General features: G+C 71.3%; 45 protein-coding genes (2 of these 45 only partly in view). 16 read left to right on the top strand and 29 right to left on the bottom strand.

The genetic code is table 11. The features are described from left to right. The 14 genes from K8638_RS11210 to K8638_RS11145 form a co-directional block, all read right to left on the bottom strand. Nucleotides 1-498: the 5' portion of a histidine phosphatase family protein gene (locus tag K8638_RS11210; RefSeq protein WP_223754462.1), read on the bottom strand. It extends 132 nt beyond the left edge of the window; the window shows 498 of its 630 coding nt (coding positions 1-498); the start codon lies at nucleotides 496-498; its stop codon lies beyond the left edge, outside the window. Beyond that, nucleotides 495-1130, bottom strand: a complete 636-nt coding sequence (locus tag K8638_RS11205) for a hypothetical protein (protein ID WP_223754461.1) — start codon at nucleotides 1128-1130, stop codon at nucleotides 495-497. The genes K8638_RS11210 and K8638_RS11205 overlap by 4 nt, the downstream gene beginning before the upstream one ends. Further along, nucleotides 1127-2008: a ribonuclease HII gene (locus K8638_RS11200; RefSeq protein WP_223754460.1), complete on the bottom strand. Its 882-nt coding sequence runs from the start codon at nucleotides 2006-2008 to the stop codon at nucleotides 1127-1129. The genes K8638_RS11205 and K8638_RS11200 overlap by 4 nt, the downstream gene beginning before the upstream one ends. Nucleotides 2009-2275: 267 nt before the next feature. Next, nucleotides 2276-2659, bottom strand: a complete 384-nt coding sequence (locus K8638_RS11195; RefSeq protein WP_223754459.1) for a carboxypeptidase-like regulatory domain-containing protein — start codon at nucleotides 2657-2659, stop codon at nucleotides 2276-2278. A 47-nt stretch (nucleotides 2660-2706) separates the two neighbouring features. Continuing rightward, nucleotides 2707-4182, bottom strand: coding sequence for a tetratricopeptide repeat protein (locus tag K8638_RS11190; RefSeq protein ID WP_223754458.1), 1476 nt, complete (start codon nucleotides 4180-4182; stop codon nucleotides 2707-2709). A gap of 11 nt (nucleotides 4183-4193) precedes the next feature. After that, nucleotides 4194-5972, bottom strand: a complete 1779-nt coding sequence (locus K8638_RS11185) for a M61 family metallopeptidase (protein ID WP_223754457.1) — start codon at nucleotides 5970-5972, stop codon at nucleotides 4194-4196. 27 nt (nucleotides 5973-5999) lie between these two features. Then, nucleotides 6000-7502 carry an RsmB/NOP family class I SAM-dependent RNA methyltransferase gene (locus tag K8638_RS11180; protein ID WP_223754456.1) on the bottom strand — a complete coding sequence of 501 codons (1503 nt, stop codon included), beginning with the start codon at nucleotides 7500-7502 and terminating at the stop codon, nucleotides 6000-6002. A 143-nt stretch (nucleotides 7503-7645) separates the two neighbouring features. Further along, on the bottom strand, nucleotides 7646-9256 hold the full coding sequence (locus K8638_RS11175; RefSeq protein ID WP_223754455.1) for a metallophosphoesterase: 1611 nt from the start codon (nucleotides 9254-9256) through the stop codon (nucleotides 7646-7648). 139 nt (nucleotides 9257-9395) lie between these two features. Next, nucleotides 9396-10217 (bottom strand): hypothetical protein, encoded by an 822-nt coding sequence (locus tag K8638_RS11170; protein WP_223754454.1) that lies wholly within the window; start codon nucleotides 10215-10217, stop codon nucleotides 9396-9398. Next, nucleotides 10214-10915 carry a DUF4956 domain-containing protein gene (locus K8638_RS11165; protein WP_223754453.1) on the bottom strand — a complete coding sequence of 234 codons (702 nt, stop codon included), beginning with the start codon at nucleotides 10913-10915 and terminating at the stop codon, nucleotides 10214-10216. The genes K8638_RS11170 and K8638_RS11165 overlap by 4 nt, the downstream gene beginning before the upstream one ends. Nucleotides 10916-10927: 12 nt before the next feature. Beyond that, nucleotides 10928-12625, bottom strand: a complete 1698-nt coding sequence (gene tmk / locus K8638_RS11160) for a dTMP kinase (protein WP_223754452.1) — start codon at nucleotides 12623-12625, stop codon at nucleotides 10928-10930. A gap of 6 nt (nucleotides 12626-12631) precedes the next feature. Further along, nucleotides 12632-13348 carry a VTC domain-containing protein gene (locus tag K8638_RS11155; RefSeq protein ID WP_223754451.1) on the bottom strand — a complete coding sequence of 239 codons (717 nt, stop codon included), beginning with the start codon at nucleotides 13346-13348 and terminating at the stop codon, nucleotides 12632-12634. Nucleotides 13349-13364: 16 nt separating this feature from the next. Further along, entirely contained in the window at nucleotides 13365-14621 is a 1257-nt protein-coding gene (locus K8638_RS11150) for a hypothetical protein (protein WP_370643950.1), read from the bottom strand. A gap of 263 nt (nucleotides 14622-14884) precedes the next feature. Next, nucleotides 14885-15436 (bottom strand): hypothetical protein, encoded by a 552-nt coding sequence (locus K8638_RS11145; RefSeq protein WP_223754449.1) that lies wholly within the window; start codon nucleotides 15434-15436, stop codon nucleotides 14885-14887. Between the two features lie 175 nt (nucleotides 15437-15611). Here K8638_RS11145 and K8638_RS11140 point away from each other — a divergent pair, with 175 nt between their 5' ends. After that, a complete protein-coding gene (locus K8638_RS11140) occupies nucleotides 15612-17909 on the top strand; it encodes a serine/threonine-protein kinase (protein WP_223754448.1) in 2298 nt (765 codons plus the stop codon). 7 nt (nucleotides 17910-17916) lie between these two features. Here the strand turns inward: K8638_RS11140 and K8638_RS11135 are convergent, their stop codons facing one another. Next, a complete protein-coding gene (locus tag K8638_RS11135; protein WP_223754447.1) occupies nucleotides 17917-18249 on the bottom strand; it encodes a rhodanese-like domain-containing protein in 333 nt (110 codons plus the stop codon). 24 nt (nucleotides 18250-18273) lie between these two features. Beyond that, a complete protein-coding gene (gene moeB / locus K8638_RS11130) occupies nucleotides 18274-19437 on the bottom strand; it encodes a molybdopterin-synthase adenylyltransferase MoeB (protein ID WP_223754446.1) in 1164 nt (387 codons plus the stop codon). Nucleotides 19438-19562: 125 nt separating this feature from the next. Here moeB and K8638_RS11125 point away from each other — a divergent pair, with 125 nt between their 5' ends. Beyond that, nucleotides 19563-19952 carry an iron-sulfur cluster assembly accessory protein gene (locus K8638_RS11125; protein ID WP_223754445.1) on the top strand — a complete coding sequence of 130 codons (390 nt, stop codon included), beginning with the start codon at nucleotides 19563-19565 and terminating at the stop codon, nucleotides 19950-19952. An 89-nt stretch (nucleotides 19953-20041) separates the two neighbouring features. Here the strand turns inward: K8638_RS11125 and K8638_RS11120 are convergent, their stop codons facing one another. Beyond that, nucleotides 20042-20560 (bottom strand): acyl-CoA thioesterase, encoded by a 519-nt coding sequence (locus K8638_RS11120; protein WP_223754444.1) that lies wholly within the window; start codon nucleotides 20558-20560, stop codon nucleotides 20042-20044. A 181-nt stretch (nucleotides 20561-20741) separates the two neighbouring features. On the opposite strand from K8638_RS11120, the gene K8638_RS11115 reads away from it, so the two are divergent. Then, nucleotides 20742-21185: a PAS domain-containing protein gene (locus K8638_RS11115; protein WP_223754443.1), complete on the top strand. Its 444-nt coding sequence runs from the start codon at nucleotides 20742-20744 to the stop codon at nucleotides 21183-21185. A gap of 10 nt (nucleotides 21186-21195) precedes the next feature. On the opposite strand, the gene K8638_RS11110 is transcribed toward K8638_RS11115, so the two are convergent. The 3 genes from K8638_RS11110 to K8638_RS11100 form a co-directional block, all read right to left on the bottom strand. Then, nucleotides 21196-21927 (bottom strand): deoxynucleoside kinase, encoded by a 732-nt coding sequence (locus K8638_RS11110; RefSeq protein WP_223754442.1) that lies wholly within the window; start codon nucleotides 21925-21927, stop codon nucleotides 21196-21198. A gap of 11 nt (nucleotides 21928-21938) precedes the next feature. Next, entirely contained in the window at nucleotides 21939-22760 is an 822-nt protein-coding gene (locus tag K8638_RS11105; RefSeq protein WP_223754441.1) for a glycerophosphodiester phosphodiesterase, read from the bottom strand. A 159-nt stretch (nucleotides 22761-22919) separates the two neighbouring features. Beyond that, a complete protein-coding gene (locus tag K8638_RS11100; protein WP_223754440.1) occupies nucleotides 22920-24797 on the bottom strand; it encodes a hypothetical protein in 1878 nt (625 codons plus the stop codon). 401 nt (nucleotides 24798-25198) lie between these two features. On the opposite strand from K8638_RS11100, the gene K8638_RS11095 reads away from it, so the two are divergent. Beyond that, nucleotides 25199-27685, top strand: a complete 2487-nt coding sequence (locus K8638_RS11095) for a serine/threonine-protein kinase (protein ID WP_223754439.1) — start codon at nucleotides 25199-25201, stop codon at nucleotides 27683-27685. A 219-nt stretch (nucleotides 27686-27904) separates the two neighbouring features. Then, complete coding sequence (locus K8638_RS11090) at nucleotides 27905-28648, top strand: hypothetical protein (protein ID WP_223754438.1); 744 nt, start codon at nucleotides 27905-27907, stop codon at nucleotides 28646-28648. Between the two features lie 24 nt (nucleotides 28649-28672). Here K8638_RS11090 and K8638_RS11085 read toward each other — a convergent pair whose 3' ends face one another. Together K8638_RS11085 and K8638_RS11080 are read right to left on the bottom strand one after the other, a co-directional pair. Then, nucleotides 28673-29890, bottom strand: coding sequence for a hypothetical protein (locus K8638_RS11085; protein ID WP_223754437.1), 1218 nt, complete (start codon nucleotides 29888-29890; stop codon nucleotides 28673-28675). A 226-nt stretch (nucleotides 29891-30116) separates the two neighbouring features. Then, nucleotides 30117-31682: a hypothetical protein gene (locus K8638_RS11080; RefSeq protein WP_223754436.1), complete on the bottom strand. Its 1566-nt coding sequence runs from the start codon at nucleotides 31680-31682 to the stop codon at nucleotides 30117-30119. Between the two features lie 174 nt (nucleotides 31683-31856). Here K8638_RS11080 and K8638_RS11075 point away from each other — a divergent pair, with 174 nt between their 5' ends. Further along, nucleotides 31857-32228, top strand: a complete 372-nt coding sequence (locus tag K8638_RS11075; RefSeq protein ID WP_223754435.1) for a metallothionein — start codon at nucleotides 31857-31859, stop codon at nucleotides 32226-32228. Here K8638_RS11075 and K8638_RS11070 read toward each other — a convergent pair. From K8638_RS11070 to nadA, 3 genes are all read right to left on the bottom strand, one after another. Then, nucleotides 32221-33033, bottom strand: coding sequence for a class I SAM-dependent methyltransferase (locus tag K8638_RS11070; RefSeq protein WP_223754434.1), 813 nt, complete (start codon nucleotides 33031-33033; stop codon nucleotides 32221-32223). The genes K8638_RS11075 and K8638_RS11070 overlap by 8 nt on opposite strands. 57 nt (nucleotides 33034-33090) lie before the next feature. After that, complete coding sequence (locus tag K8638_RS11065; protein WP_223754433.1) at nucleotides 33091-33690, bottom strand: hypothetical protein; 600 nt, start codon at nucleotides 33688-33690, stop codon at nucleotides 33091-33093. An 82-nt stretch (nucleotides 33691-33772) separates the two neighbouring features. After that, nucleotides 33773-34705: a quinolinate synthase NadA gene (gene nadA / locus K8638_RS11060; protein WP_223754432.1), complete on the bottom strand. Its 933-nt coding sequence runs from the start codon at nucleotides 34703-34705 to the stop codon at nucleotides 33773-33775. 355 nt (nucleotides 34706-35060) lie between these two features. On the opposite strand from nadA, the gene K8638_RS11055 reads away from it, so the two are divergent. The 4 genes from K8638_RS11055 to K8638_RS11040 all read left to right on the top strand — a co-directional run bounded on the left by K8638_RS11055 (nucleotide 35061) and on the right by K8638_RS11040 (nucleotide 42732). Then, nucleotides 35061-37475, top strand: a complete 2415-nt coding sequence (locus tag K8638_RS11055) for a hypothetical protein (RefSeq protein ID WP_223754431.1) — start codon at nucleotides 35061-35063, stop codon at nucleotides 37473-37475. After that, a complete protein-coding gene (locus K8638_RS11050; RefSeq protein ID WP_223754430.1) occupies nucleotides 37472-38260 on the top strand; it encodes a methyltransferase domain-containing protein in 789 nt (262 codons plus the stop codon). The genes K8638_RS11055 and K8638_RS11050 overlap by 4 nt, the downstream gene beginning before the upstream one ends. Then, entirely contained in the window at nucleotides 38257-41178 is a 2922-nt protein-coding gene (locus tag K8638_RS11045) for an ATP-binding protein (protein WP_223754429.1), read from the top strand. Before K8638_RS11050 ends, K8638_RS11045 begins: the two co-directional genes overlap by 4 nt. Before the next feature lie 162 nt (nucleotides 41179-41340). Next, nucleotides 41341-42732, top strand: a complete 1392-nt coding sequence (locus K8638_RS11040; RefSeq protein WP_223754428.1) for a peptide MFS transporter — start codon at nucleotides 41341-41343, stop codon at nucleotides 42730-42732. Between the two features lie 66 nt (nucleotides 42733-42798). On the opposite strand, the gene K8638_RS11035 is transcribed toward K8638_RS11040, so the two are convergent. After that, nucleotides 42799-44283, bottom strand: coding sequence for a hypothetical protein (locus K8638_RS11035; protein WP_223754427.1), 1485 nt, complete (start codon nucleotides 44281-44283; stop codon nucleotides 42799-42801). A gap of 240 nt (nucleotides 44284-44523) precedes the next feature. On the opposite strand from K8638_RS11035, the gene K8638_RS11030 reads away from it, so the two are divergent. Together K8638_RS11030 and K8638_RS11025 are read left to right on the top strand one after the other, a co-directional pair. Further along, on the top strand, nucleotides 44524-44826 hold the full coding sequence (locus tag K8638_RS11030) for a hypothetical protein (RefSeq protein WP_223754426.1): 303 nt from the start codon (nucleotides 44524-44526) through the stop codon (nucleotides 44824-44826). A 50-nt stretch (nucleotides 44827-44876) separates the two neighbouring features. Further along, nucleotides 44877-45302: a hypothetical protein gene (locus K8638_RS11025; RefSeq protein ID WP_223754425.1), complete on the top strand. Its 426-nt coding sequence runs from the start codon at nucleotides 44877-44879 to the stop codon at nucleotides 45300-45302. Nucleotides 45303-45407: 105 nt separating this feature from the next. Here K8638_RS11025 and K8638_RS11020 read toward each other — a convergent pair whose 3' ends face one another. Together K8638_RS11020 and uvrA are read right to left on the bottom strand one after the other, a co-directional pair. Continuing rightward, nucleotides 45408-46853 carry a POT family MFS transporter gene (locus tag K8638_RS11020; RefSeq protein WP_223754424.1) on the bottom strand — a complete coding sequence of 482 codons (1446 nt, stop codon included), beginning with the start codon at nucleotides 46851-46853 and terminating at the stop codon, nucleotides 45408-45410. A gap of 407 nt (nucleotides 46854-47260) precedes the next feature. Continuing rightward, on the bottom strand, nucleotides 47261-50161 hold the full coding sequence (gene uvrA, locus K8638_RS11015; protein ID WP_223754423.1) for an excinuclease ABC subunit UvrA: 2901 nt from the start codon (nucleotides 50159-50161) through the stop codon (nucleotides 47261-47263). Nucleotides 50162-50339: 178 nt separating this feature from the next. On the opposite strand from uvrA, the gene K8638_RS11010 reads away from it, so the two are divergent. From K8638_RS11010 to K8638_RS11000, 3 genes are all read left to right on the top strand, one after another. Then, nucleotides 50340-51242: a DMT family transporter gene (locus K8638_RS11010; protein WP_223754422.1), complete on the top strand. Its 903-nt coding sequence runs from the start codon at nucleotides 50340-50342 to the stop codon at nucleotides 51240-51242. Nucleotides 51243-51513: 271 nt separating this feature from the next. Next, nucleotides 51514-54462 (top strand): choice-of-anchor D domain-containing protein, encoded by a 2949-nt coding sequence (locus tag K8638_RS11005; protein WP_223754421.1) that lies wholly within the window; start codon nucleotides 51514-51516, stop codon nucleotides 54460-54462. A 492-nt stretch (nucleotides 54463-54954) separates the two neighbouring features. Continuing rightward, nucleotides 54955-55863, top strand: a complete 909-nt coding sequence (locus K8638_RS11000; protein ID WP_223754420.1) for a metallophosphoesterase — start codon at nucleotides 54955-54957, stop codon at nucleotides 55861-55863. A gap of 115 nt (nucleotides 55864-55978) precedes the next feature. Here the strand turns inward: K8638_RS11000 and K8638_RS10995 are convergent, their stop codons facing one another. Beyond that, nucleotides 55979-56878: a phosphatase PAP2 family protein gene (locus tag K8638_RS10995; RefSeq protein WP_223754419.1), complete on the bottom strand. Its 900-nt coding sequence runs from the start codon at nucleotides 56876-56878 to the stop codon at nucleotides 55979-55981. Between the two features lie 129 nt (nucleotides 56879-57007). Here K8638_RS10995 and K8638_RS10990 point away from each other — a divergent pair, with 129 nt between their 5' ends. Next, on the top strand, nucleotides 57008-57277 hold the beginning of the coding sequence (locus K8638_RS10990) for an adenylate/guanylate cyclase domain-containing protein (protein WP_223754418.1). Its footprint extends 1206 nt past the window's final position; only the first 270 of its 1476 coding nucleotides appear in the window; the start codon lies at nucleotides 57008-57010; its stop codon lies off the right edge, out of view.

Below are 57277 nucleotides of genomic sequence, written 5' to 3'. Positions count from 1 at the left end.
CGGAATGCCCAGGCTGTGGCGGAACAGGAGGCTGAGCACGCCGCCGTGGGTCACCACCACGATGCGCTCGCCCCGGTGACGGTTCCCCAGCTCGTGCAGGCACTCCACGGCGTGGCGGAGCCGCTGTGACGTGCTCTCCCCCTGGGCGACGACGTAGTCCGGCGCGCCCGCCGAGTACTCGGCGAACACGTCCGGGTGCCGCTGGCCCGCCTCTTCCCGCGTCAGCCCCTCGAGGATGCCCAGGCCCCGCTCGCGCAGCCTCGCGTCCGGGACGATGGCGTGGCCCGTGCGCGCGGCGATGCGCCTCGCCGTCTCCACGGCCCTGCCCAGGTCGCTGCAGTAGAGCGCGCTGAAGGACACGGACACCAGGCGCGCGGCGAGCGCGTCCGCCTGCCGCAGCCCCTCGGGGTTGAGTGCACTGTCCCGGTGCCCTTGCAAACGGCCCGTGGAGTTCCACTCCGTCTCTCCATGGCGGAGCAGGATGAGCTCGGTCTTCAACGCGACCTCTCCAGATGTGTAATCGCCTCTTCGAGCAGGGCGGCGACACCCCGGCGCACCACGTGCACCACCTTGTGGCTGTAGGCGGGGCCCCCGTGCGTGTAGTGCCCGCTCACCTTGTGGTGCAGCTCCGTGGCGCCCCACACCAGCACCAGGTCCGCCCAGTCCAAATCACTCCGCGCCCGGTCCGACGTGCGCCGCTCCGTGCCGTCCACCATGCGCAGCTCAATCTGGTGCCCGAGCTTCTGCTCCAGCTCCTCGCGCACCGCGGGCGAGCCGCCCACCACCACCACCTTGCTCACGCCGTGGCGGCGGCAGCTCTCCACGAAGGCGGCCTCCGCGCGCCGGTTGGCGGAGCCTCCGCACCGCGCGCAGTGGCTTCGCGGCTCCACGCGCAGCGGCTCGCGGCCGCTCGCCTGCGCCACCTTGAGGCACGCCCCGTCCGCGCAGACGAAGAAGAAGCGGCTGTCCAGGAGCTCGGCCGCCTTGAGCAGCTTGGGCTCGCTCATGCGCAGCTTGCCGGGGCGGGTGAGGCCCGCCTCCTCCAGCACCGCACGGGCGCGGGCACGGGCGTCCGGCAGGGTGATGCCCCGCGCCGCCATCCATCCGTCGATGTCCTGGTCCGAGCTCACGGTTCGGTCGTCGTCGGAGAAGGCATAGCGGGGAACAACTCCGTCTGCACGGCGGGAGGCGTGGAGGCGGTCCCCAGGCCGAGCGCCTCGCGCACCGGCCCGAAGCTGCGCCGGTGGATGGGCAGCACGCCCTTCTCGCGCAGCGCCTGCACGTGCTGCGGTGTCGGGTAGCCCTTGTGCGCCGCGAGCCCATAACCGGGGTAGCGCGCGTCCAGCTCCGTCATCAGCCTGTCGCGGGTCGTCTTCGCGATGACGGACGCCGCGGCGATGCTCATGGAGAGCGAGTCACCCTTGATGATGCCGCGCTGGGGCGCGGGGCACTCCGGAATCTTCCGCGCGTCCACCAGCACGAAGTCCGGCTTCAGCCCCAGCCCCTCCACCGCGCGGCGCATGGCCAGCAGGCCCGCGTGGTAGATGTTGATGCGGTCGATCTCCTCCACCTCCGCCTGGCCCACCGCCCACGCCACCGCGTCGCGCTTGATGGCCACGGCCAGCTCCTCGCGCTTCTCCGGGTCGACAATCTTCTTCGAGTCGTCCAGCCCCTTCAGCCGGTAGCCCTTGGGAAGCACGGCGGCGGCCGCCACCACCGGGCCGGCCAGCGGGGCCATGCCCGCCTCGTCCACGCCCGCCACGTGGGTCATCCCCTGCTCCCACAGCTCCACCTCGAACTTCAGCAGGTGGCGCAGGCGCTGGCCCTCGGCGCGGTTCTTCTCCTGCCGGGCGCGGATGCGGCGCGCGAGCTCCCGGGCGCCCCGCCGCGAGTCCGCGTCCAGCGCCTCCAGCAGGCCCGCGGGGACGGACTGCGCACAGGTGACGAAGCGCTCCGTCAGCTCGGAGAGCGCGCACTGGAGGAGCTGTTCCACGCTGTCTGCGGACATGATGATGACCTGGGGGCCTACCCTGGAGGTAGCGCGCCAGTCTTACCTCGTGGAGTGGGAACGCGGCGGCCGCCGGGACACGTTCCCCCAGCGGCCTGCACGGGGCCGCCCGGCTGGCGGGCCGCCCTGGAGGCAGGGAGGGGAGGACGCGTGGGCCGGCGGGCATGACGCATGGCGACAGCCGTACCTCAGCCCGAGGGTCCAGCACAACCACCCCGCTCGGGAAGGCCCCCGCGGAGGGGGCCTGGGGCCCGGGGCTTCCGGACGCTACGGGTAGAGCTGGAGCTGGAGGGCGCCGGGCTCCGGCAGGCAGTTGCAGGCGTCGCACATCCACTCCACGCGCTCGGCGGAGGACACCCTGGCGCCCGCGCTGGCCACCACGCGCAAGGGGCTGGGCGCGAGCGACTCGTTGATGGCGGTGGTGACGCCGTTCTCGTCGGTGATGCCGGTGATGCTCACGTTCGACGACAGGTTGGTGGCCGTGACGATGGCGCCACGCACGCGGGCTCCCTCCGCCGTCACCACCTCCACCCGCAACGACACCCACTCCGCCTGGCAGTCCTCGCCGCCGCGCTCCATGCGCGGGGCGTCGTCACATGCCGCGAGGAGACCGATGCCGATGAGCCATGAGAACCAACGCGCCCGAGCCATGATGCCGTCGAAGGTGGTGCTCGCATCGACGCGTGGCAACGCCCGTGTCAGTCGGCCGACGGAGGTACGCGCTCGCGTGCGAAGCGCGCCGCGCCGGAGTCCGGGTAGCGGTGAATCACGTAGCGGTAGACCTCTTCCGCGCGCGTGGTGTCCTGCATCTTCTCTCCCAGCACACGCGCCAGAAGTACCAACGCACGGGGCGCGGTGGGGTCATCTGGCGCCACATCTGCCGCGGACTCCAACGCCTGTACCGCCAGTGGGAAGTTTCCTTCCACGGCCGCGGCCTGGCCGATGAACAGGTGGTGCTCCGGAGGGACACGCGCCTTCGGTTGTCCTCTCAACGTCGCATACAGGGCCATGGCCTGGGGGATGTCGCGCGACTCCACCGCCGAGGCCAGCGCGGAGAGCCCCTCGCTCGCGGCGCGCTGCTCGGTGTCCTGGAACTCGACGAGCGTCGCGCCGTCGGGTGCCTCGGGGAACGGCGCGTCCTCGCGCATGGGCGGCGCGGCCAGGCGGGGCCGGGTGTTGCCCAGCACGGGCTCCAGGTAGTCACGGTCCGCGCCGTACCCCAGCGAGTCCCCCCGCACGTACAGCAGCAGCCCCAGCACGTGCGCCGCGGTGAACGGGGCAATCAGCGTGACGGCCTCCGCCAGCACGCGCGAGACGACGAACAGGTCCAGCGCCCGCAGCCCGAACGCCACGGTGTGCGTCGCCAGGTGCACCACGCCCAGCAGCGCGAGCACGCCCGCAATCACCAGGTAGTCGCGGCCCAGCCCCTTCACCATCCGCAGCACCCGAGGCACGTGGATGATGGCCGACGGCGGCATGCCCGCCGCGGTGACGAGGAGCGCCAGCGGCAGCCACACCGCGCCCAGCAGCAGCAGCAGCCAGAGCACGGGGTCGCTCATCAGCCCAGGGGGCATGGCATCCCCCGTCAGGATGAAGCCGAGCGTGCTCCAGCCGGTGTTCCCCGGGCGCAGGAAGCCGACGTAGAGGAGCGCCGGCATCCAGACGAGGGTGGAGGCCGTCAGCCCGCGGAGGCCGGGGACGATGCCGTCGCGGAAGAACTCGATGAACTCCGGCGTGTCCAGCTCCATCTCCCCCCGGGACGTGTCTCGCACCAGGGTGAAGAAGGTCGCCCAGAACATGCTGCCGTACAGCGCCAGGGGCAGCGGCTTGAGGAAGATGACGACCATCTCCAGCAGGAACGCCAGGAAGGCCAGCGTGAGGCCCACGGCCACCAGCACCTGGAGCCCGGAGGGGGTGAAGACGTAGCGCCAGGCGTCCTTCAGCCGCGTGGCCAGGGGCGTGCGCCGGCGGTGGGCGAGGATGGGCGAGGCGCCGCTCCCACAGAGGCCGCACCCCACCAGCTCCACCGTCTGCGCGCGCCGTCCCACGGCGCAGTCCGGGCACAGCGCCGCCGCGCAGGACTGGCAGCGCCAGCCGGCGGGAGCGCGTGGGTGCTGCTTGCAGAAGGGAGCCGGCGAGTCCGCGTCCAGGACGTCCGAGGCCAGGGCGTTCATCGCCCGGGAGATTACGTCGTGCCGGGGGCCTCGTCCCAGGGGGCGCCGAGCCACGCCTGGTATGCCGCCTTCTGCGCGTCCGTGGGCCGCTCCACCCGCGAGAGCCAGACGGCCTCCGCGGGTTTCTGTCCCAGCACCACCGGCACCTCCATCAGCCTGTCCCGGCGGAACACCGTCACCCGCACCAGCTCCCCCGGCCTGCGGTCCTCGCACCGGCTCAGCAGCCCGGCGCCGTCCACCTTCCAGCCGTCCAGCGCCACCACGTCATCCTCGGCGTAGAGGCCGGCCTCCTGCGCGGGCGAGCCCTCCAGCACCACGCTGACCGTGGCGCTCCCCTTGAGGGTGACGCCCAGCCACCCCTTCGGCCGGGCCTCGCCGCCCTTGCCCTTCGGCGGCGGGGTGCCGCCCTTGTCGCTGGTGGACTCGCGCGGGCGGAAGCCCGGCTCCAGTCCCACGTGCGAGAAGACGGAGTAGTCCAGCTCCTCCGTGGTGCGCAGCGCCCGGTCGAAGAAGGGCGTCAAGTCGATGCCCGCCACCTCGCTCGCCGCCGCCTCCACGCCATCCTCGGGCACGCCGGAGCCGTCGCCGTACCGCTGCCACAGGAGGCGCATCACGTCGTCCAGGCTCTTCGCGTCCGACGTCGCCCGGCGGATTTCCAGGTCCAGCAGCGCCGAGACCACCTCGCCCTTGAGGTAGTAGGAGATGGCGCTGTTGGAAGAATGCTCGTCCGGCCGGTAGTGCTTCACCCAGCTCACCAGCGACGCCTCGGCCAGCGTCTGCACGCGGCGCCCGGGCGTGGAGTGCAGGTGGGTGAGCGTCTCGCCCAGGCGGGTGAGGTAGCGCTGCGCGGACATCAGCCCCGCGCGGCGCACGAAGAGGTTGTCGTAGTACGCGGTGGAGCCCTCGAAGGCCCACAGCAGCGAGGTGTAGTTCTCCTGCGAGTAGTCGAAGGGCACCAGCGCCCGGGGCTTCACCCGCTTGATGTTCCACAGGTGGAAGTACTCGTGCGCGGCCAGCGTGAGCAGGTCCTCCCAGCCGCGCGAGCTGGACAGCCCGGCGCGGGGGAAGAGCAGGGCGGTGCTGGCCTGGTGCTCCAGCCCGCCCCGGCCCTTGTCCGTCAGGTACAGCAGGAAGAGGTAGCGGGGGACGGGCAGCCCGCCGTACATGCGCGCCTGGGCCTCGCAGATGCGCTGCAGGTCCGAGCACAGCCGCTCCGCGTCCGGCACGCTGTCGCCCCAGACCACCACCTCGTGCGGCACGCCCGCGGCGGTGAAGGTGAGCGGCGTGTGCGGGCCCACCTCGAAGGGGCTGTCCACCAGCACGTCGTAGTCCGGCGCGATGAAGGACTCCTCGCGCTGCCCCAGCGCGCAGAACGTCCGCCAGCCCTGCGGCGCGTCCACCGTGACGTGGTGCTCCAGGTGGCGCGTGGCCTCCGTGTAGAGGAAGACGGAGGCGCCGTTGAAGTACGCGTGCGTGCCGTCCAGGTGGCTGGTGCGCACCGTCAACTCGTTGGCGTAGACGCGGTAGCGCAGGGTGACGGCGCGCCCGCCCGCCTGGACGCGCCAGGTGCGCTTGTCCACGCGCCGCACCGGCAGCGGCGCGCCGTCCGGGCCGGACGCGCTCAGCTCCTGCACGTGCCGGGAGAACTCGCGCACCAGGTAGCTGCCCGGCGTCCACACCGGGAGCACGGCGTCGAGCGCCTCCGGCCCTTCCGGAAAGGTGGCCTCCACCTCCAGGAGGTGCGTGTGCGGCCGGGGTATGGAGACGCGGTAGCGGACGGCTGGGGGCATGGCCGGAGACTCTCTCTGCCTGGAAGGCTATTTCGCGCGGACGAGGACGGCACCGAAGAAGCCGTCGGTGCCGTGCGTGTGAGGCGCGAGGCGCAGGAACGGGCCGGGGCCCAGCTTCGCGCCCAGCTCCGGGCCCAGCAGCTCCGCCACGGGGCGCACGGTGAAGTCGGGGTGCTTGGACAGGAAGTCCTCGATGACGGCCTCGTTCTCCTCGCGGAGCACGCTGCACGTGCCGTAGATGAGGCGGCCGCCCGGCTTCACCAGCAAGGAGAAGCGCGACAGCAGCGCCTTCTGCCGGCCCACGTGCATCTCCAGGTCCTCGGGCGTGAGGCGGTAGCGCGCGTCCGGCTTGCGGCGGAAGGTGCCGGTGCCGCTGCACGGCGCGTCCACCAGCACGCGGTCCGCCTTGCCCTTCAGCGGCTCCAGCGCGGCGTCCGCCTCCGGGCCCTCGTGGGGGATGAGCTGGACGCGCACGTTGTGCACGCCGGCGCGGCGCGCGCGCTTGCGGAGGTCCTCCATGCGGCGCTCGTCCACGTCCAGCGCGTGCAGGTCGCCGCGGTTCTTCATCTGCGCGGCGAGCTGCAGCGTCTTGCCGCCCGCGCCCGCGCAGGCGTCCACCACGCGCGTGGGCGGCGCGTCCACCAGCATGCCGAGCAGCTGGCTGCCCTCGTCCTGGAGCTCCAGGAAGCCCTCGCGGAAGCTCTCCAGCGAGAAGACGTTGAGACGCGACTCCAGCACCAGGCCCATGGGAGACAGCGGCGTGGGGGCCGTCTGCACGCCCTCGGCCTGCAGGCGCTTCGCCAGCGCGTCGCGGTCGCCCTTGAGGAGGTTGGCGCGGGCGACGAGGGGGGCGCGCTCGTTCATCGCCTCGGCGGCGCGGGCGGCGTCACGGCCGAACTGCGCGCGGAAGCGCTCGGCGAGGAAGTCCGGCAGCGAGGCGGCGATGGGGAAGCGCTCCTTCTCCGGGAGGGCCTCCAGCACGGCGGCGGCCTCGGGGAGGGCGCCCAGGGCCGCGGCGTCCGCGGGGCCCAGCGCGCTGGTGCGCACCACCGCGTCGAGCGGCTCGCCGTAGAGGACGCGGGAGGCGGCCAGCCGCAGCACGTCCTGGCGCGTCTTGTCGAGGGAGTCGAGGCGCGGGTGCGCGCGCGACAGGAGGAAGTCCACCGTGCGCTGGCGGCGCAGCAGGCCGTAGACGCGCTCGGCCACGGCGCGGCGTTCGTTGGAGTAGAGGTTCTTCTTGTGGCGCAGGACGAAGTCGAGCGCCCGGTCCGAGAGGCGGCCCTCGTGGCGGATGGCACCGTAGGCCTCGAGGCACGCCTGGAGGACGAGGTCCTCGCGCAGGGGGCGCTCGTAACGCTCGGGGTGCCTGGCGCGCTCGGTGGGAGAGACGCGCTGCGGCCGCTCGGAACGTTCCGGCCGCTCGGCGCGGCGCGGGTGCTCGGGGCGCTGCGGGCGCTTGGAGGACGAGGGCTTCTTCCCGGGCCTGTCGGCGGAGGACTTCGGCGGGGCAGGGCGGGATTTGCGTTTCATGGCCATGGCGGGATGCGGCTTTGCATTCCCCGGGCCGGATTGACAAGCGCGGAAAGCAAACCCGGGTGGGGTCTCGGCCTCCCAGGGGGCGCGGGGGCCCTCTCCCGGTGTTGCTGGCGAGGCCCTGGGGGGGGATGGGGCCGCTACCGGCGGCGCCGGCGGACCAGCCCGGCCACCAGCAGGCCCAGGGCGGGGACGAGGGCCGCCGAGGGGCTCGCGGTGCAACCACCACCACCGCCGGAGCCGCCGTCGCTCGAGGTCTCATCCCCGGGCAGGGTCGGCCGGCTGTCCGGAACCGCCGGGTCCTGGGGGCTCACCGGCGTCCCCGCCGCCGACACCCGCACGGTGGCGGTGGCCGTCTGCATCTGCGTGCCTTGCGTGGACGTGGCCGTCACCGTGTAGTTGCCGGCCTGCGCATAGGTGTGCTCCACCGACTCGCCCTCGGCCGAGCCGCCGTCCCCGAAGTCCCACGTCACCTTCGAGCCCGCCACGGGCGGGGTGGCGCGGAAGAGCGCCCGGTGCGGGGCCACGCCGCGCTCGCCCTCGACGGTGACGCTCAGCGTGCCCGCCGGGGGCTGCTCCTGCGGGGGCAGGTCCTTGCTCAGCGTGAAGCTGTCCAGCACCTTGCCGTCCGTCGTCACCAGCTTCGCGGCGAGGGTGCCGTCCACCACCTGCACGTCCAGGAAGCCATGGGCGTTGTCGTCGCGGACGACGCTCCAGTCCGGCCGGGCGCCGGAGAAGGCGCGCAGGGACGCGCCGCCGCCGCCCACCACGAGGTAGGGGATGCCCGTCTGGTCCGCGCCGGCGATGGCGTCTCCATTCATGGGCTTGCTGCGCTCGTAGTTGTGGTCATGCCCGGTGAGGACCAGGTCCACGCCGTACTGCTCGAAGACGGGCGCGAAGTTGCGGCGCATGGCGAGCTGCGAGCCGTGCTCGCCGCTGGACCAGGGCGGGTGGTGGAAGAAGACGACCTTCCACGGCTGCGTGGTGCCCGCAAGGTCCTTCTCCAGCCACGCCTTCTGCTCGTCCAGCGCGCAGCGGTCCGCCGACGCCAGGCCGATGGCGCAGTTGGAGTCGAGCGCCACGAAGTGCACGTGCCCCCAGTCGAACGAGTAGTAGCGCTCGCTGTTCGCCGGGTTGTTGGAGGGCAGGTAGAGGTTGTCCAGGTACGGCTGCCCCTGGTTCGTCACGTACTCGTGGTTGCCCAGCGACGCGAAGAGGGGCACCTCGGACAGCAGGGCCGCCATCGGCTCGAAGAGGTTGCTCTGGATTTCCGACTCCGAGCCGGACGAGTAGGCGTTGTCGCCCAGCGCCACGAACAGCTCCGGCCGCGCCGCGAGCATGGCCGCGGCCACCTTCTTCTGGTCCGAGCCGCCCGTGCCGAAGTCACCCACCGCCGTGAAGTGCACGCTGCGCGTCCCGGGCACCGGCGCGGTGCGGAAGCGCTTCGCGGGCGTCACCTTGCCGCACGCATCCACCACGTAGGTGTATTCCGTGCCGGGCTTCAGCCCCGTCAACACCACGGCGTGGATGCGGCCGGTATCCGGGGAATCGGCCGTCTGCTCGGTCGTCCCCTCGCCATACCGCACGGCCGCCGGGCAGTCGGCCTCGAGCCGGAAGGCGACCGTGGCCGTGTCCGGACCCACCTTCTGCAGATAGGGGTCTCGGGGCCCGATGCCCGCGCACGCGACGCCCGTCAAGAGCGTCAGTGCCGCCACCAGGGGCACGAAGGGGAAGGTTGATTTCCGGTGCATGAAGCCTCCTCCCGAACCATTTCGGGACGGAGGCCCAACCGTCTATTTCCCGACGTTCATCCAGCCGCCGGATGTGAAGAGGCTGGCGGCGGGGCGGGCCTTCGCACGCCCGGCGCCTGCCCGCGCGGCCGCGGCTTCGCTACTTCTTCACGTCGTAGGAGGACAGCTCCTCGAGGCGCTCACCCTCCTCGCGAATCTTCCCCACGCCCGGCGCGAGCCAGTAGTAGCGGACCTTGTCCGCCTTCACCTCGCCCTTGTCGTTGAGCTTGTCGCGCTGGACCTTGATGACGTTGGTGAAGGTGCCCGCCTTCGTCCGCACCGTCAGGCCCTGCTCGACCACGCGCCAGTTGTACGTCGGGTCCGTGTTCTGTCGCGAGCCATCCCCCAGCACCGTCAGCTCCTGCACCTCGCTCTGATAGGTCCAGGGCAGCGACTCCGGCACGCGGGCCAGCGACTTCACGGTGGCCGGGGACCAGGTCGTGGTGCGCACCGGGTTTCCGTCCTTGTGGTCCTCCTCACGCAGGCGTACCACCAGCCCGTTGGTCAGCTCGAGCTGCCACGAGTACTCCTCGTAGACCACGCCGCTGAGGAGGCGGTCCTGGCGGCTGTGCACCAGCGTGGCCGTCATCTTCCCCTGCGTGTCCGGCACCTCGCGCTGGCCCAGCACCGTCACGTGCTTCTGGAAGTCCCCGTGGACGGGGTCCTTGATGTCGTAGACCCAGGTGGAGCCCGCCGTCAGCGGCCACAGGCTCGCCGGCCTCGCGGGCGGGTCCTCCGGGTCACCGCTCGGACCCGGGTCATCCGGGGGCACAGGGTCCCCCGGCAGGTCGATGCTCCCGTCCGGGTTCGTCGTCGGAGGCTCCCGCGAGTCCGCCCCCGGACCTGGAGGCAGGCTGCCCCCGCCTCCACACGCCACCAGCATCCACCCCGCCGCGAGCGCGGCCACCCACCTGCGCGTCATACCATGTCCTCCCGTGGCCCCTTCGGGCTCACCGCCGTCCACCGCAGGCCCCTGAGGGGCGCTCCCTCCGTCTGCCCCAGCGCCTCCGCCAGGGAGCCCGGCTCCGGCTCCTCCACTTCCAGCTCCACCCGCCGCCCGCCGAAGTCGAGCGCGCAGCTCTTCACCATGACGTTGCGCGCACCCAGCGCCCGGCGCAGCGTGGCCTCCGCGCCCACCAGGTCATCCGCCTGCGCCGACACCAGCAGCCGCTGCTTCGGCGCGCTTTTCTCCTCGCGGTTGAACAGGTCCAGCACCCACAGCAGCGCCGCCACGAACAGCGTGCCCATGCCCGCAAGCCCCAGGCTGCCGTGGCCGCATGCCATGCCCAGGCCAATCATCAGGAAGAGGATGGCCGCGTCGCGCGGGTCCTTCAGTCCCGAGCGGAAGCGCACGAAGCCGCCCAGGCCCACCAGCCCGAAGGCCTTGGCCAGGCTGTCGCCGATGACGGCGGTGATGACCGCCGCCGCGGCGCACAGCAGCACCTGCGCCTGAATCATCTCCGCCTTGGGCAACGGGCGCCGCATGAGCAGCCGCCAGGGCCGCAGCGACAGCACCGCGCCGATGAGCGCCGCCGCCAGCATGCGCGGGAGAATCGCCGCCACCGGCACCGTGCTGAGCTCGGACTTCGCGCCTGCGAACAATGACGAGAAGGGGTCCATGGTCACCGGGTCCTAGAGCTCCACCTGGGAGAGGGTCTCCGGACGGTGCACGCGGGTGGCCGTGGCCGTGCCGTGCCTCGCGGTGGCGATGACGGTGTACGCGTTGCGCAGCACGGGCAGCCGGCCCGGGTGCGCCGCCAGCACGCGGTCGATGAGCGCCCGCGCATGCGGCCCCAGCGCCAGGCCCTTCAGCGAGGACAGCACGGTGGCCGGCCACCGGTCCGCGTACGCCACGCGCAGCTTCCATGCGCGCGGGTCGTCCAGCCCGTCCACCGAGTCCAGCGCCTCCTTCGTCAGCGGCGCGCCCTGCTCGCGCAGAGCCCAGGACTCCTCCGTGGTGAGGCCGGTCAGCGAGCGCAGCACCAGCTTCAGGGCCTTGCCCGCGAGGGACTCGCGCAGGCCACGCGCCAGCGGCGTGTCCAGGCCCATGGTGCTGCGCAGCACCGCCAGCCGGTCCTGCGGCAGCAGCACCTCGCGAAGCGCGTCCGCGCGCTCGGTGGCGAGTCCGCCCAGGCTGCGCGCCACCTCCGCGTACAGCTTGCGCTGCATGCCCGCCTCGCGCACCCGCCACGCCTCGTCGCCGTCCACCCCGGCCAGGCCGGACAGCACCTCCGCGAGCCGGCCGTCCCGCATGCCGCGCTCGCGCAGCGCCCACGCCTGGGGCGAGCTGTCCCGCTTGAGGCCCGACAGCACCTCCTCCGGCGCCCGCGGGTACAGGCGCTCACGCAGCATCGTCGCCCGCGCGGACGTGAGGCCGCCCAGGCTGGAGGCCACCTCCACGGGCGCCACCGGTGCCAGCACGTCGCGCAGCGTCCAGGCCGCCTCGTCGTCCAGCCCGGCGAGGCCGCGCGCGGTGAGGGCGGGGAAGCGCTCCGTGTAGACGAGCCGCCGCTGGTGCGCGGGCAGCCCGGGCAGTCCGCCCACCATCCACACCGCCAGCGCCGGCTCGCGCACCTCCACCGAGTCCAGCGCGAGGAAGAAGCGCTCCTCCGCGTCCTCCACCGTCGCCGGCTCGGCCGGGAGCGTGGACGGCGCGGGGACGATGCGCTGCACCGGCACCTCGCGCCCCTCCAGCCGCGCCACCACCGCGTCCACCAGCCGCTGCTCCAGCACTCGCAGCGGCACGTCGTTGTTCTCCAGGATGAGCCAGCGCCGCGGGTCCCCGCGCGCCATGTCCAGGAAGGCCTCTCGCACCCGCACCGCCAGGCCCGCGCCGGCCAGGCCCTTGCGGCTGTCGCCGTCCTGGGCACGCGCGCTCTGCAGCTTGCCCAGGCGCTTGCGCCAGCGCGCCAGGTCCGGGTCCACGTCCACCAGGACGACCAGGTCCGGCCACAGCCCCTGCGAGGCCAGCTCGCACGCGGGCAGCAGCTCCGACATGGGCAGCCCCCGCCCGCCGCCGCTCAGCGCGAGCTGCGAGTACAGGTAGCGGTCGGTGATGCACACCTCGCCCCGGCGCAGCGCGGGCGCCACCACCTCGTCCAGTTGCTGCGCGTCACGCGCCAGGTTGAGGAAGAACTCGGTGCGTGGCGACATCTCCAGCAGCCGCGAGTCGCGCGTCAGCTCCCGGACGCGCCGGGCCGCGGGCGCCTGCAGCTCACCCCCCTCCCGCGCATGCGCCACCCGGTAGCCGAGCCGCTTGAGCCCCGCGGCCAGCAGGTTGGAGAGCGTCGTCTTGCCGCTGCCGTCAATCCCCTCGAAGTCGATGAACACGGTGCCCTATCCCCCTGCGGCCCCATCGCTGGCGAAGGCGTGAACCCTCGCCATGCCTTCCGCGAACTTGCTGTATGCCGGCGCTCCGCCCGGGTTGAGCGATGCCAGCCACTCGGGCAGCTCGTGCCCGAGGTGCTTCACCTCCACCACCACGCGCCCGTCGCGTGAATGGGGCGGCCCCAGCCGCTCGGCCGTCAGCGCGAGCTGCGACAGCGCCAGCTCCGGCGTAATCGTGTGGAAGCCGATGTCCCGGTCCACCGTCACCCGCCACGCCTCGGTGGCCTGGTACACGTGCCGCTTGTAGGTCACCGCCAGCACCGGGACGAGGCTGCCCCCGGCGAAGAGCGGCAGCAGGCTGGCGCCGCCGCCGCGCATCACCCGGCCCAGCTCCGTGCGGGGCACCCACACCCGGCGCTTCTGCGTGAGGCCATGCCGCTCGCGCTTCACCTCCAGCACCACCCGCTGCACGCCGCCGGCGCCCAGGTCCGGCGAGTACTCCTTGGTGCGGACCTTGAGGCAGTCGTCCGGCGTGCGCAGCGCGCGCGACGCCAGCGGGCAGCCCGGCCGGTCGAAGTAGACGGAGACGATGCGCGTGGGAGGGGGCAGGTGCCCCCCCAGTTCCCGTGACAGCCGCCCGCACAGGGCGAGCGCCGTTTCCTCCTCCAGCACCAGCTTGAACTCACGCCGGAGCCTGGTGACTTCCCCCTCGGCGAACGAGAGCATGGTCGTGTCTCCGCGCTCAGAAACGGGTGGCGAGCTGCAGCGAGTACTCGAGCGCGGCCGTCTCATCCCCCGGACGCAGCGCGCGCTCCGCCTGGAACTGCGCCTTGAAGCGGTCTCCCAGGAGGAGGTTCAGGCCGCCCACCAGCGCGTGGCCCTTGCCCTCCACGTCACCGCGAAGCTGGAGCGCCTCGAAGCCCGCCAGCGGCTGGAGCGCCCACTGTCCGCTGCCCACCGGCAGCGTGTAGTGCGTCAGCAGGAGCTGCGCGGTGAAGGGGCCCAGCGGCAGCCGGCCCATGACGGCCTCGCCCGCCAGCGCCAGCCCGCCCAGCCGCAGCTCCGCGTCCGCGGAGTACGCGTTCCGCTTCGCGACATCCCAGGCCTCCGCCACGTAGCCGCTCATTCCCACGGTGAGCGCCTTGAAGGGGCGGATGCTCACCCGCGCCGCCGCGTCCTCCTTCAGCCGCATCCCGGTCTCGTCCTCGCCGCCCTCGAAGACGCCCGCGGACACCTTCAGGCCCCACACGCCCTTCAGCCGCACCTCGCCCATCAGCCCCAGCCGGCGCCCGCCGAGCTGATGCACGTCCGTCAGGTAGTCCTCCACCAGCCCGCGCCCCTGGATGGGGAGGTCCCACGAGGACTCCAGCGTGCGCTGGAGGAAGGGCGACTTGAACTGGCCGCCATACAGCCGGAAGCGCTTCGAGTCGTCCGACAGCCGCACGAAGGCGTCCTTCAGCAGCGAGTTGTCCGCCAGGTCCGCCGTCACCTCCGCCTCCAGGTTGGACAGCGACGTGCTCACCCCCACGCGCGCGGAGGGGATGCTCAGCGAGCGCGCGTACTTCTGGCGCTCGTCCGCGCTGGCCCTGGCGTACACCCGGCCGAAGACGCGCACGTCCGCCAGCTCCTCCTCGGGCGTGTCGTCCACCGCGTCGGGGTTCTCGCCCAGCGACTCGCTCCGGGCCTCGCCCGGCTTCGCCTTCTTCTTCTTGCCCTTCTTCTCCGCCGACGGCTCGGCGGCCTTGCCCGGCACCGGGCCCACGGGCGACACCTGCTCTCCGGGCACACCCTTCACTGGCACTGCTTCCGCCAGCGCCTCCTCCATCCCCTCGCCCGTGTCGTCGCCCGTGGGCCCTTCCGTGGCCGCGTCGGCCGTGACGCCACCCTCGTCCCCCTCCACCCCATCCACCACACCGCCCGAGAGCGTGTCCTCCGTGGTCTCCGTGCCGGAGACCTCCTGCTCCCGGGCCGGAGTTCCAGCGCCCGCGAGCGCCGGCATGCCCAGGAGGACCGCGGCGAGAAGGCCCCGCCTCGAAGACTCATCCAACCTCCACCCGCCCATTTCCCTCGCCTCCCCGCCGCAGCCGGAAGGCACCGTGTGCAACACGGGTGCCCGTCCGGAGGTCGTCGGGTGGTGGACGGATTTCGCGCGGAGGAGGCCTGAAACGGCCGTCACATGGCCGTCACCGCTCCGTCACAGGGAACCAAAGTTCCCTCTTCCGGGGCAGGCGGGCCTGTAGAAAGTCCGTCGCTCGGAAGGACTTACTGGCCGGACGGCGAATCCGCCGGTGGGGTGGGGGACGCGCCGGAGTCCGTCGCGGCGCCGGGCGTGGGTTGTGTCCCTGGTGGCGCGTCGGCGGGGGCGGGCTGTGTCTCCGGCGCCGGGCCGCGGATCCGCCGCAGGGCGCCGCGCACCCCGAGTCCCAGCGCGGTGCCAGCCGCCACGATGATCATCCCCCAGCCCAGGCCGCGAGGCAGGGGCGGCTCCATCACCGGGACGCGGGCGGTGAGCACCTTCAGGTGCGTGTGGCGGTAGCGGACCTCCAGCTCCCAGATGCCGGGCGTGTCGGGGACGAGCTCGGTATGCCAGTTCACCCCCTGCCGGGTCAGGGTCCGCGTCACCTGGGCCGGGGCCCCCTCCTGGTGGAAGGTGAGGGTGAGGGGGCCGTCGAACTCGGGACCCTGGAAGTTGCCCACATGCAGTGACAGGGTGAGCGGCTCACCGGCCTTCGGCTGGGCGGGGTGAATGGTACCCTGGAGCCGCTCCTCGGCGTCCGCCCAGCGCAGCTCCAGCAGGTCTCCCCGGCGCTCCACGCGGATCTGATCATTCGAGGGCGCGGCAAGGGCCAGACCGGCCGCCAGCAGGCAGCCAACCAGTGCCCATCCCGATTTCCTCGCGAGTCGCCTTTGCCTCGGAGTCGGGTGTCCTCTAAGATGCCGTGCCCTGACGCATTCCACCTGAGCTGCTCCCCGCGGCCGAAGTCCCGGGATGAACCCTCAATCATTCGGGAAATACCAGCTTCTGAAGAAGCTCGCCACGGGCGGCATGGCCGAGGTCTGGCTCGCGCGCCAGATGGGCATCGAGGGGTTCCAGAAGAACCTCGTCGTCAAGCGCATCCTTCCGCACCTCGCGGAGGACCGTGAGTTCGTGGAGATGTTCCGGAACGAGGCGCTGATCGCCGCGCGCTTCAACCACCCGAACATCGCCCAGGTCTACGAGTTCGGCGAGGCCAACGGGACCTACTACATCGCCATGGAGTTCATCCACGGCGAGGACCTGGGCCGGGTGATGCGCAAGGCGGCCAGCACCGGCCAGTGGGTGGCCCGGCCGCTGGCCATCCGCATCGTCGCCGCCGCGTGTGAGGGCCTGCACTACGCCCACAGCCGCACGGACGATGCGGGCCGGCCGCTGCGCGTGGTGCACCGCGACATCTCGCCGCAGAACATCCTCATCAGCTTCGACGGCTCGGTGAAGCTGGTGGACTTCGGCATCGCCAAGGCGGCGGATCAGGCGTCGCTGACGAAGTCCGGCGCCATCAAGGGCAAGTTCGCGTACATGGCGCCGGAGCAGGCCGCCGGCAAGCCGCTGGACGCGCGCGCGGACATCTTCGCCATCGGCCTGGTGCTGTACGAGTTGCTCACCGGCCACCGGCCGCTGAAGCGCGACTCCGAGCTGGCCACGCTCCAGGCCGCCATGATGTGCGACATTCCCCCGCCGTCGCAGGTGGCGGACGTGCCGGAGGACATGGACCCGGTGGTGATGCGGGCCATCGCCAAGAACGCGGACGACCGCTACCGGGACGCGCGCCAGTTCCAGTTGGCGCTGGAGGAAATCCTCGTCGGGCAGCGCTGGGTGGCGGGCTCGGTGCAGATCTCCGAGCTGATGGAGACGCTCTTCGCGGACCGGCTGGCCGATGAGAAGGCCCAGGGCCAGGTCGTCCCGGTGGACGAGGACTCCGCCAGCTCCGGCACGCCCCAGCCGCCGCCGCCGCCGCAGGAGCGGGGCCGGAGCAAGTCCTCCGCCGCCGCGGACATGAACTGGGAGGCGCCGCCGGGCGAGCCCTCGCATCGCGAGCGTCCTCGCGGCTCGTCCTCGCGCCCCTCGCAGCCCCCGCGCCGCTCCGCGCCGGCGGCCGCGCCGGTGGTGGAGCCCGAGGACCCCGCCGAGTGGGAGGCCCCGTCGGGCATGCACGAGGCACCGGCCCGCCGCCGGACGTCCTCGGAGGCCGTGCGGCGCCCGTCCAACCCCAACGCCACGCAGGTGGCGCGCACGAACTCGCGCTCGGACCTGACCCGCGCGCCTTCGGGCGAGACGCCGCTTCCACCGCGCCGCTCCAGCACGCGAGCCCCCGTGGTGGATGACGACGTCGACACGCTGCCTCCACCGCCGCCGTCGCGCTCGCGCGCCAACCTGAGCGCGGTGGCGGCGCGCGCGCCCCGCGAGGAGGACGACGACGACGAGCGCACCCTCCTTCCGCCTCCGCCGGAGCCCGCTCCCGCGCCCCGCCGCCGCACGGGCATGCAGTCCGCGGTGGAGGCGCCGCGCCGGCGTACGTCCAGCCGCGTGGACAGCCGGGCGGAGATGCCGGAGCCGCCGCCGCGCCGCTCCTCGGGCATCGCTCCGGCGGCGCGCGCGGATGACGAGCTGGACCGCGCCATCCAGGCCGACTCGCAGCGCACGCGCCGGAAGATGGCCACCCGCAACGTGGCCATGGTGGGCTTCATCGTCGGCCTGCTGGCCGTGGTGTTCGTCTTCCACAAGCCCATCCTCGCGGTGCTCAACAACAAGGCGGTGGACGGGCAGGGCGTGCACGTCACCGTCAACACCAACGAGCGGGTGAGGGTGTCCGTGCGCCACAACCCGGAGTGCCGCAGCGACCAGCCGGTGACGGAGCTGGGCTACACGCCGCTGACGCTGGCCTCCGGCGCGCACCTGCAGGACACGCTCATCCTGGAGAACGAGCAGCAGGGCATCTACAAGGAGGACAGCGAGACGCTGGCCTTCGGCGAGCCGGGCCAGCCCAAGGTGGTCACCTACGAATTCCGCCGGGGCCACCTCCAGCTCACGCTGAAGCCGGACGGGCTGCGCGGCATCACCGTGCGGCGCGGCGGGCAGGACGTGGGCACCTACTCGGGCGGCAAGTTCCTGAAGATTGAACTGATGGAGGGCCGCCAGAAGCTGGAGCTGAGCGGGGGCCCGCTGAAGGAGCCGTTCCTCTTCGAGGTGGAGATAAAGCCCGGCGTCATCATCAAGGAGACGCAGGACCTCTCCGCCTTCGTGGGCTGACGGCCCGTCAGTAGCGGGGCAGGGTGGGGTCCACCTGGATGGAGTACAGGTCGATGCCGCCCCGCAGCGACACGGCATCCAGTCCCTTCGACAGCAGGTAGGCCGTGCCATCCAGGCTGCGGACGCCGTGGTGGCAGTAGACGACGACTTGCCGGCCGCGCAGGGCCTCCAGCTCGTCGGCGCGCTCGTCCAGCTCCGGCAGGGGAATGAGCACCGAGCCGGGAATCGCCACCCACTCGTGCTCGTCCGGGAATCGCACGTCGAGCAGCGCGGGGCGGGACTCGGGAGGGCCGGCGAGCAGCTCGGCGAGTCGGGTGGGGGTCATCTCCGGGATTGGCATGGCGGTGGCGCTCCTTGCGAAGGCTCAGGCGGTGCGGGCGGAGCAGAACTGCTCGTAGTCGATGAGCTCCACCTTCGCGCCCGGCGCGCACACCGGGCACTTCGAGTCCCGGCGCAGCTTCAGCTCCTGGAAGCGGGTGCCCAGCGCGTCGAAGGTGAGCAGCCGGCCGATGAGCGGCTCGCCTCGGCCGAGGATGAGCTTGAGGGCCTCGTTGGCCTGGAGCAGTCCGATGAGGCCGGGCAGCACGCCCAGCACGCCGGCCTCCGCGCACGAGGGCGCCAGCTCCGGCGGCGGCGGGGCGGGGTAGAGGCAGCGGTAGCAGGGGCCCTGGCCGGGGACGAAGGACGTCACCTGTCCCTCGAAGCGGAAGATGGAGCCGTGGATGTTGGGCAGGCCCCGCATCACGCACGCGTCGTTGAGGAGGTAGCGGGTGGGGAAGTTGTCCCCGCCGTCCAGCACCAGGTCGAAGCCCTCCAGCACGCGCAGCACGTTGTCCGAGGTGAGCCGCTCCTGGAAGGGCACCACCTTCACGTCCGGGTTGAGGGCTTCAATGGCCGCCCGGGCGCTGACCACCTTGGGCTGGCCCTGGAACTCGCGGGTGTGGATGACCTGGCGCTGGAGGTTGCTCAGGTCCACCACGTCCGAGTCGACGATGCCCAGCGTGCCCACCCCGGCGGCGGCGAGGTACAGCGCCGCGGGCGAGCCCAGGCCCCCCGCGCCCAGCAGCAGCACCCGCGCCTGGAGCAGCTTCGCCTGTCCCTCCTCGCCCACCTCCGGGAGGATGAGGTGGCGGCGGTAGCGCTCCTTCTGCGCGGCGGTGAGGACGAAGGGCTTCTCCACCGGGAGGGCCGCGTCGCTCCAGCGGTTGTAGCCGCCCGCCAGCGACGCCACGCGGGTGTAGCCCAGCTCCTTCAGCGTCTTCACCGCCAGGGCGGAGCGGGTGCCGCCCGCGCAGTAGACGACGAGCTCCTCGTCTCGCCCCGCCCGGTCCTCGATGCGCAGCTCCAGGTAGCCCCGGGGGATGTGCACGGCGCCGGGCAGCCGGCCGCCCGAGTACTCGTCCGCCTCCCGCACGTCGATGAGCTTCACCGGCGCCCGGGTGTCGAGCAGGCGCTTCACCTCGTCCACGGAGACCTCGCGAATCTCCTGCTTCACCCCGGCCAGCAGCTGTTGGAACGTCGGCGCCATGACGGCGGGTATAACCCGTAACCCCCGGGACGGCCGTCCGGATGTAGGCTCCGGGCAGCCAGCCGGCCGGGCCCATGGATTTTCCCGGCCCGGGCGTTATAAGGCGCGTCAAGGAGAGTATGGACATGGACAGCACGACGACGACTTCCGCCCCCGGCACCGCGCCGGTTCCCCAGGCCACCCCGGGCGTGGCCGTGCGCCTGACCGAGGCCGCCATCCAGCAGGTGAAGACGGTCATCAAGGCCCAGGGTTTCGAGGGCTACTTCTTCTCCATCCGCGTGGTGCCCGCCGGCTGCAGCGGCCTGGGCTACGACCTGAACCTGGTCAAGGAGAGCAAGGCCGGGGACGTCGTCTGGGAGCAGGACGGCGTGAAGATTGCCACCGACCCCATGAGCGTCCGCTACCTGGAGGGCACGGAGATCGACTACGTCTCCGCCATCACCGGCGCGGGCTTCAAGTTCAACAACCCGAACGCGAAGTCCTCCTGCGGTTGCGGCACGTCCTTCACCACCTGAGCGGCGGCGGCACCTGGGTTTCCACGGGCCGGGGCGGGGCGGAAGCCTCCTCCCCGGCCTTCATGTTTCCTGGGGACGGGTGCTCCGCCTCAGGCGCCGGCCAGGGGCTTCATCACCCTCAGCCAGGTCTGGTTCTCCTTCTGGCGAGCCAGGCGCTGGGCGCGGCGGGACTCGGCCTCGCGGAAGGCCTCGCGGTCGGCGTCCGTCTCCATGGACAGCGGCGGCACCAGCACCCGGCCCCCGTCCTTGTCGATGGCCACGAAGGTCAGCAGCGCGCTGGTGGTGAGGAACCGCTCCCCGGTGAGCGGGTTCTCCGCGTGCACCGTCACCCCCACCTCCATGGACGTGCGGAAGGCGGCCAGCACCCGCGAGTGCAGCAGCGCCACCCAGCCCACCTTGATGGGGGCATGGAAGTGCAGGTCGTCCATGGAGGCCGTCACGACCACCTGCCGGCAGTGGCGCTGCGCCGCCACCGCCCCGCAGATGTCGATCCACTCCATCACCTTCCCACCGAAGGCGGCGTTCAGGTTGTTGGCGTCCGGAGGGAGGATGAGCTGGGTCATCACCACCTCCGAGTCCTTGGGGTTCTTGGGAGTCAAATCAGGCATGTCGCACCCTGGGTTATAGGACGGGGAGTCAGATGTTCGGGCGAGGTGTTGGCTCGCGGATGGCTCCAGGCTCCAACGCGGCACACGGGAGAGAACGCGTTGCCGTTCGAGGCCCTCGTCCCTATCAGTGTGGACATTGCTTTCCACCCAGGAAGCAACCCCCTTCCTTCTGGAGACCCCCGTGTCCTCGTCTTCCGCCACGTCCGTTTCCGCGCGCTCCGTGCTGCCCCTGGGCTCGTCGGCCGATGAGCTGCTCCGCCAGGTGGATGACCTGAAGGCGGCGGAGCTGGACTCGCTGCCGTTCGGGATGATCCAACTGGACCGCGACGGCCGCATCCTCAAGTTCAATCAGACGGAAGCGAAGCTGGCCCGCATCAACCGGGACCGGCAGATTGGCAGGAGCTTCTTCGACCAGGTGGCTCCGTGTACCAAGGTGCGCGAGTTCTACGGCCGCTTCCAGGAGGGGCTGGCCCGGCGCAACCTCTATGAGACGTTCGGCTTCGTCTTCAAGTTCGACCATGGCTGGCGCAACGTGGCCATCACCATGATGTACAGCGACAAGACGGACAGCGTGTGGGTGCTGGTGTCGCAGCAGTCGGTGACGCCGCCTCCCGCCGCGAAGTAGGGCGGGGGCCTCAGGCCAGGAAGGTGGAGACGCGGTCGAGGAACTCCTCGCGCCCCCGGCCGCGCCGGATGTCCTGGGTGGACACGTCCATGATGAGGCAGTCCACGCCGTACTTCTCCTGGAGGACGAGGGGGAAGCTCGCGTAGTAGCCGTTGAGGCCGCGCAGGAACTGGGGGCGGATGCCCTTCTCCTCCTCGCGGCCGCGGGTGCGGATGCGCTCGAGGAGGACGTCCACGCTGCCCACCTCGAAGCAGATGACGCGGTCGGGGCGGATGATGTGGCGAGACAGGCGCTGGAAGTACTCGTAGTACAGGTCCAGCTCCGCGTTCGTCATGTGCCCCAGGCCGTGGAGGTACTTGGCGAAGATTTCCGGGTCCTCGTACAGCGTGCGGTCCTGCACGCAGCTGCGGCGGTACGAGTGGATGAGCTCGTGGTGCTCCACGCGGCGGATGAGGAACTCGAGCTGGAGCGTGAAGGACCAGCGCGACATGTCCGCGTAGTAGTCGCGCAGGAAGCGGTTGTCGATGACGGGCTCGTCGAAGAGCTCGTAGCCGAAGTTCTGGCTGATGAGCTTCGCCGCCGTCGTCTTGCCCGCGCCGATGTTGCCCGCCAGCGCCACGAAGCGCCGGGCCTTGGGGACCTTCACACGCACCGTGTTGCGGGGACGGGAGGCCGGGGCGGCTTCCCCGGCGGGGGCGGCCGGTGGCACGGCCGAGCGCTGGCGCGAGGTGGGGCGAGGCATGGAACCAGGGCTTAACCCGGCTTCGAAGGGGCGTCCATAAGCTGCCTCAGGAGGTCCGGCCGGTCGGTCATGATGCCTCCGACCCCTTCCTGTAGCAGTTGCTTCATCTCGGCCGGGTCATCCACCGTCCAGACGTTGACCCACTTGCCGCGCGCGGCGCACTCGCGGAGGAAGCCCGGGTCGATGAGGCGGATGTCGCCGAAGTACAGGGGCATGTCGAGCACGGTGAAGCGCGGGTCGTCCGGGGGCGTGTCCCCGCCGCGCAGGGTGATGACAAAGGCGGCCAGCGCGTCACGCGGGTAGAAGTGGCAGGCGTCCGGGAGCCGGGCGGCGAGCCGCTCTCCCACGGTGTCCTGCTCGCTGCCCATGCACACGCGCTCCAGCGCGCCCTCCTCCTTCAGGAGCAGGGCGAAGGCGTCCTCGATGCCGGGCACGTCCGGCTTCAGCTCCACGTTGAGGCGCAGGGAGGGGAAGGCGCGCAGCACCTCGCGCAGGGTGGGGATGCGCACGCCCCGTCCGCGGAAGGGGAAGGTGCGGCCCTCGTCCGGGGTGAAGCCGTGTCCCGCGTCCAGGCGCCGCAGCTCCGCCAGGGTGAGGGCGGCCAGGGGGCCGGTGCCGTCGGTGCAGCGCTCCAGCGTGTCGTCATGGGCCACCACCACCTCGCCGTCGCGGGTGAGGTGCACGTCCAGCTCCAGCATGTCCGTGCGGTAGCGCTCCACCGCCTGGCGGAAGGCCTCCATCGTGTTCTCCGGCGCCAGCGCCGAGCCCCCCCGGTGGGAGATGTGCAGCGTGGGCCGCAGGCCCCGGAGGAAGGGAAGCTGTGAAGGGGACATGCGGCCCATTGTAGCGGCAGCGGCGGCCCGGCCGGGCAGGACTGTTGAGGCGGGAGAGGAGGCGCCCTGGCGCGCTCGAGGTCCGCCGCGGGCCGGAAATACGAAGGCCGCGGCCCCCTGGAGGGAGGCCGCGGCCCGGTACTTCAGGTCAGGCAACGTCTACGGCTGGCGCTTGGTGCCCGGGGTGGGCAGCACGACCTCGAAGTCGGTCGAGTTGTTGTTCGTGTCCAGCACCTTGCCGGTCGCGTCGGGGTTCACCTTGCGCTGGTAGGACACGTTGTTGGTGTTGTTCTCGAAGAGCGAGGACGGCGTGCCCTCGACGAAGGAGAACTCCCTGTCACCCGCGCCCGTCGCGATGGTCCCGGTGAAGACGGTGGGGGGCGCCTGGGTGGAGGTCTCGTACCAGAGCACATCGGTCAGCACGCCGGTGGGGTAGTAGAGCAGGGCGACCGCGTCGTCCGAGCCGTTCTGGATGAGGTCCGTGAGCGGGGTGGTGACGGTGACGCGCAGGGTGCCCGCGGGCAGCTCGCTGGTCACGGTGGCGGGACCCACCACGAGCAGCGCGCCGGGGGCGAGCGTGTCGGTGTCGGTGGTTCCGTCGGTCACCGAGGTCAGTTCGATGCGGCGGTACTCCTGGCGGTTGGTGGCCGGGGTGGTGCCGGAGGGGCTCGCGTTGATGAGCACCACCACCATGTTGCCCACGTGCACGGGCGCGTCGGAGTTGTTGATGATCTCGATGAACTCCCTGTCGTCCGGGTTGCTCGTACCCGCGGGCGGGACATTGTCGTACTCCAGCTCGTTGATGATCAGGCCTTCGGGCGCCGTGTCACTGCCGCCCCTGAAGCCGGCGGTGGCGGTGGTGGTGCTCACGTCCGCCCCGTTGGTGCCCTTCAGGCCCGTCACCGTCACGGTGTAGCGGGTGCCCTCGGCCTGGGCCGCGGTGGTGAGCTTCACCTTGTTGCCGGTGACCTCCACCGCGCTGACGGCGAGCGCCGGGGTGATGGCGAAGTCCTCGGCCTGCACGGTGGCCGCGTCCACGCTCACGTTGAAGAGCACCTCCGCCGAGGTGGCGCCCAGCGAGCGCGCGCCCGTCACGGTGACGGGGCAGGCCACGATGAGGTCGCTGGCGCGGAACGGGGAGACCTGCGCCGTGGTGCCGAAGCGGCCGTAGGGCACGGCCACCGCGGTGAAGTTGCACTGCTGGGCGAGGCCCGACTCCGTCACCACGGTGTTGGGGATGCGCAGGAGGAAGCTGTTCGACGGCGTGGGCGAGCCCTCGGTGGTGAAGGTGAAGGTCTTGAAGCTGGTGCCCGAGTTGGTGGCGGGGCCGGCCACCGTGCCGCGCACCTGCACGAGGTCCGACTCGTAGGCCGCGAGCGCCGCGGTGCTCGTCACGTCCGTGCGGCTGCTGATGTCCACGGTGAGACCCGGGGTGCCGGCGTCCACGAGGTTCTGCACGGGGGTGCCCTGGCTCTCGCGGGTGAGGCCGGTGATGGCGCTCGCCTGGTTGAGGCCGTTGAAGACGGTCTTCTCCGTCACGGAGAAGGAGATCTTGTCACCCACCGCGAGCGCGGGGGTCTGGGCGGCGGCGTCCAGCTTCACGAAGAGGGAGGGGCCCGGCGCGGTCGCCTGCACGTAGAAGCCCGCCGGCGTGGAGCCGACCGCGGGCGAGATGTACGTGACGTACACGTTGTTGATGGGCAGCGCCGGGCTCACCGGGGTCGCGCTGCCGTTGGTGTTGGCGGTCGCCGCGAGGAACGCCTGGATCTGCGTGTTCTCGGGGCTGCTGATGTCCGCGGGGATGTCCGACGTCCCGGCATCCGTGCCCGCGTCGGTGCCCGAATCCGTGCCCGCGTCGGTGCCGGCATCCGTCCCGGCATCATCCGTGGAGTCGGGTACGCAGGCATTGGCCGTGCAGACATAGCCGGAGGCGCAGTCAGTCGCCGTCTCACATTCGTTGTCACGGCCGGAGCAGGCCACCGCGGTGAGCGCGGTGAGACCCGCCACCAGCACCAACCGCCCATTGCGAATCACCATTGGATCATGCCTCCAGGAAGCTTCGTAGGTGGTCCCGCTCTTACACTGCCCCCCGGGGAGGCGTCCATCGCGGGCCGGTTGGGACGGATCCGTCACAAGGCCGTGATTTCCCTCGGAGACACGCGCGGCACATCCACCCACGCTTCATGCGCGGAGGGAGGCTGCGGAATCCGCATCCAGGCGCGCGGGCGTGATTCCCGATACCGGCAGCCGCTGAAGGACAGTGATGATCCACCGCCTCTCATCCTCCCTGTGGAGGGCTGCTTCTTTTTCGGGATTGTCCGGTCCTGTCGGGTACCCACCGAAGCGGGTAGGGCCGTTGGCTCCCCCTAGCTGGTGATTGTGGGTAAGCTCAGGAAAAGTACGCTCCATCCACCTCCAGACAGTCGCCCCATCCCTCCGTGAGCTCGCCCCAGACGGCCATTCCGTTCGGAAACTACCTGCTGATCAAGCGGCTCGCCGTGGGAGGCATGGCGGAGCTGTTCCTGGCGCAGCGTCCGCCGGACCCGGAGCTGGTCGTCCTGAAGCGGATCCTCCCCTACCTGTCGGAGGAGCCGGAGTTCGTCCAGATGTTCCTGGACGAGGCACGCATCGCCGCGCAGCTCCACCACCCCAACATCGTGCAGGTGCACGAGCTGGGGAACTGGGAAGACAGCATCTTCATCGCCATGGAGTACGTGGAGGGCGTGGACCTGCGGCGCGTGGTGGCCGAGGAGGCCAAGTACGGCGCCACGGTGCCCTACGGCGTGGCGGCGCGCATCTGCGCGAACGTGGCGGCCGGGCTGGACTACGCGCACCACAGCCGGGGCGTGGACGGGCGCCCGCTGGAGCTCATCCACCGCGACGTCAGCCCGCAGAACGTGATGATTGGCTACGACGGGCGCGTCAAGCTGGTCGACTTCGGCATCGCCAAGGCCGGCGCGTTCATGGAGCGCAGCAAGCCGGGCGTCATCAAGGGCAAGTTCCTCTACCTGGCGCCGGAGCAGGTGTCGCAGGAGCGGCTGGACCACCGCGCGGACATCTTCGCGCTGGGCACCATGCTGTACGAAATCACCACCGGCAAGCAGCCCTTCGCCAAGCCCACCACCGAGGGCATCCTCTACGCCATCCGCTACGAGGACCCGGCGCCGCCGCACCTGATGCGCGACGACTACCCGGAGGCCCTGTCGCGCATCATCATGCGCTGCCTCACCAAGGACCGCGGCCAGCGCTACCAGCGGGCCGCGGCGGTGCGGGCCGACCTGGAGTCCTTCCTCGACTCGGGCGTCCTCCGGCAGAGCCTGGACGTGTCCGAGTACATCGCCCGGCTGATGGGCGAGGAGGAGGAGCGCACCATCCTCCACATCCCCGTGGCCCGTGGCGCCGGACGCAGGGACGCCACCATGCCGCTGCCGGGCTCCCGGCTCCCGCAGGCGGCCGAGCCACCGCGGCTTGCCTCCCTCCTGGAGACGACCTCTCCCACGCTGTCGGCCACCTCGCCCCACGCGGAGCCCCAGGCCGTGCAGCCCACGCCGGGCCTCACCGCCCGGCCCACGCCCCGCCGTACCTCGGGGGACGCGCTGCCGGTGCCCGCCTACACCGACGAGCCCGAGCCCGCCACGCAGATGGCGCGCCCGCGTGAGCTGCCCACCGGCATGCGGGAAGACGACGAGGACGGGGACGCGGAGGTGGCCACCGCCATCAACACCACGCCGGCCGGCTACCGGCTCGCGGCCGAGGTGGCGGCGGAGCTGGACGTGGAGGACGGCGAGCACACCGTGCCCATCCGGGCCCGCGTCCGCGACGAGCGCCCCCGGACGCCCTCCGCGCCGCCGGTACCGCAGGCGCCCGTGCGCCGCTCCGGCCCCCACGCCGAGCCCCCCGTCTCCCCGCGTCCGTCCGCCCTCCTGGAGCCGCAGCGCTCGCGCCGCGTGTCGCCGCCGGCACCGGCTCCCGCCGCCGCGCCGCCGCGCCGCACGCCCCGTCCGGACGAGGAGGCGTCGCAGTCCGTCTCCATCACGCCCCCCATGGCGCCGGCGCCCCGCCGCGCCTCCGTGCTGGACGTGGACGAGGAGGTGTCGCAGTCCGTCTCCATCACTCCGCCCACGGTGAGCCAGCGGGCCGCGTCCCGTCCCGTCCCGCCGCCCCCGCGGATGGCCGCTCCGGACGAGGAGGACGACTACCTCCCCACCGACTCCGGCATGTCCACGGTGGAGCACACGGATCCGACGCCCACCCTGCGGCCGGATCCGGACGACGATGAGTCCACCGCCGGCTACGACAACTCCGACGGCGGCGATGAGCTGTCCGCGGCCACCCAGGCCAATCCGTCACGGCGCTGGTTCCCGATGATGCTGGTGGCCGCGGGTGGCGTGCTGCTGCTCGTGCTCGGCGCCGGTGTCATCTGGGCCCTGCGGCCTCAGTGGTTGCCAGTGACTCCGCCGCCGGGCATCTCCGCTCCCATCGGGCAGCCGTCCTCGAACCCGGAACCCGGACCCGCTCCGGAGAACCCGGGGCCTGCCGTGGAGCCGCCTCCACCGGGAGGCGAGGAGCCCGTGGTGCAGCCACTGGCGGCGGACGCGGGCAGCGAGCTCGTGCTCCCGGCTCCTGGCACGGACACGGACGCGGCGGACGCGGGAAGCGCCCTCGTCCAGGAAGTGGCGGACGCGGGCACTCCGGCGCCCACGCTGGTGGAGGTCCGCTTCGAGGCCCCCGCCCGCACGGTGCTGAGGCAGGAGGGCGGAGAGCGGCTGCCCATCAACAAGGTCGTCTCCCTGCCGCCAGGCCGGATTCGCGTCCGCTACGACTGCCCGGGACGTTGGACCCCCAAGGGTACAAAGTCCTACCTCGTACAGCCGGCGAGTGAGGGGCCGCTCGTACTCCAGGTTCCCTGCCGGGGACGTCGCTAGTCGTGTCGGGCACTTGGCCTGTATGCGGCATCCTCCCCCTGGGGCGGACAAGTGGGCCCTGGTGGGCTTGAGTGCACTTAAGTCGTTGGAATTCCTAGGTTTTCATCACCGCGCGCGCGTTGCGGCATGTCAGACCGGCCCGTAGAATCCGTGGCCCTTATGGCGCGCCCGAAGAATCAGAAAAGCGTAGTCAAGAAGAGGAGTTACACGGCCGGCCGGGTGGCCCGGCAGCTTCCCATCGCCCCGGAGCCCAACAGGCTCCTGAAGGTATGGCGTCGCGTGCTCGAGCGTCGTTTGCGCACGCGTCTCCGCGCGAAGGTGGCGGTGGAGATCCACGACAACACGCACACCATGCTGACGTTCCAGCGTCAGCGCGCGTTGTGGCGCCTGCGGTTGCACCACATGTTCCTGGCCGCGCCGGACGACGTGGTGCAGGCGCTCGCCAGCTTCGTGCGCAACGGGGACCCGGACGCGAGCGTGCACCTGGACCGCTACATCGAGCGCAACCGGGCCTACATCCGCCGGCTGTCCCCGGCGCAGATGCGCAAGCGCATCCGGCTGGAGCCGGAGGGCCAGCACCACGACCTGGAGCGCATCTTCGCGCGGCTCAACGAGCGGTACTTCGAGAGCCGCATCGACGCGGCGATTACCTACGGCCCGGCGCCGCGGGTGAAGGGCCCCCGCAAGAGCATCAAGATGGGCTCGTACTCGGCGGACTCGAAGGTCATCCGCATCCACCCGGCGTTGGATCAGCCGATGGTGCCCCGCTACTTCGTGGAGTGGATTGTCTTCCACGAGATGCTCCACCACGTGTACCGGACGCGGCGGGGTGATGACGGGCGGCGCTGCATCCACCCGCCCGAGTTGATGGAGCACGAGAAGCGCTTCCACGACTACTCGCGCGCCCTGGCCTGGGAGCGGGAGAACCTGGACCTGCTGCTGCGCGCCCGCGTCTCCCCGTGAGGCGGGGCGCCCCCTCCCCGGTGCTCAGGGGAGGATGAGGCCGCCGGGGCTGCGCCGCTCCTGGGAGGGGGCGGGCGCGGACGCGGGGGCCTCGCCGGAGTCGGGGGCCGGCGCGGCCTGGGCCCCGGCCCGGGCTCCGGCGGCGGCCACCAGGGCGAGCACCTTCTCGAAGAGCCGCTCGACGAAGCGGGAGAAGGGCTCGTCGAGGCCGTGGTGGAGGCGGCGGGCCTCGCCTCGCGCCACGTCCGCCTCGCGCGGGCGGCCGGTGCGCTCGAGGTAGTCCGCCATCCGCCACAGCCGCAGGGCGTAGCGCTGGCGGCCCTCCGAGGCGAAGAAGTCGCGCGCCACCGCGCGCACCGCCGCCTGGAGCTGCTCCTGGCGCTGCACGTCGCTGAGCGCCAGCGGGCTGTGCATCACCTCGTCCATCTTCTGGAGCAGCCGCTTCACCTCGGGCTCCGGGGGCAGCCACGTGGCCATCTCCGGTGTCTCGTGGAGCACGTCGCCCTCCAGGGCACGGCGCACGTCCTCGGGCTCCGGCGGGGGCAGGGCGGTGGGCTCCAATTGGGGCTGCACGCCGAAGTGGCGCAGCGCCACCTCCAGGTCCGGAGGGAAGGGCGTGTGCGAGCGGAGGTTGGTGCCGGCCGCCTCGGCCAGGAGGGTGGCGGCCTCGTGCATCGGCAGCTCCATGGTGCCGCCGTGCGCCAGGCCCTCCTTGAGCAGACGCCGCCAGTTGCCGCGGCTCTTGTCGCCCACGCGCAGCTCCACCACGCCCAGCACGTCGGAGACGACCGCCTGCACCACCTCCACGCCACCGCCGCGCAGCACGCGGGCGAGGACGAGTGCCCGCTCGCCGGCGCTCGTAATCGTGGACGCCATGGCCGGCAGGGCCTCCGGAGCCGGTGCGGCGGCGCGCGGGGGCTCGGCGGGGGCGGGGCGCGGGGCCTCGGCCACGGCGACGCCTCGCGAGCGCAGCCGGTACAGCGCCTTCTTCGCGGCCTTGGCCAGGGGCTTCACGGACGAGGCCGACAGGGCCTCGGCGAGGGCGGGCTGGCCCTCCAGCACGGCGGCCTCCAGCACTGCGGCGGCCAGGGGCTCCGGCAGGGCCTCCACGGCGGCGGCGGTGGCCGAGCCCACGTCCCGCGCGAGCGAGCGGGCGGCCTCGACGGCGCCGGCGGGGAAGGTGGGCAGGGGCGTGCCGGCGCGGAGCGCGTCCAGGAGGGGGCGGGGTTCAGTGGAGCTCATGCCCGCGCCTTCTACTGCACGTGACGCGGCCTGGGGCACGGGACGCGCGGGCCTTGCGCCCACCAGGCCACACTCGGCGCGTCTGCCTCCGCGCCGGCGGCGGCGCACGTGCCGGCTTCTCGCGGACTCCGTCACCCCCCGCTCCGGCTGGAGCCGCTCGTCGCCCCCGCCAGCTCCGCCCTGCCTGTCGTCGTCCGCGGCGCCAGGCTTGTCGCCGCCCACGCCCTCAGCGGCGGCGCACCAGCCAGCTCCGCCCGGACTCCGCCACCACCACCAGCTCCGACTGGAGCCGCTCGCCGAAGATGCGCGAGGGGTGGACGCCGCGCACCAGGAAGTGGTCGTACCAGACACCCTGGGTGGCGTAGTCCATCTGCTGGGGCTGCCACTCGGAGGGGAAGGTGGGAGGCACCTCGCCGGCGTAGCGCAGGGGCGAGTGGGGCGTGGAGGCGAAGGTGAAGTTGGGCACGCCCCCTCGCGCCCGGGCCAGCACCGCGGCGCCGTGGAGGAAGACGGGGAAGCGCACCACGCGCGACTGGCTGTCGAAGACGAGCCCCATCACGCGGGGCCGGGGCGCCGTCGCGGCCACCAGCGGCTCCCACTCGGATGCCTCGCGCGAGAAGGCGCGGTAGCCGCGCACCATGACGAAGGCCAGCACCAGCGCGCTCGCGGCGGCGGCCAGCCTCAGGGGCCGGCGCCACTCCGGAATCGTCGCGGGCGCGGTGGCCACCAGCAGCGCCGCGGCCAGGTGCGCGTAGCGCGTGTTGAGGTAGTAGACGTAGCCGCGGATGTCGAAGGGCAACAGGAAGTAGAGCGCCAGCGCCAGCAGCCCCAGCCCCGGCAGCCGCGCCCCGGCCACCCACCCTCGCGAGCCCGGCGCCCCCGGGCGCACCAGCCCCGCCACCCACCCGGCCACCGCCACCGCGCCCACGGCGTACAGCGCCCACCGGTCCGAGCCGTCCCGGAACGTGTTCGCGAGCACGTCGAAGAACTCGGCCCGGTTCTGCTCGAAGCTCTTCCAGGCCAGGTTCTGCGGGGAGAACGTGGGGCCCCACGCCTTCCATGGCACCCCGGGCTGGATGTCCGGCGGCTCGCCGAAGCGCAGCACCACCCAGCCGAGGAAGAGCGCCACGCCGGGCACCACGCCCAGCAGCGCCGGCACGCGGGGCCGCAGCCGCGCCACCAGCCCCCGCGCGGTGGCGTCCTCCGGCACCGCCGTGGTGAGGAGCAGCCACGGCAGCCCGAAGGCGAGGAAGCCGAAGGCCTGGACATGGAAGAGCAGCACCGCCACCAGGCACGCCGCCAGCCCGCCGGCCCACGCGCGGCGGCGGGGCACGTCCTCCAGCGCGCGCACGAAGAGGCCGCAGCACAGCAGCGTCAGCGGCAGCGCCGCGCAGTAGTTGACGAACCCCCAGCCGAAGCTGTCGCCATAGGCGAAGGGCAGCGCCAGCAGGGACGGCCACGCCGGCCGGCCCAGGCCGCGCAGCAGGAAGCCCAGCCCCAGCGGCAGCCCGACGACATAGGCGGTGAGGAAGACGCGGTTGGCCATCTCCAGGGGGAGCAGCCAGTTGAGCGCGCTGACGAGGTAGTAGTAGCCCAGGTACGGCGTCAGCGCGTGCCGCGCGGCGAACAGCTGCGGGTACAGCGTGGTGGGGTCGTCCAGCCGGTGCAGGACGGAGATGAGGTACAGGTGCTGCGGCAGGTCCGCCATGGGCAGGTAGCGCGAGGCCCACAGGGGCAGCGCGCCCAGCACCAGCGCGGCGGCGTAGACGAGGCGTTCGTTTCGGTTCGTCACGGAGGGCGCGGACTGTACGCGCCGCCTCCCGCCCCGGCGAGCAGGGCGTACGGCCAGGTTGGCTCGTGACGGGTAGACAAAGGTGCGGCCCTCGTCCTTGGCAGGGGGCGGGGGCTGGGGTATAGGCGCACGGCGAGAGCGGGTGCCGTGGCGGTATCCCGGAGGAGAGCGGACATGACACGCATCGCGACGATGGTGGCCGCGGGGCTGATGGCCGGCGGGTTGTTGCTGGCGCCGGGTGCGGCGCACGCCTGTGAGGCCCATGCACGCGCCGCCGCCGAGTCCCAGAAGGCAGAGCCCGAGGCGGCGGATTCCAAGGCCTCGCAGCGCGGCGAGGTGGAGCGCCCGCTGGACGCGCTGGACTCGCTCATCGCCGGCAAGTGCCAGTGCGGCAGCAAGGCGGACTGCACCTGCAAGAAGGGCTCGTGCGACTGCGCCAAATGCAAGAAGCCGAAGCGGCAGGTGATGGACGCGCTGCGCGGCCGTCCCGCCGAGCTGAAGCTCGAGGAGGCGCGCTACGACGCCTCCGCCGGCATCTTCATCTAGGTGTGCCGGCGGAGCCCTTCTCCGCCTTGACCACCAGCAGCGGCGGCAGGGCCACGCGCTCGAAGCGCACCAGTCCCGCCGCGGCGGCCTCCGCGCGCAGCTCGCTTTCGCCGCGCGGGTGCAGGCCCAGCTTCCGGTGGACCCGCGCCGTGGGCGCCCCTGGAGGCACGTAGGTGCTGGCCACCCAGCGTCCACCCGGGCGCAGCACGCGGGCCACCTCCAGCATCATCCGGCCCAGGTCCGCCACGAAGTGGAGCGAGCCGGCCATCAGCACCGCCCCCAGCGTGCCGTCCTGGAAGGGGAGGTAGGGCGCCTCGGCGCGCAGGAAGTCCACCGTCGCTCCGGCCTCGCGCGCCTGGGCCACGCCTTCCTCCAGCATGGCGCGGGAGACATCCATCCCCGCCACCGGTGGGAAGTCCGGCTCGCGCGCCAGCCGCCGCGCCAGCATCCCCGTGCCACAGCCCACGTCCAGCACCGGCGCCTCCGGGCGGCCCAGCAGGCTCCGGTACAGGAGGTACTCGCTGTCGCGGTCCAGCGACTGGCGGGTGAGGGCTCGGTCCAGCACGGGGCGCACGTAGCGCTCGTAGGAGCGCGCCACCCAGCGCTGCTCCATGCCGCGCTGCATCGCGCCGGCGGCGGAGTGCTCCACCGTGAGGTCCGCCACGCCCTCGGCCACGGGAAAGGTGGCGCGGCACTCGCCGCAGCGCAGCGGGCCGAAGAGCAGCACCGGGGCGTCCGCCTCCGGCTGGAGGCCGCCACGGCGGCAGCGGGGACATCTCAGGAGGGGAACGAGCGCGCGCCGCATGGGGCCGTCGAGGCTACCACCCCGGCCCCACACGAGAACCGCTTTCCGAAGCGCCGCTCAGGCGGACGGGGCGGGGCGCGTCACGCGCTTGTCCTCGGCCACCAGCACCGGCCAGCCGCGCGCCATGGCCTCACGGAAGAAGGCCGCCAGCTCCCGCCGGCTGTGATTCACCGCGCCCAGGAAGGGGTCGATGAGCGCCTCCTCGCCCAGGCTGCGCGTGGAGTTCAGCTCCACCGGGCTGCCGCAGCGCTCACAGCGGATGGAGACCTGTCGCACCAGCGCCACCGGCACCGCATAACGGGCGCCACACTCGCCACACTTCCACACCAGGGCGCGCTCGCCGGCCTCGCGCCGGGCCAGGTTCTCCAGCTCGTCCGCCAGCCGCAGCAGCGCCGGGAGGTCCTGGGGCGGCTGGGCGAAGACGGCGGAGGGGCCGAAGCCCGCCTCGGGCGCGCCCAGCGTGGGGGGGCGGTCCCCCTGCAGCAGGGCGCGCAGTCTGTCTCGGGCGCGCACGTCGCGGAACTCGGCGCCGGTCAGGGCGCGCTCCACCGCCTCATGTACCGGAGGCAGCTCCGGCTCGAGGCGCTCATCGTCCGGCAGCGACTGGGGGTAGTTCACCAACCGGTGCGCGGGGACTGCGAGGAATCGGAAGGCCACGCCTGCTCCATTGCACCCCGCCCGTTCCGGCGCAAGGCGCGAGTTGGCAATTGTCCGCTGCCGGGATTTCCTCCGGCCGCCCCTATGCCGACCACTCCAGCATCCGTTGGAGCGGCGCCCGGGCGGCTTCCCTCAGCTCCTCCGGCATCACCAGCTCCGGCGTCCGGTCCTTCATGCACCGCCAGAGCTTCTCCAGCGTGTTCAGCCGCATGTACGGGCACTCGTTGCACGCGCACCCGTTGTCCGGAGGGGCGGGGATGAAGGTCTTGTCCGGCGCCCCCTTCTTCATCTGGTGGAGGATGCCCGCCTCCGTCACCACGATGAACTTCTCCTTCGGGCTCTTCAGCACGTAGTCCAGCAGCGCCTTGGTGGACCCGATGAAGTCCGCGTGCCGCAACACCGCCGCCTCGCATTCCGGATGCGCCACCACCTCCGCCTCCGGGTGCTCCACCTTCAACTGCACCAGCCGCTTCTCGCTGAAGATTTCGTGGACGATGCAGCTGCCCGGCCACAGCACCATGTCGCGACCGGTCTGTTTCATCACGTAGCGCCCCAGGTGCTGGTCCGGGGCGAACAGGACCTGCCGGTCCTTCGGAACCTGGTTGACGATCTTCACCGCGTTGGAGGACGTGACGATGACGTCACTCATCGCCTTCACCGCGGCGGAGCTGTTGACGTAGCTCACCACGAACGCCCCGGGGTGCTTCTCCTTGAAGGCCTTGAAGGCCCCCGGAGGGCACCGGTCCGACAACGAGCAGCCCGCCTTCAGGTCCGGCAGCAGCACCTGCCGCGCCGGATTGAGGATCTTGGCCGTCTCGGCCATGAAGTGCACACCACAGAAGACGATGACGTCCGCCTTCGTCGCCGCCGCCGCCTGCGCCAGCGCCAGGCTGTCTCCCACGAAGTCCGCGAGGTCCTGGACCTCGCTCTCCTGGTAGTAGTGGGCCAGGATGACCGCGTTCATGGAGCGCTTGAGCTCCTGGATTTCCCTCGCGTAATCCACTTCGGTGCCCATGGCACCTCCTTAGGATCCGACATTTAACCGGGTCTTGGATGGTCGGCCAGGGTGCGGTTTACCCCACCGTCCGGCGACCGGGCGGTCGAGACCCGGGCTGCCGGGCCTTATCGAACATCGCCCCTGTCCTCATGCAGGGCACTCCCTTCCCTGAGAGGTCCGGTAAGATGAACGGCAGAGCCGGACGCTACGCATGGGCCGCGAGCCCATTGCGACTGGGGCTTTCGGAAACAGGGGGCTGAGAGATGGGCGCCGTCGGGACCTCCCGGCGGGGCCGCGGCATGCAATTCATATCTCCCAGACCTGAGAGGTCGTGCTTCCGAAGACAGTTCTGACGCCCGGTGGAGGAGGACATATGACCGTGACGACGCGCGCAGTGCTGGTCGTGCACCCGGAGGCGGAGCGTCGTATTCAGCTTCGGGCCGTGCTGGCGGGCTACGAGATACTCGAAGCCGCCAACCGCCAGGAGGCGGTCGAATTCCTGACACGGACGACGCCCGTGTTGGTGCTCACCCATCCCGAGTTCTTCTCCCGGCTGCTGAAGGACCTGGAGCGCTACGCCCCGCGCGCCATCCGCGCCGTGTTGTGCCCGCGAGACAACCCCCGCACGCACCACAGCCTGGTGGACGTGGCGGCCGCCGGACACATGTTCTTCACCCTCGACGACGAGCCCTCGCCCGCGCTGCGCCGCGCGGTGCTGGAGCTGCTGGAGCTGCGCGAGTCCGAGCGCCGCACGCCGCAGGGCACGCTGGAGGCGCGCTTCGTGGCGGACGGCACCGCCTTCCGCGCGGAGTTGCTGGACGTGGGCACGGGCGGGCTGGGCCTGCGCCTGGAGCCCAGCGTGCGAATCGAGCGGCTGACGCCGGGCACGGAGCTGGAGGGCCTCCAGGTGTTTCGCGGGGAGGCGCTGGTGCTGCGCGCCGGCCACGCCACGGTGCGCATGGTGCGGCCGCTGCGCGCGCAGGACGGCGGAGGCTTCCACCTGGGCGTGTCCCTGGAGCGCCCCGTGGAGCACGCCCGCTCCAGCCCCGCGCCGCTCCTGCAGGACGCGGTGCGCATCCGCGGCCTGATGCGCCGCGCCGTGCGCGCGGGCGTGGGCTTCGGCCTGCGCACGCACGAGGGCAACCGGCTGGTGGACTTCGCCGCGGCCGAGGTGAACCCGGAGGCCTCCCGCCTGGTGCTGCGCGAGCAGACGCGCCCCGGTGCGCTCTTCCACCCCGGTGACGTGGTGCAGCTCTGCCTGGACTTCGGCGGCGTGTGCCACGTGGGCACCACGGCGGTGCTCGAGGTGGAGGAGCACCAGCTCGAGGTCGCACTGCCTCGCTCGCTGAGCCTGCACCACCGCCGCAACAGCCTGCGCTTCCGCTCCACGGCCGAGCGGCCGTTCGCCGTGTCCTTCGACTCCCCCTTCACCGGGGAGCCGCTCTACCGGCCCCTGCTGGACCTGCACACCGGCGGCTTCGCCTTCCCCTTCGACGCCAGCCGCGAGGTCTTCCCGCCCGGGCTGTTCCTGGACGAGGTGACGCTGCACCTGCCGGACGGCACGCGCTCGCGCTGCCGCGCCCAGGTGCAGGACACCGGGCAGCTCACCGTCACCGACGAGGGCGGCAGCATGAGCCGGCCCCGCCGCTGCGGCGTGCGAATCCTCGAGCTGGCGCCGCAGGCGCGCACCGCCATCCTCGACGCCTTCATCAAGGCCCGCTGCCCGGACGCGCGCGATGGCTCGGAGCTGGCCTTCCCCGACATCTGGGATTTGTTCCGCGCCGCCGAGGTGCGCTTCCCGGACTACCCGTACCATGACGGCCCCCCGCAGGAGGCGCTGCTGGCCGGCCACCGGACGCTGGGCAACGGCTCTCACGGGCTGTCGAAGACCATCGTCTACCAGCGCGAGGGCCGGCTCTACGGCCACATCTCCGGCCTGCGCATCTACTCGCGCACCTGGCTGTCCCAGCACCTGGTGGTGCGGCCGGGCTACCACCGGCACGAGTCCATCTCCCAGGAGCTCGTCGCGCTCGCGGCCGACTACGCGGAGAGCCTGGAGGACGTGGAGTACCTGCGCGCCCTCTGGCGCTGCCGCAACCGGTGGACGTCGCGCATCTACGGCGCCATCGCCAGCCGCCTGGAGCGCCCGGGCCTGAGCTGCCTGCACGCCTTCACTCCCTGCCGCCTCCCGGTGGACGCGGCGCTGCCGCCCGCTCGCGAGGACCTCCGCGTGCGCCCGGCGGCCACGTCCGACCTGCGCTGGCTGGAGCAGTACCTGCGCGAGACGCAGGACGTGGTGCGGCTGCGCAGCTCGGACCTGGTGGAAGGGGAGATGTCGCTGGGGACGCTCTCGGGCCGCTACACGGACGCGGGCCTGCGGCGCGGCCGCTCCATCGCCCTGGTGGAGGGCGCCAACGGCCCCAAGGGCTTCGTCCTCATGGAGGACTCCACGCCGGGCCTCTTCTGGGCCGAGTGGTACAACGCCTTCTCGCTCGTCATGGTGGAGCAGGACGCCCAGGAGGCGGACGCGGTGCGCCACGCGCTCGTCGCGCACGCGGTGGCGGACTCGGCCCGGCGCGGCCGCTCCACCGCGGAGTGCCTGGCCACGGACGCGGACCTGCCCGTGCTGGAGGGGCTGGGCTTCCACAACCTCGGCAAGGTGATGGAGTTCACCGCCCACCGCCGGCTGGTGCGCGACTGGAACGCCTACCTGCTCGCCGTCTTCGAGCGGCTGGCCGCCAACCCCCGCGGCACCACCAAGCTGGACGACAAGGACATCGCGGCATGAGCTACCTGATGCAGTCGGACGAGGAGGTGAGGCGCCTGAAGGCCCAGGCGAGCGCCAGCTCCTATGCGGACCGGCTGCGGCTGACGGGCCTGGGACCCGGCCAGGTGGCGCTCGACGCGGGCTGCGGCCCGGGCATCATCACCGCGGAGATGCTGGACCTGGTGGGGCCCGGGGGACGGGTGGTGGCCATCGAGCCGCTCGCCGAGCACCTGGCGGCGGCGCGCGCGCTGCTGGCGGGGCGGCCCAACGTGGAGCTGCTCCAGGGCGCGCTGCCGGACACGAAGCTGCCCTCGGACACCTTCGACTACGTCTGGTGCCAGTACGTCTTCGAGTACCTCGCCGAGCCCCGGCCCGCGCTGGAGGAGCTGGTGCGGGTGGCGCGGCCCGGGGGCAAGGTGGTGGTGGCCGACATCGACGGGGTGGGGCTCTGGAACTGGCCCTTCCCGGAGGACCTCCAGCAGGAGAGCCAGAAGCTCCTGCAGGCCCTGCGCGACGCCCGGTTCGACCTGCACGCCGGCCGGAAGATGTTCCACCTCTTCCGGAAGGTGGGGCTGGCGGACATCCGGGTCCACCTCTCCCCCTTCTACGTGGCGGCGGGGCCGGTGGACTCGCGGCTGCACGAGGACTGGGTCATCCGCTTCCGCACCCTGCGTCCGCTGGCGGAGCGGGCGTTCGGGGGAGCGGAGCCCTATGACGTCTTCTGCCGACGCTTCCTCGCCCTCCTGGATGACCCCGACACCCTCAAGTATGCGATGGTGTTGACCACGGAAGGAGTGAAGCGTTGACCGTCCCCGCGGACCTGGCGACCGCACCGCCAGCCCCCGACACGCCCGAAATCAGCGTCAGGATGTTTCGCGCCCTGCTGCTGCACTACGAGCGCACGTACGGGCGTGAGCGGCTGCAGCGCGTCTGGCGCCGCGAGGGACTGCCCTTGTCGCTGGAGTACGTGGAGACGCTCACCAACTTCGTCTCCCTGCACTTCACCGAGCGTCTCTTCGACGTGCTGGACAGGGACTCGGGGGACCCGGACTTCATCACCAAGGCGGGGCGCCGCATCGCCAGCCCGGAGGCGGTGGGCTTCCTCTTCTACATGATGAAGGCGCTCGCCACCCCGCGCAGCGTCTACGAGCGCGCGCTGGAGCTGGACCACACGTACAACCGCGTGGGCGGCTTCCGCATCCTGCAAATCACCGACTCGTGGGTGAAGGTGCAGTACTCGAGCCGCATCCGCGAGAGCAACCGCAACCTCTGCCGGACGCGGCAGGCCAACCTGTCCGCCTTCCCCACCGTCTGGAGCCTGCCGCTCGCCGAGGTGAAGGAGGTGCAGTGCCAGGTGGAGGGCGCGCCCTGCTGCGAGTACGAGTGCCACTGGCAGAACCTGCCGCCGCTGGCGTGGCGCTTCTTCGCGGGCGGGCTGGTGGGGATGCTGGCGGGGCTGGCGTCCTCCACGCTGGACCTGGCGCCGCCCGTGTTCGCGGTGACGTCGCTGGGCGCGGCGGGGGTCGCGGCCGGGGCCTGGCTGGATACGCGGACCGCGCTGCGCCGCAAGGACGTGCAGCTCTCCGAGCAGCACCAGGGCCTGCGCACCTCGCTGGAGGATTTGCAGCGGCGCAACGAGGAGATATTCCGCGCCAACGTGGCCCTGGAGGACCGGGTCGCCGAGCGCACCCAGGCGCTGTCCGAGGCCAACGCCAAGCTGGAGCAGTCCCTCACCCGGCAGCAGGAGCTGGACCGGCTCAAGAGCGAGTTCTTCGACAATGTGAGCCATGAGCTGCGCACGCCGCTCACGCTCATCCTGCTGACGCTGGAGTCGCTGCAGAAGCGGGCGGAGTCGCTGCCGCCGGTGGTGGACCAGCACGTGGCCACCATGGAGCGCAGCGCCCAGCGGCTCCTGCGGCTCATCAACAACCTGCTGGACCTGGCGCAGCTCGAGTCGGGCAAGGCGCGGCTGCGCTACCAGCCGCTGGAGCTGCACGGCTTCCTGAGCTCCGTGCTGCCGCCCTTCTTCACCATGGCGGAGCGGCAGGGCGTGTGGCTGAAGCTGGAGGGCTCCGAAGTCACGCCCGTCCAGGTGGACCACGAGCGCATGGACATCGTGTTCCAGAACCTGCTGTCCAACGCGCTCAAGTTCACCCACAAGGGCGGGGTGACGGTGCGCGTGCACGAGGACGCCAACGACGTGCACGTGGAGGTGGAGGACACCGGCCCGGGCATCTCCCCGCAGGACGTGGCCGTCATCTTCGACCGCTTCGCCCAGGCGGACAACAGCGGCACCCGGCGCTTTGGCGGCACGGGCATCGGCCTGGCGCTGGTGAAGGAGACGCTGGAGCTGCACGCGGGCGGCATCACCGTGAAGAGCGAGCTGGGCAAGGGCTCCACCTTCCACGTCCGGCTGCCCAAGGGCACGGCGCACATCCGCGAGGAGCTGCGCGAGCGCCGCCGCCAGGACACGCTCGTCCTTCCGGTGCGCCGCGAGCGCCGCATCTCCGGCGCCTTCCCCGCGCTGGAGACGGGAGGGCCCGCCGGCACCGTCTCCTCGTCCGCGCCCGCGAGGGACCACGCGGGGCCGCACCCGGATGCGTCCCGCGTGCTGGTGGTGGAGGACGACGCGGAGATCCGCCGCTTCATCGCCGGGCTGCTGTCGCAGAACTACCAGGTGCTGGAGGCCGTCAACGGGGACGACGGGCGGCAGCGCGCGCTGACGGAGCGGCCGCACCTCATCGTGTCGGACGTGATGATGCCGGTGATGTCCGGCCTGCAGATGCTGGAGGCGCTGCGCGCGGACCCGCGCACGGTGGACATCCCCATCATCCTCCTCACCGCGCGCCAGGAGGTCTCCGCCAAGGTGGAGGCCCTGGGCACCGGCGCCAACGACTACCTGGGCAAGCCCTTCAGCCCGCGCGAGCTGATGGCGCGCATCGAGACGCAGCTGCGGCTGCGGGAGGCGGCGGTGCGCGCCGCGGAGAACGAGCGGCTGGCGGCCATCGGCCTGCTCACCTCGGGCTTCGCGCACGAGGTGCGCAACCCGCTCAACGGGCTGATGAACGCGCTGCAGCCGCTCAAGGACATGCTGGCGTCCGGGGCGTCGGACGCGGAGCTGGGCAAGGCCATGCTGGAGGTGGTGGAGGAGTGCGGCCAGCGCATCCGGCACCTGGCCGAGTCCCTGCTGTCCTTCACCCGCACCAGCGACACCCCGGTGCCGCTGTCCCTGGACGCCTCGCTGGACTCCACGCTCAGCGTGCTTGCCTGGAAGGTGCCTTCCGGCGTGACGGTGGAGCGGGCCTACCAGTGCCACGAGATGCTGATGGGGGACCCGGGCACCCTCAACCAGGTGTGGCTCAACCTGCTGGACAACGCCCTCAAGGCGGTGGGCGAGCGCGGGCTGGTGAAGGTGGCCACCGTGTGCAAGGGCGACGAGGCGGTCGTCACCATCAGCGACAACGGGGTGGGCATCCGCAAGGAGGACATGGAGCGGCTCTTCCAGCCCTTCTTCTCCACTCGCGCGGCGGGCGAGGGGACGGGCCTGGGGCTCGCCCTCAGCCGGCGCATCATCCTGCGTCACGGCGGGCACATCTCCCTCAGCAGCACTCCGGGAGAGGGCACGCAGGTGGAGGTGCGCCTGCCGCTGCGCCCCCCGTCCCTTCCCACCTCGGGGGGGCTGGGTGAGGGCGCACTGGAGCCCCGGGTCGGCCGGCTCGCCTGAGGTGGGCCGGTGGGTCAGCGCCCGCCCGGACTCGGAGTGGGTCGCCCGCTCCAGTGGGTAGGGAATTCTGCATGTGCCCAGGTGTCCTTCTGGGCACCCTCCGCGTGTCTGCTACAGTCACGCTCCTTTTTCGTTACACCCGTCCTTCAAGGATTTCACCGCATGCACGAGATTGCTGCCGGTCTCGCGGAGACCCGCAAGGGGCACCCGCGAGGGCTCTACCTCCTGTTCTTCACCGAGATGTGGGAGCGCATGTCGTATTACGGCATGCGCGGCCTGCTGGTGCTCTTCCTCACCAGCAAGGTGAACGGCGGCTTTGGCTGGTCCACCAGCGAGGCGCTCAGCCTGTACGGTACGTACACCGGCCTGGTGTACCTGACGCCCATCGTGGGTGGTTTCATCGCGGACCGGTTCATCGGCCAGCGCAAGGCGGTGGTGCTGGGCGGCACGCTGATGATGATTGGCCACCTGCTATTGGCCCTGCCCACCGTGGCCATGTTCTACGCGGGCCTGGGCTTCCTCATCATCGGCAACGGCTTCTTCAAGCCGAACATCTCCACCATGGTGGGAGGGCTGTACGAGCCCGGTGACGGCCGCCGCGACAGCGCCTTCACCATCTTCTACATGGGCATCAACCTGGGCGCGGTGCTGGGCAACTTCATCTGCGGCACCCTGGGTGAGCGGGTGGGCTGGCACTGGGGCTTCGGCGCCGCGGGCGTGGGCATGTTCCTGGGCCTCGTGGCCTTCCTGTCGCTGCAGAAGAAGCTGCTGGGCAAGGTGGGCCTGACGCCGGTGAAGCCGGAGGCCAGCGCCGAGAAGGCGGAGTCTTCCGGTGAGAAGAAGGGCTTCACCCGCGAGGAGATGGACCGCGTCATCGTCATCTTCATCATCGCGCTGTTCGTCGTCGCGTTCTGGACGGGCTTCGAGCAGGCCGGTGGCCTGATGAACCTCTACACGGACCAGAAGGTGGACCGCGGCATGTTCGGCTGGGAGGTGCCCACCACGTGGTTCCAGAACTTCAACTCGGCCTTCATCGTGCTGCTGGCGCCGGCCTTCGCCGCGCTGTGGAGCTGGCTGGCGGCGCGCGGCAAGGACCCGAGCATCCCGGTGAAGATGGGCCTGGGGCTGCTCTTCCTCTCCATCGGCTTCCTCTTCATGCTGGGCGCGTCCGACGAGAGCGCCGCGGCGGGCAAGGCGGCGGCGTGGTGGGTCATCATGGCCTACCTGTTCCACACCATGGGGGAGCTGTGCCTGTCGCCGGTGGGCCTGTCCATGGTGACCAAGGTGGCCCCGGCGCGCATCGTCTCCGCGATGATGGGCGTGTGGTTCCTGGCGAACGCGGCGGCCAACAAGCTGTCCGGCGTCATCGGCGGCTACTCGGAGAAGCTGGGCGAGTTCGACGTGTTCCTCTACATCACCATCGGCACCGGCATCGCGGGCGTCATCCTCCTGGGCGTGGCCCCCATCCTGAAGCGGATGATGCACGGCACGGATGAGGTGAAGCCCGCCGCTCCGGCCCACCAGACGCAGGGCGGCACCGCGGCGGCGGCCTGATTCCGGGCTCCTTCCGTGAAACGGAAACGCCGGAGCACCCGTGTGGGGGCTCCGGCGTTTTTCGTTTCACGGTGTTGGCGTTCCTCTGGAGGGCGGTGGCTCCCAGGTGCGTGGGACGCACTGGAGCGGGTCGGGCCGGTCCGCCATGGCGCGCTGGAGGGCCTCGGGGCTCGCGAAGGCGCGCAGGAAGGCGCACTCGTCCCGGGCGGCGGCCGCGTAGGCGTCCTCCTGGAGCGAGGCGATGGGCCACAGCGCGAGCGCCGCCTTCCGGAACTCGGCGTGGATGGCGAAGAGCTCGTCCGAGGACTCCTCGAAGCGGGCCAGTGACTCGGGGTCCCGCAGGTCCTCGGCCCCCGCGCCGCACATCATGAGCCCCAGCGTGCGCGGCACGAGGAGCGTCTCGCCGGCCAGCCGGGTGCCCACGCCCAGGAGGATGCGCCCCAGTCCGTGGCGCGCGCCCGGCATGAGCTGGCTGCGAGTCGCTTCGGCGCGTTGGTTCAACACGGCGTGGGCGGGGCCGACCGCGGCGGCGGTGGCCAGCGAGAAGGCCCTGCGGGAGGCGTGCGGCACGTCCGCTTCTCTCAACCGGCGCCGTGCTTCGAGGAAGGTCCCTTCTGCTGAGTCCTCGCGCCAAGAAATGAGGGCCGCGACGGTCTCCAGGGCTTCCAGTTCCAGGGGCCCGAAGGGCTCGTCCTGGGAGGTGCCCGCGAGCTGGCGGTGGAGCTGGAGCTGCATGGCCTTCGGAGCTGCGCGGGCGAGCTCCTCCATCCGGTGGTGCAGCACAGGACGAGCGCGCCGCCGGAGCGCGGCGCCCACGGCCGGTCCGCTCAGCACGCTGGCGGCCACGATGAAGAGGGCCGGGTCCTCGAGCGTGGGGAGTTGCTGGAGGAGCCACTCCGCGCGCTCCGGGGGGAGTGGGTAGGAGGTGAGCGCGAGGGTGAGCCGCGCTGGCGTGGGGGATGGGGCCCACCAGCTCTCGGCCTCCTCCTCCCCGGCGGGCGTGAACGGCTCCAGAGCCACCCGGGTCAGCAGGTGGTCGCGTTCGAAGTCCGGGCGGCCCAGGTTGGCCCAGGCCTCTCGGAACGCGGCGCACCAGCCCGAGTCAGGAATGGACCGCCGCCTGACGAGGAGTTGCTCCAGGAGCCGTGGCTCGGGTCGCTCGGGGACTCGGGTCTCGAGCCGTGCCACCGCGGCTTCGGCCTCGCGTGGCGCTCCCGCCTCCAGGGCGACACAGGCCAGGATGAAGAGTGCCGGTGCATTCTCGGGGACAGCGGCCAGGGTCGCCGAGGCCTCCTGATGCGCGAGGGGAAGCAGGCCCGTGACGGCGGCATCCGTCGCGCGGTGGAGCCGCTGGAGGACTTCGGGCGGCAGGGGCTCGGAGTCAGCGCGAGGCTCGACGGGCTGCCGCCCGCCACGGTGGGCGAGCGTGCCGAGCAGGAGGGCCGCGGGCGCCAGTACGCCGCCGCCCAGGAGGAGCGCCCTGCGAGTCAGCCGTCTATCCGCGTGGGTCGGGGGTGAGGGAGGTGAGGGCCTCGGATTCTGGGACGTCATCGTGCCCGGGCTCCGCGGTGGGAGGGTTCGGTGGGCCATCATGTGCCCCGAGCCGGAAGCCTGGGCTGGTCCCCGTTCATCCTTCAGAGAGTAGACAGCGCGGGTGTTGGCGAGCCGGCGGCCGTCGTGCTCCCGAGGGCAGGCGCGGGTGAACGGAACGGCGGTTCCCTTCAGACTGCCCGGAGCGGGCGAGGCGCACGCAGCGCCGCACGCCCACCCGTACCCGCTGAGGGAGGACGCATGTGTTGCTCCGTGCAGCGGGGGCCGTGCGGCGCGCGGCGCTGGTTCCTCGTGCGGCTCGCCATGCTGGGCGTCATCGTGGGGTGCTCCTCGCTCGATGACCCGCCGGGAGATGCACAGTGCCTTCCCTATCCGCAGGTGAAGAAACGCTGCGATGTGGCTTTCAAGGCGTGCCTGAACAGTCCCATCCAGGACATCAGGAGCGAGACCTTCGGCCACAGCATGTGTAGTGTCTGCAAGGACGTGTGCACGAGGATGAACGGTGTCTGGCCTGACGAGGTGGATGGTCGGCCATGCAAGTGAGGTCGCGCGCGAGCGAGAGGCAGCGTCAGTTCCTCGAACTGTCACGAGAGATGGGCCTGGCGCTCGTGGCGGCAGCGGACGCGCCATTCGAGGAAGTCGAAGCCTCGATGAGAAGCTTCGAGAGGCGGATGCTGGAGGCTGCGGGAGGCGCCTGGGAGCGACGGGAGCTCCGGCGTCGCATCGCCGAGGACCTCCTCACCGAAGCCTTCGGGCGCAACGAACCCTGGCCTGTCTTCGGCCGTATGCTGCGCCGCATCCAGCGACTCGGCTACTCACACGTCGAGCGCCGGTTCCACGTCGCGGCCCTGTACGCGCTGTGGTGCCGGGCGCACCCCGAGCATGACAGCACGTCCGCCCGCCGCCTTCTGGAGGAAGCCGAGCGGAGTGCCCTCCGGCTTCCTCGCGGCCACGTCCGTCGCAAGCAGATACTGGGGAGCCTCGCGAGCATCCGGGCCCGGGCCGGGTTCCAGCCCTGACGGCCTCTTCCTCGCTGGCTCATCACGAGTCCACCGGGGCTCCTGAATGGCCACCCCGGCGGCCTCGTTCGTGGCGCGGGAGCACACCCCGCTGCCCCGGGGCGCCTACGCCGTCTTCACCGTCACCCCGGCCGCGGCGCGCTCCTCCGCCGGGGCGGGGGCGGACGTCTGGTAGTAGTCGCGCACCACGTAGCGGCGCGCCACCAGGGCCATGCCCACCGCGGCCACCAGCGCGAAGCCCGCGTAGAAGAAGAACTGGCCCGAGCCGGAGAAGACGTTGAGCTTGGAGGCGATGGCCACCGCCCCGTTCGCCAGCGTCGTCGTCAAGAGCCACAGGCTCTGGATGGTGCCCTTCATCTCGCGCGGCGCCTGCGTGTACGCGAACTCCAGGCCCGTGGTGGACACCAGGATTTCCGCCAGCGTCAGCACGACGTACGGCAGGAACTGCCAGCCGATGCTCAGCGTGGCGCCGCCCTCCATCTGCACCTGGAAGATGCCGGCGATGATGAACGACAGCGCGCCAATGGCCAGGCCCAGCGGCATGCGCCGCAGCGGCGTCAGCTCCCAGCCCCCGCGCTGGAAGGCCGGGTAGACGACGGCCGTCAGGAGCGGGATGAGCACCATCACCAGCGCCGGGTTGATGGACTGCATCTGGCTGGGCAGGAACTCGAAGCCGAAGACGTGCGGGTCCATGGCGCTCGCCTGCACCACCCAGGTGGACGCCTTCTGGTCGAACAGCATCCAGAAGAAGGGCACGAAGGGCAGCAGCAGCCCGCTGATGCGGAACACCGCCTTGACGCCCTCAACCGCCTCCTCCGGGTGCTCGCGCTTCGCGCCCTCCAGCCAGCTTCCGCCCTGGCCGCGGTTGCGCAGCGCGCTGCCCACCACCTTGAAGAACGAGTGCGGGTTGGCCCCGGTGGGCGGCACCTTGACGTACCGGTGGCGGCCCGCCCAGAAGATGATCGTCGCGATGAACATCAGCACCCCGGGGATGCCGAACGCCACCGAGGGGCCGTAGTGCTTCAGCAGCAGGGGGATGGAGAGCGACGCGAAGAACGAGCCGAAGTTGATGGTCCAGTAGAAGATGGCGAAGACCTTCTTCACCAGGTGGCTGTTGGACTCGTTGAACTGGTCACCCACCATGGCGGACACGCACGGCTTGATGCCGCCGCTGCCAATGGCGATGAGCGCCAGGCCCGTGAAGAAGCCGGTGGCGTTGTCCTCGAACAGCGCCAGGCACAGGTGGCCCAGGCAGTACACCAGGCTCAGCCCGAGGATGATGCGGTACTTCCCGAAGAAGCGGTCCGCCAGGTAGCCACCGATGAGCGGGAAGAAGTACACGCCCGCCATGAAGGTGTGCATCAGGCTCTTGGCTTCCGCCTCCCGCAGGCCCTTGTCCGGTACGGCGTTGAGCAGCAGGTATTGGATGAGGAACATCGTGAGGATGTTCCGCATCCCGTAGAAGCTGAAGCGCTCACACGCCTCGTTGCCGATGATGAAGGGGATTTGCGGCGGGAACTTGTTGCTCTGCGCCGGGACGCTCGTGGCCATGCGACGGGGTGCTCCCTCGTGGCGAAAGGTGGGGGCTCCAAGAAGGCAAGGAGCCGAACCCTACCGGACGCCTTGCCCGGACTCCAACCACCGCAAGGCCTCCACACGTCCCGTCCACGCCCGCCCGAGGGGCGCCCTACCGCCTCCGGACCGCACCCGCACCGGAATTCTCCCGGGAGCCTGGCCCGCGATTCCGGTGGGGATGCGTGTTTAACGATACAATTTAATCCGCGAGCACGCGTTTGACAGGAATTGGCACGTCCCTATCATGTCCCTCGCGGTCCATCTCATTTCGCGACCCACACCCCTCCCGTGCAGCCTTCCTCCAAGGTGGACGGGGGGTTGGGGGTGAATGAAGGCACCCCCGCCCCCCGCTCCATGTTCCCGGAGCCGGGCGCGACGAAGCGTCAGCCCGCTGCTTCCTGAAGGCCGGGCGCCGGGCCGTCCACACGCTGTCCCAGGCGGGCGCGCCGCGCCGTGGTCAGCACGTGCGCCAGGTAGCGGCCGGTGTGGCTGCCCTCCACGCGAGAGACCTGCTCGGGCGTGCCGGTGGCGAGGATGCTGCCGCCGCCCGCGCCGCCCTCGGGGCCGAGGTCAATCACCCAGTCCGCGCTCTTGATGACGTCCAGGTTGTGCTCGATGACGAGCACGCTGTTGCCGGCCTCCACCAGCCGGTTGAGCACGGACAGCAGCTTGCGGATGTCCTCGAAGTGCAGGCCGGTGGTGGGCTCGTCGAGGATGTAGAGGGTGCGGCCGGTGGCCACGCGGGCCAGCTCGCGCGCCAGCTTGATGCGCTGGGCCTCTCCGCCGGACAGGGTGGGGGAGGGCTGGCCCAGGCGGATGTAGCTCAGGCCCACGTCATGCAGCGTCTGGAGCACGCGCATGATGTCCCTGTGCGCGCCGAAGTGCTCCATCGCCTCGCGCACGCTCATGTCGAGCACCTCGGCGATGTTCTTCCCCTTGTAGCGCACGCGCAGGGTGGCCTCGTTGAAGCGCTTGCCGCCGCACACCTCGCACGGCACGTACACGTCCGCGAGGAAGTGCATCTCCACCAGCTTCACGCCGTCGCCCTCGCACGACTCGCAGCGGCCGCCCTTGATGTTGAAGCTGAAGCGGCCCGGCCCGTAGCCGAAGGCGCGCGCCTCGGGTGTCATCGCGAACACGTCGCGGATGTTGTCGAACAGCTTGGTGTACGTGGCCGGGTTGCTGCGCGGCGTGCGGCCGATGGGGCGCTGGTCGATGTCGATGACCTTGTCCAGGTGCTCGAACCCCTGAATCGACTTGTGCTTGCCGGGCGTCTCACGGCTCTCGTAGAGGTGCCGCGCCAGGGCGGGGAAGAGGATTTCGTTGATGAGCGTGGACTTGCCCGCGCCGGACACACCCGTCACCGCGGTGAAGACGCCGAGGGGAATCTCCGCGTCCACGTCCTTCAGGTTGTTCTCCTTCGCCCCCTGGATGACCAGCTTGCGCTTCGGGTCCGGCGCGCGGCGCTGCTGGGGGACCTCAATCTCCTTGCGCCCGGAGAGGTACGCGCCCGTCTCGCTGGCCTCGTTCGCCATCACCTGCGCCGGCGTGCCCTGCGCCACCACCTGTCCGCCCAGCTCGCCCGCGCCCGGCCCGAAGTCCACCAGCCAGTCCGCCTCCTCCATCGTCTCCTCGTCGTGCTCCACGACGAGGACGGAGTTGCCCAGGTCCCTCAGGCGCTTGAGCGTGGCCAGCAGCTTGCCGTTGTCGCGCTGGTGCAGGCCGATGGAGGGCTCGTCCAGGATGTAGATGACGCCCGTCAGCTCGCTGCCCATCTGCGACGCCAGCCGGATGCGCTGGCTCTCGCCGCCGGACAGCGTGGACGCGGTGCGGTCCAGCATCAGGTAGCCCAGGCCCACGTCCACCAGGAAGGACAGGCGGCTGCGAATCTCCTTCAGGAGCTCGGTGGCGATCTTCCGCTCGTGCGCGGACAGCGCCATGTCGCCCAGGAAGGCCAGCGCGTCGGAGATGGTCAGCCGGCTCAGCTCCACAATCGTGCGCCCGTGGACCTTCACCGCGCGGCTCTCCGGGCGCAGGCGCTCGCCCTTGCAGGAGGGGCAGGGCTTGTCGCTGAAGTACTTCTGCAGCTCGGCCCGGCGCGCTTCGGAGGAGGTGGTCTTGAAGTTGCGCATCATGCGCTCGACCAGGCCCTCCCACTCCATCTTGTACTTGCCGCCCTCGCCCCACTCGACGGTGAAGCTCTTGCCGTGCGCGCCGTACATCAGCGTGTCCTTCTCCTTCTTGGACAGCTTCGCGTAGGGCACGTCCAAATCAATCTTGAACGCCTTGGCCAGGCTCTCCACGAAGTCCGCCGTCCAGCCCTCGCCGCGGTTCATCCCGCTGGCCCACGGTTCAATCGCGCCGTCGCGGATGCTGCGGGACGGGTCCGGGACGATGAGGTCCGGGTCCATCTCCGGCTTGGTGCCCAGGCCGTTGCAGTCCGTGCACATGCCCAGGGGGTTGTTGAAGGAGAAGGACGCGGGCGTCAGGTCGCCGAAGGACAGGCCGCAGGTGGGGCACGCGTTCAGCTCGGACATGACGCGGTCCGAGGCGGGGGTGCCCTTCTCGTCGGTGAGGATGAGGGTGCCCTTGCCCTCGCGCAGCGCCGTCTCCACCGAGTCGGTGAGGCGCGTCTTGAGGTCGGGCTTGAGCACCAGCCGGTCGATGACGAGCGCGATGTCGTGCTTGGACTTCTTGTCCAGCTCGATGCGCTCCTCCAGGCTCTTGAGCACCCCGTCGATGCGCGCGCGGGAGAATCCGCGCTTCTGCGCCTCGGCGAGCAAATCCTTGTGCTCGCCCTTGCGGTTGGTGACGAGCGGCGCCAGCACCTGGAGCTTCGTGCCCGCGGGCGCCTTGAGGATTTCGTCGACAATCTGCTGCGCGCTCTGCTTGCCCACCTTGCGCCCGCAGCTGGGGCAGTGCTGCACGCCGATGGAGGCGTACAGCACGCGCAGGTAGTCATGCACCTCGGTGACGGTGCCCACCGTCGAGCGGGGGTTGTTGCTGGCCGCCTTCTGCTCGATGGAGATGGTGGGCGACAGGCCGCGGATGGTGTCGTACTTCGGCTTCTCCATCTGCCCCAGGAACTGCCGGGCATAGGCGGAGAGACTCTCCACGTAGCGGCGCTGTCCTTCCGCGTAGAGCGTGTCGAAGGCGAGCGAGCTCTTGCCGGAGCCCGATACGCCGGTGAAGACGACGAGCTTCTTCTTGGGGATGTCCAGGGAGACGTTCTTGAGGTTGTGCTCCTTGGCGCCTCGGAGGGAGATGACGTCGGGCTCGGACATGATGGGCGGGCGATCTACCACTGAATGGGTGTTCCGGTGCGTGGAAACTCGCACGTGGAGGAGTGATGTTGCTCAACCCATCGGGTTGCGGTGCCCATCCCACATGCGCCTGCCTGGCGGGCGGGCGGACGCGGGGGCGCTGGTACGCCCCGAGATTCCCTGTAGGGTGCGCCCGTTCATGAACCGCTGGGTCCTTCCGGAGCGCTACCGCGGCATCCCGCTGCTGGTCTTCTCGAGCTTCCTCTTCGCGCTGATGGCGCTGTGTACCCGGCTGCTGTCGGGCCGCCTGTCCCCCGGGCAGGTGGCGTCCGGCCGCTTCCTCATCGGCCTCTTGTTCCTCGCCGTCTACTACCCCGTCCTGGGGCGCCGGCCGCGCTACGGGCGGCTGTCGCTGTGGGCGCTGCGCGGCATCTTCGGCGGCGCGGCCGTCTACCTGTACTTCGTGGCCATCGACCGGATGACGGTGGGGCCGGCGGTGCTGCTCAACGCGTGCTGGCCCATCTACGCGGCCATCATCGGCTGGCTCTTCCTGCGCGAGCGGGTGACGGGGCCGCTGCTGGCGGGGCTGGTGCTCACCACGCTGGGCGCGGGCCTGGTGATGTGGAGCACCCTGGGCGCGGGCGCCTCGCTGTCGATGGGGCTGGGCGCGTGGGCGGGCATGGGCTCCGCGGTGCTGGGCGGCGCGGCGGTGGTGGTGGTGCGCGCGCTGCGGCACGACACGGACTCGGCCACCGTCTTCTTCTCCTTCTGCCTCTTCGGCCTCCTCTTCAGCCTGCCCTTCGCGCTGCAGGACTGGAGGCCGCTGGGGTGGGACGTGGTGTTGCCGCTGCTGGGCGTGGGGCTGACCTCCGTCGCGGCGCAGATGACCTTCACGTATGCCTTCGGCTACGTCACCGCGGTGGCGGGCGGCGTGGCCACCCAGCTCACGCCGGCCTTCTCGTGGGTGATGGGCACGGTGCTGCTGGGCGAGCCCGTGTCGCCCATGGCCGTCTCCGGCGCGGTGGTGTGTGTGGCCGGCGTGCTGTGGGGCACCGGCGTGGTGGGGCGGCTGCTGGCGCCCGCGTCCCGTCCCGCGGCCTGAGTGAACCCGGCTGCCCCTCCCGTCCGTCCAGGACGTCTGTGTGTTACCGGCGCTTCCTGAAGGAATTCCAGTCCTTCAGCCCGAGTGGGAAATGTTCTTCCACGCGGAGGGCGGGGCCTTTCCCATGGAGGCCAGAGGTTTGCCGCGTCGGCCTTTCGACGTCTTCCCCCTGTGAAGCGCAGGCACCCGGGTTGCATTGGCCCCGCCGCCGGAGCCGCGAGGTACAGCGGCACGGAATTCGTGGTCCCTGGGCGTGGTGGGGAGGACGTTTATGCGACGGGCTCTGTGGGTGGCGTGGGTGGCGGCGGTGTTGGTGGTGGGGGTGGCGTGTGAGCAGCCGTCATCCCAGAAGGCGAAGAGCGCCTTCCTGGTCCGCCCGGAGAAGATTGATTTCGGACCCTCGGCGCTGGGACGCACGAAGACCTTCAAGCTGAAGGTCGCCAACGGCGGCCGCGCGTCGTACCGCGTGGAGGGCGCCGTCTCCAGCGTGCCCAACGTGGTGATTCCGCCCTTCGAGCCCTTCACCCTGTCCGCCGGCGCCGAGCAGGAGCTTGAAATCCACTTCACGCCGCAGGTGGAGGGCGTGGTGCAGGGCCAGGTGGAAATCCTCACCGACTCGGGGGAGCCGGGCGAGGTGCCGGTGAATGGCCGCGGCGTGAAGGCCTTCGTCGAGGTGCCGGACACGGCGCTCGACTTCGGCAACGTGGCCATGGGCATGGTGGAGATGCGCGAGGTGACGGTGCGCAATCCCTCCGACGTGGAGAGTCCGCTGGGGCTGTCCATCCACGGCGCGGACGCGGACCAGTTCACCGCGGGCCTGGGCCAGTCCTCCACGCTGGCGCCGGGCGAGACGCGCGTGGTGCCGGTGGCCTATGGGCCGCGGCGGCTGGGCTCGGCGGAGGCGGCGCTGCACGTGGTGGTGTGCGAGGGCTGCGAGCCGGCGGTGATTCCCATGCGCGGCATGGGGGTGGCGTCGAAGCTGGAGGTGACGCCGCTGCGCGTGGACTTCGGGCGCGTGGCGCTGGGGGCCACCGCGGAGCAGTCCATCACCGTGCGCAACCAGGGCACGGAGCCGCTGAGCTACTCGGGGGTGCAGCTGCTGGACAACCCGGGCGGTGTCTTCAAGGTGGTGAACGCGCCGGTGCTGGCGAGCGGGGTGCTGGCGGCGGGCGCGGCGGTGGAGCTGCGCGTGGCCTTCACGCCGGTGGCCCTGGGCCGCGTGCGCGACGGCCGGGTGGAGATTGGCGTGCGTGAGCAGGGCTCCTCGGCGCCCGGCCCCAAGGTGTCGCTGACGGGCGAGGGCGGCGCCTCCTGCATCACCGTGCTCCCCCGGAAGCTGGACTACGGCGTGGTGGCGGAGGGCATGACGGCCACGCGCCAGGTGCAGGTCATCAACCGCTGCCGTGAGGACGTGCTGGTGAACCACCTGCAGCTCGACACGCTGGCCGGCGGCTACTTCACCCTGGCGCAGGCGCCCGCGAGCATCACCGTGCCCTCCGGCGGCACGGCCGAGGTGGGCGTCACCTTCAGCCCGCGCTCCGGCCTGACGGCGCCGAGTCTCGGGCAGCTCGCGGTGACAGTGCGCACCACGGCCAGCACCTCCACGGAGGCGGTGGCGCTGACGGGCGAGGGCCGCGTCTTCAAGCCCTGCGATTACGCGCCGCTGCTGCCGGCCCGCTTCGGGAAGGTGCCGGTGGGCGCGGAGGTGGGGCTCGGCGTGTCCATCCGGAACACCGGCCCGGAGGCGTGCTACCTGGCCTCCATGCAGCTCGCCGCGGGTTCGGATGCGGCCTTCACCGCGGAGCCGGTGGAGAACCGCGTGCTGGAACCGGGGCAGAAGGCGACGCTGGTGGTGCGCTTCAAGCCTCCGGCGGAGGGCAGCTTCTCGGGCCTGGCCGAGGCGTGGGTGAACCACCCCACGGCGGGCCACCCGCTGGTGCCCGTGACGGGCGAGGGCGTGAAGGGCTGCTTCGCGGTGCAGCCCACCACGGTGGACTTCGGCATCACCAAGCTGTCGTGCGGCCCGCGCACTCGGGAGCTCATCGCCGTCAATGACTGCATCGGCCCCGTGCACGTGCAGGGCCTGGCGCTGGAGCAGGTGGGCGGGGAGTTCAGCGTCACCAGCCCGACGGGCTTCCCGCACACCATTCCCCAGGGCGGCCGGGTGCGGCTGTCCGCCACGTACACGCCGGTGGATGACGGAGACGACGCGGCGGCGCTGCGCTTCACGCTGGCGAACGGAGGGGGCGAGTACACGGCGGGCCTGGTGGGCCGCGGCGTGACGAAGGCGGAGCAGACGGACCGCTTCTTCCAGGAGTCCGAGGCCAAGGTGGACGTGCTGTTCGTGGTGGACAACTCCGGGTCCATGATGGAGGAGCAGCAGAGCCTGGGGCAGAACTTCGCGGCCTTCCTGACCGCGGCCAACAAGGCATCGGTGGACTACCGCATCGGCGTCACCACCACGGGCCTGGACCCGTCTCCGGGCGGCTGGTCCGAGTGCCCGGGCGGCGCGCAGGGCGGTGAGAACGGGCGCCTGTTCCCGGTGGATGGCTCGCGGCCGCGCATCATCACCCCGTCCACCCCGAACGCGGCGGGTGTCTTCGCGAACAACACCCGGGTGGGCGTGTGCCACTGGAACGAGCAGGGCCTGGACGCGGCCCACCGCGCGCTGAGCGACCCGCTCCTGTATCAGCAGGACGACCCGCGCACGCCGCTGGCCGGTGACGGCAACGGCGGCTTCCTGCGCGAGGAGGCGAAGCTGGCCATCATCTTCCTGTCGGACGAGGAGGACTTCAGCTCGCAGCCGGTGTCCTTCTACGAGACGTACTTCCTGGCGCTGAAGGGCAATGACAAGTCGAAGCTGAGCATCAACGCCATCGTCGGGCCGGCGGACCTGAGCACCTGCCCCACGTCCAGCAGCTCCGGCAACCGCTACATCCAGCTCGCGCAGGCCACGGGTGGCGCGGTGGAGAGCATCTGCACGCCCAACTGGGCCGCGTCGCTGGAGAAGCTGTCCAACAGCGCCTTCGGACTCAACCGCAAGTTCCCGCTGTCCGAGCAGCCCGCGGACCCGGCGCGCATCGTCGTTGACGTGAATGGCGCCCGGGTGCCGTCCGGCTGGCACTATGACGCGGGCACCAACGCCATCATCTTCGACCGCGACGCGGCCCCGCAGGCCGGCGCCATGGTGGAGGTGACGTACCCGCTGGGCTGCAACTGACCCGCGCGGTCAGGGTGGTTTCGGGGGCGCTCACGCCGCGAGGCGGGGCGCCCCCGGTCGTTTCTTCAGCCTGGCGCACCCGGCGAGAAGAGGAGATTTCCACAGGTGTGGCCGGCGTCTTCCCACCCGAGGCTCGCCGGGAGGTCGATGTGCATCACCACCGGGGCGGGCCCACCCTGTACTTTCAACAGGAGGGGCTCGTGCTCCGTGCCAGGGGCGTCCGGGTGCCGGTGTTCTTTCCCCGCAATGCGGGGATTCCGAGCGACTCTCACTCATGGTGGGCCCGCCCGCCTTCCCGTGGACCCGGGCGCGGGCCCGCTGGACGGGCGGATGACGCGCCCCGGCGCCGTGCAAACGCGAAGCCGTTCCGCCGGGACCGGCCCGCCCGCTCGGGTTCCGGGCGTTGAAGTCTGTCATCTGTCAGTCATTGGCATCACGGCGGCAAAGATGACTCGACAGGGCGGGGGAGTGCCGTGCAGCCTTCCGGGTGAGATGCCGGAATCCCTCCTGGTCGCCGCGCTGGGTGACATCCACGGCCGCTTCCACCGCGTGGAGACGTGGTTGGACGCGCTGGAACAGGCGCGCGGCCGCCGCGTGGACCTGGTGCTGGCGGTGGGGGACGTGGAGGCCTTCCGCCACGCGGACGACCACCGGCGCAAGGCCGCCAAGCGGACCATGCCGGCGGAGTTCGCGGAGTACGCGGACGGGCTGCGCCGGGTGAAGCGGCCGTTGTTCTTCATTGGCGGCAACAACGAGGACTTCGCCGCGCTGCACGACATGCAGGACGGCGGCGAGCTGGCCCCGGACGTGTGGTACCTGGGCCGCGCGGGCGTGCGGGAGCTGCGCGGGCTGCGGGTGGTCTACCTGTCGGGCATCCACGCGCCGCGCTTCATCGAGCAGCCGCTGAAGCGGCCCACCACGCAGGACACGATGAAGCAGGCCGGCTACTTCCGCACGGCGGAGGTGGAGCGGCTGACCGGACTGCGGGACGTGGACCTGATGCTGGTGCACGAGTGGCCGCGCGGCATCGTCCAGCGGGCGCGCGAGGAGAACCCCTCTCCGCCCCGGCCGTTGCCCTCGTACTGGATTGGCAATCCGGTGACGCGGCGGCTGGTGGACTCGGTGCAGCCTCGGTGGTTGCTGTGTGGCCACTCGCACAAGGCCTTCGCGGTGACGCTGGAGGGGCCGGGGCGCCCGGCCACGCACATCGCCTGCCTGGACCAGGCGGCCCGGCCGCAGGAGTCCGTCTTCTGGCTGGAGTACGAGGGCCGTGAGGCGGTGCGCGCGGGCTGGGGCACGTCCGGCGCCGTGGCGTGGGAGGCGGGCCAGCGGTGGGATTTGTCCGCGCTGCCCGCGCAGCTCTCGGAGGGCGAGGTGGCTCCGGCGGAAGCGGGGTACTGACCCAGGGCCGACCCGGTGCCTGGTGCGGCAGGGTGGGCGTCGGCGTGGCGCCGCACGGGCCCTGGGGGATGGGCAGCGAGTCCAGGGCCCGCGTGCGCGGGTGGACGTGGGTAGCTCAGAAGGTGCCGGAGATGCCGGCGACACGGGCACCGGCCATGGGCGTCATCCGCACGTTGCCGCCCGAGAGGCGGGCGGGCACCGTCTCGTCGGTGCGGCCGTGCAGCAGCAGGGGCACGGCGACACCGAAGGCGGCACCGAGCACGGCGCCGGTGGCGACGTCGGTGAGATAGTGCTTGTCCGCGCCCATGCGCAGCAGCCCCACGGACGTGGCGAGCGGCAGCCCCACGCCCCAGATCCACGCCTGATTGTCGTAGCCCCGCAGCGACGCCACCGTGCCCGCGGAGACGACCAGGGCGAAGGCGAGGTTGGTGTGGCCGCTGTAGAAGGAGAGGTTGTTGTCGGTCGGGTGTTCGGTGAGGCGCTTCTGGTCCTCGGGGAGCTGGTGGACGAAGGGGCGCTCGCGGCCGACGATGAACTTCACCGTCTGGTTGGCGAGTGACGCGAGCACCGCGCTCTGCACGATGATGGTGGCGTCCTCCGCGAAGAACCGGTCCGGGGCGCCCGAGCCGTTGCCCACCGCGTACTGGAGCCCGAGCACGCCGGCGGGCACCACGGCGAAGCCCATGATGTTGCTCCAGGTGTTGGCGCGGTCTCTCGACTGCTCCGTCTCACCGGCGAGCCCACGGCCCCAGCGGTCCAGCCGGTTGAGCGTGTCGGTGCCGTCCGGGGCGCGGTCGCACCAGCGGCACTCCGGCGGGGCCAGGTCGTCCTTGAAGAACGTCTCGCTGGAAATCCACAGCACGCCGGCCGTGCCGGTGATGGCGACATCCCGAGCCCAGTCGAAGCGGAGCTCGTGGAGCCGGGGCTGATCCGAGCCGTCCTGGGCCACGGCCGGAGACACCGGGGCCAGGGCCAGCAGGAGGGCAATCACAAGGGGGCGAGGAGAGGAGCGCACGGCCGGAGCATAGGAGGCTCCCGCATCGCCGTTCCACCTCCCGGCGGCGGTGCTCCCGACCCGCCGCGTCAGCGGCCCCGAATCCACGGCCTGACAACAGATGGCCTAGAGTCTCGGGTTGAACGCCCCATGACACCCTTCTTCACCTCCAGCATCCCGCTCGCCTCGCGGCTGGTTCTGCACGGGGGCACGCTCCTGGTGGGGGCCTTCACCTACCTCTACGCGCGGCTCGTCTGCACCTTCATCTGCACCCTGCCTCCCAGCGTGCTGTCGCGCACCGTGCTCGCGCTCTCCGCGTTCCACATCCTCCTGCGGGAGCTGGTGTTCCACCTGGCCCCGGGGCCGGGGGAGCGCCGCACCCAGGCCCGGCATGCCTATCTGCTATCGGTCGCCACCTGG

Source organism: Myxococcus sp. RHSTA-1-4 (assembly GCF_020037125.1).
GTDB lineage: Bacteria > Myxococcota > Myxococcia > Myxococcales > Myxococcaceae > Myxococcus.
Note: the sequence above shows the minus strand (reverse complement) of the source record. Positions and strands in the feature narration are given on the sequence as shown.

What these genes read in the sequence shown, in the direction of transcription:
- K8638_RS11200 (WP_223754460.1), bottom strand. Translation starts at nt 2,008, where the DNA reads ATGTCCGCAGACAGCGTGGAACAGCTCCTCCAGTGCGCGCTCTCCGAG.
- K8638_RS11195 (WP_223754459.1), bottom strand. Translation starts at nt 2,659, where the DNA reads ATGGCTCGGGCGCGTTGGTTCTCATGGCTCATCGGCATCGGTCTCCTC.
- K8638_RS11190 (WP_223754458.1), bottom strand. Translation starts at nt 4,182, where the DNA reads ATGAACGCCCTGGCCTCGGACGTCCTGGACGCGGACTCGCCGGCTCCC.
- K8638_RS11185 (WP_223754457.1), bottom strand. Translation starts at nt 5,972, where the DNA reads ATGCCCCCAGCCGTCCGCTACCGCGTCTCCATACCCCGGCCGCACACG.
- K8638_RS11180 (WP_223754456.1), bottom strand. Translation starts at nt 7,502, where the DNA reads ATGAAACGCAAATCCCGCCCTGCCCCGCCGAAGTCCTCCGCCGACAGG.
- K8638_RS11175 (WP_223754455.1), bottom strand. Translation starts at nt 9,256, where the DNA reads ATGCACCGGAAATCAACCTTCCCCTTCGTGCCCCTGGTGGCGGCACTG.
- K8638_RS11170 (WP_223754454.1), bottom strand. Translation starts at nt 10,217, where the DNA reads ATGACGCGCAGGTGGGTGGCCGCGCTCGCGGCGGGGTGGATGCTGGTG.
- K8638_RS11165 (WP_223754453.1), bottom strand. Translation starts at nt 10,915, where the DNA reads ATGGACCCCTTCTCGTCATTGTTCGCAGGCGCGAAGTCCGAGCTCAGC.
- K8638_RS11155 (WP_223754451.1), bottom strand. Translation starts at nt 13,348, where the DNA reads ATGCTCTCGTTCGCCGAGGGGGAAGTCACCAGGCTCCGGCGTGAGTTC.
- K8638_RS11150 (WP_370643950.1), bottom strand. Translation starts at nt 14,621, where the DNA reads ATGCCGGCGCTCGCGGGCGCTGGAACTCCGGCCCGGGAGCAGGAGGTC.
- K8638_RS11140 (WP_223754448.1), top strand. Translation starts at nt 15,612, where the DNA reads ATGAACCCTCAATCATTCGGGAAATACCAGCTTCTGAAGAAGCTCGCC.
- K8638_RS11135 (WP_223754447.1), bottom strand. Translation starts at nt 18,249, where the DNA reads ATGCCAATCCCGGAGATGACCCCCACCCGACTCGCCGAGCTGCTCGCC.
- moeB (WP_223754446.1), bottom strand. Translation starts at nt 19,437, where the DNA reads ATGGCGCCGACGTTCCAACAGCTGCTGGCCGGGGTGAAGCAGGAGATT.
- K8638_RS11125 (WP_223754445.1), top strand. Translation starts at nt 19,563, where the DNA reads ATGGACAGCACGACGACGACTTCCGCCCCCGGCACCGCGCCGGTTCCC.
- K8638_RS11120 (WP_223754444.1), bottom strand. Translation starts at nt 20,560, where the DNA reads ATGCCTGATTTGACTCCCAAGAACCCCAAGGACTCGGAGGTGGTGATG.
- K8638_RS11110 (WP_223754442.1), bottom strand. Translation starts at nt 21,927, where the DNA reads ATGCCTCGCCCCACCTCGCGCCAGCGCTCGGCCGTGCCACCGGCCGCC.
- K8638_RS11105 (WP_223754441.1), bottom strand. Translation starts at nt 22,760, where the DNA reads ATGTCCCCTTCACAGCTTCCCTTCCTCCGGGGCCTGCGGCCCACGCTG.
- K8638_RS11100 (WP_223754440.1), bottom strand. Translation starts at nt 24,797, where the DNA reads ATGGTGATTCGCAATGGGCGGTTGGTGCTGGTGGCGGGTCTCACCGCG.
- K8638_RS11085 (WP_223754437.1), bottom strand. Translation starts at nt 29,890, where the DNA reads ATGAGCTCCACTGAACCCCGCCCCCTCCTGGACGCGCTCCGCGCCGGC.
- K8638_RS11075 (WP_223754435.1), top strand. Translation starts at nt 31,857, where the DNA reads ATGACACGCATCGCGACGATGGTGGCCGCGGGGCTGATGGCCGGCGGG.
- K8638_RS11070 (WP_223754434.1), bottom strand. Translation starts at nt 33,033, where the DNA reads ATGCGGCGCGCGCTCGTTCCCCTCCTGAGATGTCCCCGCTGCCGCCGT.
- nadA (WP_223754432.1), bottom strand. Translation starts at nt 34,705, where the DNA reads ATGGGCACCGAAGTGGATTACGCGAGGGAAATCCAGGAGCTCAAGCGC.
- K8638_RS11055 (WP_223754431.1), top strand. Translation starts at nt 35,061, where the DNA reads ATGACCGTGACGACGCGCGCAGTGCTGGTCGTGCACCCGGAGGCGGAG.
- K8638_RS11050 (WP_223754430.1), top strand. Translation starts at nt 37,472, where the DNA reads ATGAGCTACCTGATGCAGTCGGACGAGGAGGTGAGGCGCCTGAAGGCC.
- K8638_RS11040 (WP_223754428.1), top strand. Translation starts at nt 41,341, where the DNA reads ATGCACGAGATTGCTGCCGGTCTCGCGGAGACCCGCAAGGGGCACCCG.
- K8638_RS11035 (WP_223754427.1), bottom strand. Translation starts at nt 44,283, where the DNA reads ATGACGTCCCAGAATCCGAGGCCCTCACCTCCCTCACCCCCGACCCAC.
- K8638_RS11030 (WP_223754426.1), top strand. Translation starts at nt 44,524, where the DNA reads ATGTGTTGCTCCGTGCAGCGGGGGCCGTGCGGCGCGCGGCGCTGGTTC.
- K8638_RS11025 (WP_223754425.1), top strand. Translation starts at nt 44,877, where the DNA reads ATGGGCCTGGCGCTCGTGGCGGCAGCGGACGCGCCATTCGAGGAAGTC.
- K8638_RS11020 (WP_223754424.1), bottom strand. Translation starts at nt 46,853, where the DNA reads ATGGCCACGAGCGTCCCGGCGCAGAGCAACAAGTTCCCGCCGCAAATC.
- uvrA (WP_223754423.1), bottom strand. Translation starts at nt 50,161, where the DNA reads ATGTCCGAGCCCGACGTCATCTCCCTCCGAGGCGCCAAGGAGCACAAC.
- K8638_RS11010 (WP_223754422.1), top strand. Translation starts at nt 50,340, where the DNA reads ATGAACCGCTGGGTCCTTCCGGAGCGCTACCGCGGCATCCCGCTGCTG.
- K8638_RS11005 (WP_223754421.1), top strand. Translation starts at nt 51,514, where the DNA reads ATGCGACGGGCTCTGTGGGTGGCGTGGGTGGCGGCGGTGTTGGTGGTG.
- K8638_RS11000 (WP_223754420.1), top strand. Translation starts at nt 54,955, where the DNA reads ATGCCGGAATCCCTCCTGGTCGCCGCGCTGGGTGACATCCACGGCCGC.